The sequence below is a fragment of the Vibrio sp. 10N.261.51.F11 genome (assembly GCF_041471665.1).
GTDB lineage: Bacteria > Pseudomonadota > Gammaproteobacteria > Enterobacterales > Vibrionaceae > Vibrio > Vibrio crassostreae_C.
In genome coordinates, this window is record NZ_JBFROW010000004.1 from 168,436 (window position 1) to 211,397 (window position 42,962).

General features: G+C 44.6%; 44 protein-coding genes, 9 tRNA genes and 1 other RNA gene (1 of these 54 running past the window's edge). 38 read left to right on the plus strand and 16 right to left on the minus strand.

The genetic code is table 11. The features are described from left to right. On the minus strand, nucleotides 1-17 hold the start of the coding sequence (locus AB4351_RS02305; protein WP_004735374.1) for a succinate dehydrogenase assembly factor 2. It extends 244 nt beyond the left edge of the window; the window shows 17 of its 261 coding nt (coding positions 1-17); its start codon is at nucleotides 15-17; its stop codon lies off the left edge, out of view. A 167-nt stretch (nucleotides 18-184) separates the two neighbouring features. On the opposite strand from AB4351_RS02305, the gene ygfZ reads away from it, so the two are divergent. From ygfZ to AB4351_RS02320, 3 genes are all read left to right on the plus strand, one after another. Beyond that, nucleotides 185-1,156 carry a tRNA-modifying protein YgfZ gene (gene ygfZ / locus AB4351_RS02310; RefSeq protein ID WP_372124973.1) on the plus strand — a complete coding sequence of 324 codons (972 nt, stop codon included), beginning with the start codon at nucleotides 185-187 and terminating at the stop codon, nucleotides 1,154-1,156. A 4-nt stretch (nucleotides 1,157-1,160) separates the two neighbouring features. Further along, entirely contained in the window at nucleotides 1,161-1,622 is a 462-nt protein-coding gene (locus AB4351_RS02315; protein WP_029235114.1) for an aminoacyl-tRNA deacylase, read from the plus strand. 557 nt (nucleotides 1,623-2,179) lie between these two features. After that, on the plus strand, nucleotides 2,180-2,386 hold the full coding sequence (locus AB4351_RS02320) for a DUF1107 domain-containing protein (protein ID WP_009847660.1): 207 nt from the start codon (nucleotides 2,180-2,182) through the stop codon (nucleotides 2,384-2,386). Between the two features lie 111 nt (nucleotides 2,387-2,497). Here AB4351_RS02320 and AB4351_RS02325 read toward each other — a convergent pair whose 3' ends face one another. Genes AB4351_RS02325 through AB4351_RS02335 form a run of 3 tightly spaced genes read right to left on the minus strand, consistent with a single transcriptional unit; the run spans nucleotide 2,498 to nucleotide 5,511 of the window. Next, complete coding sequence (locus AB4351_RS02325) at nucleotides 2,498-3,721, minus strand: FAD-dependent 2-octaprenylphenol hydroxylase (protein WP_102321427.1); 1,224 nt, start codon at nucleotides 3,719-3,721, stop codon at nucleotides 2,498-2,500. 11 nt (nucleotides 3,722-3,732) lie between these two features. Next, entirely contained in the window at nucleotides 3,733-4,911 is a 1,179-nt protein-coding gene (ubiH, locus tag AB4351_RS02330) for a 2-octaprenyl-6-methoxyphenyl hydroxylase (protein ID WP_017059054.1), read from the minus strand. Between the two features lie 24 nt (nucleotides 4,912-4,935). Beyond that, a complete protein-coding gene (locus AB4351_RS02335; protein ID WP_017059055.1) occupies nucleotides 4,936-5,511 on the minus strand; it encodes a YecA family protein in 576 nt (191 codons plus the stop codon). A 308-nt stretch (nucleotides 5,512-5,819) separates the two neighbouring features. Between AB4351_RS02335 and zapA the strand changes: the two genes are divergently transcribed. From zapA to serA, 5 genes are all read left to right on the plus strand, one after another. Next, nucleotides 5,820-6,128: a cell division protein ZapA gene (gene zapA, locus AB4351_RS02340; protein ID WP_004735366.1), complete on the plus strand. Its 309-nt coding sequence runs from the start codon at nucleotides 5,820-5,822 to the stop codon at nucleotides 6,126-6,128. An 11-nt stretch (nucleotides 6,129-6,139) separates the two neighbouring features. Further along, a non-coding RNA gene (gene ssrS, locus AB4351_RS02345) (6S RNA) lies at nucleotides 6,140-6,323 on the plus strand. 6 nt (nucleotides 6,324-6,329) lie between these two features. Beyond that, nucleotides 6,330-6,929: a 5-formyltetrahydrofolate cyclo-ligase gene (locus AB4351_RS02350; protein WP_372124977.1), complete on the plus strand. Its 600-nt coding sequence runs from the start codon at nucleotides 6,330-6,332 to the stop codon at nucleotides 6,927-6,929. A 124-nt stretch (nucleotides 6,930-7,053) separates the two neighbouring features. Then, nucleotides 7,054-7,710: a ribose-5-phosphate isomerase RpiA gene (rpiA, locus tag AB4351_RS02355; protein ID WP_017059057.1), complete on the plus strand. Its 657-nt coding sequence runs from the start codon at nucleotides 7,054-7,056 to the stop codon at nucleotides 7,708-7,710. Between the two features lie 261 nt (nucleotides 7,711-7,971). Beyond that, a complete protein-coding gene (serA, locus tag AB4351_RS02360) occupies nucleotides 7,972-9,201 on the plus strand; it encodes a phosphoglycerate dehydrogenase (RefSeq protein ID WP_017059058.1) in 1,230 nt (409 codons plus the stop codon). A 112-nt stretch (nucleotides 9,202-9,313) separates the two neighbouring features. On the opposite strand, the gene AB4351_RS02365 is transcribed toward serA, so the two are convergent. Together AB4351_RS02365 and AB4351_RS02370 are read right to left on the minus strand one after the other, a co-directional pair. Next, a complete protein-coding gene (locus tag AB4351_RS02365) occupies nucleotides 9,314-10,027 on the minus strand; it encodes an oxidative stress defense protein (protein ID WP_017059059.1) in 714 nt (237 codons plus the stop codon). 111 nt (nucleotides 10,028-10,138) lie between these two features. Beyond that, nucleotides 10,139-11,035 (minus strand): LysR family transcriptional regulator ArgP, encoded by an 897-nt coding sequence (locus AB4351_RS02370; RefSeq protein WP_017068706.1) that lies wholly within the window; start codon nucleotides 11,033-11,035, stop codon nucleotides 10,139-10,141. A gap of 142 nt (nucleotides 11,036-11,177) precedes the next feature. On the opposite strand from AB4351_RS02370, the gene AB4351_RS02375 reads away from it, so the two are divergent. After that, entirely contained in the window at nucleotides 11,178-11,807 is a 630-nt protein-coding gene (locus tag AB4351_RS02375; RefSeq protein WP_048611419.1) for a LysE/ArgO family amino acid transporter, read from the plus strand. Between the two features lie 95 nt (nucleotides 11,808-11,902). Here AB4351_RS02375 and mscS read toward each other — a convergent pair whose 3' ends face one another. The 5 genes from mscS to tkt all read right to left on the minus strand — a co-directional run bounded on the left by mscS (nucleotide 11,903) and on the right by tkt (nucleotide 18,966). Next, a complete protein-coding gene (gene mscS, locus AB4351_RS02380) occupies nucleotides 11,903-12,769 on the minus strand; it encodes a small-conductance mechanosensitive channel MscS (protein WP_372124979.1) in 867 nt (288 codons plus the stop codon). Nucleotides 12,770-13,146: 377 nt separating this feature from the next. Next, nucleotides 13,147-14,223: a class II fructose-bisphosphate aldolase gene (fbaA, locus tag AB4351_RS02385; protein WP_010435694.1), complete on the minus strand. Its 1,077-nt coding sequence runs from the start codon at nucleotides 14,221-14,223 to the stop codon at nucleotides 13,147-13,149. A 155-nt stretch (nucleotides 14,224-14,378) separates the two neighbouring features. Further along, on the minus strand, nucleotides 14,379-15,542 hold the full coding sequence (locus tag AB4351_RS02390; protein ID WP_017059064.1) for a phosphoglycerate kinase: 1,164 nt from the start codon (nucleotides 15,540-15,542) through the stop codon (nucleotides 14,379-14,381). Between the two features lie 166 nt (nucleotides 15,543-15,708). Next, on the minus strand, nucleotides 15,709-16,758 hold the full coding sequence (gene epd / locus AB4351_RS02395) for an erythrose-4-phosphate dehydrogenase (RefSeq protein WP_032545627.1): 1,050 nt from the start codon (nucleotides 16,756-16,758) through the stop codon (nucleotides 15,709-15,711). Between the two features lie 213 nt (nucleotides 16,759-16,971). Then, entirely contained in the window at nucleotides 16,972-18,966 is a 1,995-nt protein-coding gene (gene tkt / locus AB4351_RS02400; RefSeq protein ID WP_102394120.1) for a transketolase, read from the minus strand. Nucleotides 18,967-19,321: 355 nt separating this feature from the next. On the opposite strand from tkt, the gene metK reads away from it, so the two are divergent. The 9 genes from metK to AB4351_RS02445 all read left to right on the plus strand — a co-directional run bounded on the left by metK (nucleotide 19,322) and on the right by AB4351_RS02445 (nucleotide 26,296). Then, the gene (gene metK / locus AB4351_RS02405) at nucleotides 19,322-20,476 is read left to right on the plus strand and encodes a methionine adenosyltransferase (protein ID WP_017062234.1); all 1,155 of its coding nucleotides are present in this window, start codon (nucleotides 19,322-19,324) and stop codon (nucleotides 20,474-20,476) included. Nucleotides 20,477-20,844: 368 nt separating this feature from the next. Continuing rightward, nucleotides 20,845-21,642, plus strand: a complete 798-nt coding sequence (locus AB4351_RS02410) for a DUF2189 domain-containing protein (RefSeq protein WP_017062235.1) — start codon at nucleotides 20,845-20,847, stop codon at nucleotides 21,640-21,642. An 80-nt stretch (nucleotides 21,643-21,722) separates the two neighbouring features. Continuing rightward, complete coding sequence (locus AB4351_RS02415; RefSeq protein ID WP_017062236.1) at nucleotides 21,723-22,223, plus strand: SprT family zinc-dependent metalloprotease; 501 nt, start codon at nucleotides 21,723-21,725, stop codon at nucleotides 22,221-22,223. Nucleotides 22,224-22,319: 96 nt separating this feature from the next. Next, complete coding sequence (locus AB4351_RS02420) at nucleotides 22,320-23,051, plus strand: endonuclease (RefSeq protein WP_017063198.1); 732 nt, start codon at nucleotides 22,320-22,322, stop codon at nucleotides 23,049-23,051. 153 nt (nucleotides 23,052-23,204) lie between these two features. Continuing rightward, the gene (gene rsmE, locus AB4351_RS02425) at nucleotides 23,205-23,936 is read left to right on the plus strand and encodes a 16S rRNA (uracil(1498)-N(3))-methyltransferase (protein WP_065584115.1); all 732 of its coding nucleotides are present in this window, start codon (nucleotides 23,205-23,207) and stop codon (nucleotides 23,934-23,936) included. Between the two features lie 9 nt (nucleotides 23,937-23,945). Further along, a complete protein-coding gene (gshB, locus tag AB4351_RS02430) occupies nucleotides 23,946-24,896 on the plus strand; it encodes a glutathione synthase (protein WP_372124981.1) in 951 nt (316 codons plus the stop codon). Nucleotides 24,897-25,012: 116 nt separating this feature from the next. After that, a complete protein-coding gene (locus tag AB4351_RS02435) occupies nucleotides 25,013-25,576 on the plus strand; it encodes a YqgE/AlgH family protein (protein ID WP_102394125.1) in 564 nt (187 codons plus the stop codon). A 60-nt stretch (nucleotides 25,577-25,636) separates the two neighbouring features. Further along, a complete protein-coding gene (gene ruvX / locus AB4351_RS02440) occupies nucleotides 25,637-26,059 on the plus strand; it encodes a Holliday junction resolvase RuvX (protein WP_017062240.1) in 423 nt (140 codons plus the stop codon). Nucleotides 26,060-26,158: 99 nt separating this feature from the next. After that, nucleotides 26,159-26,296 (plus strand): hypothetical protein, encoded by a 138-nt coding sequence (locus AB4351_RS02445; protein WP_170791814.1) that lies wholly within the window; start codon nucleotides 26,159-26,161, stop codon nucleotides 26,294-26,296. Between the two features lie 74 nt (nucleotides 26,297-26,370). Here AB4351_RS02445 and AB4351_RS02450 read toward each other — a convergent pair whose 3' ends face one another. Continuing rightward, nucleotides 26,371-27,480 (minus strand): PilT/PilU family type 4a pilus ATPase, encoded by a 1,110-nt coding sequence (locus AB4351_RS02450; protein ID WP_372124983.1) that lies wholly within the window; start codon nucleotides 27,478-27,480, stop codon nucleotides 26,371-26,373. Nucleotides 27,481-27,494: 14 nt separating this feature from the next. Further along, nucleotides 27,495-28,532: a type IV pilus twitching motility protein PilT gene (locus AB4351_RS02455; protein WP_017062242.1), complete on the minus strand. Its 1,038-nt coding sequence runs from the start codon at nucleotides 28,530-28,532 to the stop codon at nucleotides 27,495-27,497. A gap of 26 nt (nucleotides 28,533-28,558) precedes the next feature. On the opposite strand from AB4351_RS02455, the gene AB4351_RS02460 reads away from it, so the two are divergent. The 7 genes from AB4351_RS02460 to hemW all read left to right on the plus strand — a co-directional run bounded on the left by AB4351_RS02460 (nucleotide 28,559) and on the right by hemW (nucleotide 33,408). After that, nucleotides 28,559-29,263, plus strand: a complete 705-nt coding sequence (locus tag AB4351_RS02460) for a YggS family pyridoxal phosphate-dependent enzyme (protein WP_017062243.1) — start codon at nucleotides 28,559-28,561, stop codon at nucleotides 29,261-29,263. Between the two features lie 78 nt (nucleotides 29,264-29,341). Beyond that, a complete protein-coding gene (proC, locus tag AB4351_RS02465) occupies nucleotides 29,342-30,160 on the plus strand; it encodes a pyrroline-5-carboxylate reductase (protein WP_372124985.1) in 819 nt (272 codons plus the stop codon). A 75-nt stretch (nucleotides 30,161-30,235) separates the two neighbouring features. After that, entirely contained in the window at nucleotides 30,236-30,793 is a 558-nt protein-coding gene (locus tag AB4351_RS02470; RefSeq protein WP_004735475.1) for a YggT family protein, read from the plus strand. A 29-nt stretch (nucleotides 30,794-30,822) separates the two neighbouring features. After that, nucleotides 30,823-31,113 carry a DUF167 family protein YggU gene (gene yggU, locus AB4351_RS02475; RefSeq protein WP_009847703.1) on the plus strand — a complete coding sequence of 97 codons (291 nt, stop codon included), beginning with the start codon at nucleotides 30,823-30,825 and terminating at the stop codon, nucleotides 31,111-31,113. Between the two features lie 28 nt (nucleotides 31,114-31,141). Next, nucleotides 31,142-31,573: a DUF4426 domain-containing protein gene (locus AB4351_RS02480; protein ID WP_004735472.1), complete on the plus strand. Its 432-nt coding sequence runs from the start codon at nucleotides 31,142-31,144 to the stop codon at nucleotides 31,571-31,573. Between the two features lie 48 nt (nucleotides 31,574-31,621). After that, nucleotides 31,622-32,221 (plus strand): XTP/dITP diphosphatase, encoded by a 600-nt coding sequence (locus AB4351_RS02485; protein WP_372124988.1) that lies wholly within the window; start codon nucleotides 31,622-31,624, stop codon nucleotides 32,219-32,221. Beyond that, nucleotides 32,221-33,408: a radical SAM family heme chaperone HemW gene (gene hemW / locus AB4351_RS02490; RefSeq protein ID WP_372124991.1), complete on the plus strand. Its 1,188-nt coding sequence runs from the start codon at nucleotides 32,221-32,223 to the stop codon at nucleotides 33,406-33,408. The genes AB4351_RS02485 and hemW overlap by 1 nt, the downstream gene beginning before the upstream one ends. A gap of 131 nt (nucleotides 33,409-33,539) precedes the next feature. Here hemW and glsB read toward each other — a convergent pair whose 3' ends face one another. Both glsB and trmB read right to left on the minus strand, forming a co-directional pair. Continuing rightward, on the minus strand, nucleotides 33,540-34,460 hold the full coding sequence (gene glsB / locus AB4351_RS02495) for a glutaminase B (protein ID WP_017062249.1): 921 nt from the start codon (nucleotides 34,458-34,460) through the stop codon (nucleotides 33,540-33,542). Between the two features lie 349 nt (nucleotides 34,461-34,809). Beyond that, nucleotides 34,810-35,529: a tRNA (guanosine(46)-N7)-methyltransferase TrmB gene (gene trmB, locus AB4351_RS02500; RefSeq protein ID WP_017062250.1), complete on the minus strand. Its 720-nt coding sequence runs from the start codon at nucleotides 35,527-35,529 to the stop codon at nucleotides 34,810-34,812. A 165-nt stretch (nucleotides 35,530-35,694) separates the two neighbouring features. On the opposite strand from trmB, the gene mutY reads away from it, so the two are divergent. The 13 genes from mutY to AB4351_RS02565 all read left to right on the plus strand — a co-directional run bounded on the left by mutY (nucleotide 35,695) and on the right by AB4351_RS02565 (nucleotide 41,572). Beyond that, nucleotides 35,695-36,756 (plus strand): A/G-specific adenine glycosylase, encoded by a 1,062-nt coding sequence (gene mutY, locus AB4351_RS02505; protein ID WP_065584120.1) that lies wholly within the window; start codon nucleotides 35,695-35,697, stop codon nucleotides 36,754-36,756. A 28-nt stretch (nucleotides 36,757-36,784) separates the two neighbouring features. Continuing rightward, a complete protein-coding gene (locus AB4351_RS02510) occupies nucleotides 36,785-37,057 on the plus strand; it encodes an oxidative damage protection protein (RefSeq protein ID WP_010435637.1) in 273 nt (90 codons plus the stop codon). Nucleotides 37,058-37,126: 69 nt separating this feature from the next. Continuing rightward, entirely contained in the window at nucleotides 37,127-38,260 is a 1,134-nt protein-coding gene (mltC, locus tag AB4351_RS02515; RefSeq protein WP_017063191.1) for a membrane-bound lytic murein transglycosylase MltC, read from the plus strand. Between the two features lie 103 nt (nucleotides 38,261-38,363). Further along, nucleotides 38,364-38,439, plus strand: a tRNA-Phe gene (locus tag AB4351_RS02520). Between the two features lie 74 nt (nucleotides 38,440-38,513). After that, nucleotides 38,514-38,589, plus strand: a tRNA-Thr gene (locus AB4351_RS02525). Nucleotides 38,590-38,596: 7 nt separating this feature from the next. Next, a tRNA-Phe gene (locus tag AB4351_RS02530) sits at nucleotides 38,597-38,672 on the plus strand. A 56-nt stretch (nucleotides 38,673-38,728) separates the two neighbouring features. Continuing rightward, a tRNA-Asn gene (locus AB4351_RS02535) sits at nucleotides 38,729-38,804 on the plus strand. 382 nt (nucleotides 38,805-39,186) lie between these two features. Next, nucleotides 39,187-40,812 carry a methyl-accepting chemotaxis protein gene (locus tag AB4351_RS02540; protein WP_017062210.1) on the plus strand — a complete coding sequence of 542 codons (1,626 nt, stop codon included), beginning with the start codon at nucleotides 39,187-39,189 and terminating at the stop codon, nucleotides 40,810-40,812. A 235-nt stretch (nucleotides 40,813-41,047) separates the two neighbouring features. Next, nucleotides 41,048-41,123, plus strand: a tRNA-Phe gene (locus AB4351_RS02545). A 56-nt stretch (nucleotides 41,124-41,179) separates the two neighbouring features. Beyond that, nucleotides 41,180-41,255, plus strand: a tRNA-Thr gene (locus tag AB4351_RS02550). A gap of 24 nt (nucleotides 41,256-41,279) precedes the next feature. Next, nucleotides 41,280-41,355, plus strand: a tRNA-Asn gene (locus AB4351_RS02555). Nucleotides 41,356-41,391: 36 nt separating this feature from the next. After that, nucleotides 41,392-41,467, plus strand: a tRNA-Thr gene (locus tag AB4351_RS02560). Nucleotides 41,468-41,496: 29 nt separating this feature from the next. After that, nucleotides 41,497-41,572: transfer RNA gene (locus tag AB4351_RS02565), tRNA-Asn, on the plus strand. A gap of 344 nt (nucleotides 41,573-41,916) precedes the next feature. Here the strand turns inward: AB4351_RS02565 and AB4351_RS02570 are convergent. After that, on the minus strand, nucleotides 41,917-42,312 hold the full coding sequence (locus tag AB4351_RS02570) for a DUF2391 family protein (RefSeq protein ID WP_017060180.1): 396 nt from the start codon (nucleotides 42,310-42,312) through the stop codon (nucleotides 41,917-41,919). Nucleotides 42,313-42,962: the final 650 nt, after the last annotated feature.

Consider the following 42,962-nt stretch of genomic DNA (forward strand, 5'->3'; position numbering starts at 1 on the left):
TGCTCTGCAGTGTACATTGGCTATCCTCACCTATAATTTTTCTTTCTCGGAGTGTAACAAGTCATACGCCCTGTAACTACTATGTGAGTCACAGTCCCTATCTAAGCTCACAAAAAAACCTAGGCTGACAAAGAAACAGAACCGGATTAACATAGAGCCAAATAAAATTCTTAGGAAAGATAAAATGGATTGGAAAAACACATTTCAGCCACTCGCTCATACGCAAAATGAATCGCTTCCAGAACTGATGATGACACACGTGTCAGACTGGAGCGCAATCACCATGATAGGCGATGACAAAAAGTCGTACCTACAGGGTCAAGTAACGTGCGATGTCGTCACTCTTCCTAATGATGAATCCACGTTAGGCGCGCACTGTGATGCAAAAGGAAAGGTATGGAGCATCTTCCGCCTGTTCCATCACAATGGCGGTTACGCACTCATGCAGCCTAAATCTGCGATTGAAGTAGAGCTGGTCGAAATCAAAAAATACGCCGTGTTCTCTAAGGTTGATATCGAGCAAACGACAGATGTTGTTATCGGTGTGATGGGCGCGTCTGCGGATCAATATATTGATTCAATTTCAGAAGGCCAAGGTAACGTGCGTGCTATCTCTGGTGGCACAGCGGTTAAAGTCTCAGACAATCGCTGGGCGTTGCTTATTACGGAAGAAGTTGCTGCAACTTTAGTCTCAAGTAGTTCAGCAGAAAAAGTATCAGAAGCACTTTGGCAGTATTATGAAATTCTTGATGCTCAGCCTAACCTATCGAAAGCAGAGCAAAACGAGCACATCCCTCAAGCGCTTAACCTGCAAGCGATTGGTGGAATCAGCTTTTCAAAAGGCTGCTACACAGGTCAAGAAACGGTAGCTCGTGCCAAGTACCGTGGCATGAACAAGCGTGAGATGCGCATTGTTTCAGGAACGACAGCAGAAGTATTGTCTCTAGAGAACCCAATTGAACTAGAGCGTAGCGTGGGTGAGAACTGGCGTGGCGCAGGCCGACTATTAAACGTCTATCAATTTGCTGATAACCGAGCGATTGGTTTGATGGTACTGCCAAACAACCTTGATGACGATGTTCAGCTGCGACTGACCGCGCAGCCTGATCAAACATGGAATATCCTGCCACTGCCGTACAGCCTTGACGACGAGTAACCACGTGGAAACGCAGATTACACAATGGCTGGATCAACAGCAGGTGAATTATCGCCTGCTGATGCAAAGCAAGCCAACCACCAGCATTGAAGAAACTGCACAAGAGCGAGGCATCGACGCCTCTCAAATGGTGAAGTGCATCCTGCTCAAGGATATGGGCAACCAGTATGCGTTAGCCTGTACTGCTGGCGATCGCTCTGTCGACCCCAAGAAAGTACGCTCGGTACTGAATTGCCGTCGAATGACCTGCGTGTCGCTCGCTGATGTTGAAGCGATCACCGGTTTTAAAGTGGGTTGTGTTGGTCCGCTCGCTCTCAAGAGACACATGCCGATCATTTTTGATCCTTCCATTCAAAACAACTCGACCGTAACCATTAGCTCCGGCGACCGAATGGCTGGCGTTGCGCTGGATCTCAATGATCTTATGGCGCTATGTGCACCGACCGTCGCGGACATCAGTCGATGATCGTTTAGATCATGCTTCGCAAACTTCATTTTAATATTTCATTGAGTACATTTTTAGTGTGAACCTCGTCATAAGAAGAACACACCATTAATAAATAGTTACTCAAAATAAAAGCATAAGTAGTCACAAAGTTAAATTTGCGTTATTGTAAATTTACTGACTAGCTATTAAGCAAATCAGTGCAAGTGAATCCACTGAGTAACATCAGTATCCACTTTTGTGTAATGCATCTGTGACTATTCGCCCGTTTTAGACGGGCTTTTTTTTGTCCGAAATTTACAATTTGATTACACAAACAAAAAAATCCCGCCTATTCTTATACTTGTAACATTATCACTGCTTAATACTGAACAGAAAAGTTCACGGCAGTTCACTACTCAGTATTATTTTGGGGAGGAGCTCACGTAAAAATAGATATTTACTGAAGAAAGTGCTTAGAACAGCACAAATATCTAATTAACGTCAACGCTACTGCATATAACTCCATGCTTATCACAATTATTATCTCGGAGTTTTTCTATAATATGCAGGCTAGGTAAATATAAGGATAATTAAGAATGAGACTGTTTAAGCGCTATACACCGAGTATGATTGCTAAACATGTAAGTCGACTTTTCAAAGGACGAATCTACATTTACGGCGTAGGAAAATTTGAGTTTGATAACGGTAAGCTAGTGCTACCAGACCGAGCAGAAAAACGTCACTTTCAAACAGTGAAAGAAATAAATAGTGAAATCATGAAACTGCGCTGCGCGTACGCATGACCTGATTATCTACAGAATTAAAAACAAAAAGGGTTGGCATTATGCCAACCCTTTTTTCGTACCAATTTTCGTATCAATGATGATTCGATAAACCACCAGAACACTATGTCATTATCGATGAGTCACTGGACGCTTAGCTAAGTCAGGAAGATTGCCAGACAAACCCAGTGCGCGCTTCATGATCTCATCTTTCGCACCCGGTAATTGGCCCGCTAGCTTCATACCAATACCACGAATCAGCTTCTTAGCTGGGTTATCGCCTTCAAACAGATCTTTGAAGCCCTGCATTGAAGCAATCATTTTCGCCGCCTCTGCTTTTCTCCAGCGCTCGTAGCCGCGAAGATTACGCTTGGTGCCAATATCCTCACCCGCAGACCATAGCTTTAACAGCTCTTGCGCTAAACTTGCTGCGTCTAATAAGCCAAGGTTCACACCCTGCCCTGCTAATGGGTGAATGGTATGAGCAGCATCACCAACCAAAGCCACACGCTCTACCGCAAAGTCACGCGCATAACGCATGCGCAGTGGGAAGGCAAAACGGTCACCAACCACTTCGCACAATCCAAGCTTCGAGTCGAACTCTGCCGTTAGCTGCTTATTAAAATCAACATCCGACATGGATACCAGCTTCTCGGCACGATTTGGTTCCGTAGACCAAACAATCGAGCTCATGTTGCTTGGTTGCATTGGTAGGAATGCCAATGGGCCTTGAGGCGTGAAGATTTGACGAGCAACGCTGTGGTGCGGCTCTGTGGTTTTGATGTTCGCGACAATCGCACTGTGTCCGTAATCCCAATGTGTTAATGGGATATCTTGCTGCTTACGAACCCAAGAGTTTGCGCCGTCTGCTCCAACAACTAACTTAGCTGTCAGTGCTTGACCATTGTCCAATGTTAACCAAGCTTCACTTTCACCAATCGCCATCGTTTTACACGTTGCGGGCATATACAGGCTGACGTTGTCTTGTTTCTTAACCTGATCAAGCAGCGCTAATTGAATCACACGGTTTTCAACGATATGACCAAGATTAGGCTGAGCCAAGCGTGTCGAGTCAAACTCAATACGAGCGAAACTGTCTTGTTCCCACACTTCCATCGCTTGATACGGTGCAGCGCGTCTTTGTTCGATACCTTGCCATGCACCTAGGTTACGAAGAATCACTTCACTAGAACGACTCAACGCGGATACACGCACATCAGGCAGCTCACTCAGCCCTTCACTAGGCGCTCTGCCTTCAATGACAGCGATTCTTAGGTCACTGTCTTTTAGGGCAGCAGCAAGCGCTAGGCCAACCATGCCACCACCAACAATCGCGATATCAACACTTTGCATCATTATTTATTACCTTATCTTTCTACTAGGCCAAGCGTATGACGCAAAAGTGGACCTTTAAGTGGTGGAAGGTTATCTATTACGGCTAACCCAAGATTACGCCCAATGCGAGCGGTCATATAATCGTTTGAGAACAGGTGAACTAGGCTTGAAGTCAACGTGATCGTTGCGTCTCGGTCTTGTTCTCTACGCTTTCTAAAGTTAACAAGACCACGGTAACGACCTACATCATCTAACTGGGTACACAACTCTTCTGCCAAGGAAGCCACATCTCGGATGCCTAGGTTAAAGCCTTGCCCCGCAATTGGGTGAAGCGTTTGAGCAGCATTACCAACAATGGCAAATCGATGAGAGATATTTTGCTGTCGGTGACGAAGAATCAGAGGGTAACTCGCGCGCTTGCCGACCTTCTCTAATCGGCCAAGTCGCCAGCCAAAGTCATTCTGCAATTGCTCAAGAAATTCATTGTCGTTTAGCGTCATCACTTTTTGTGCTTGCTCTGGTGTTAAACACCAAACCAGCGATAAACGGTTGTCACTCATCGGTAATAGAGCAACTGGCCCATGATGGGTAAAACGCTCAAATGCGCGACCTTGGTGAGGTTCACTCGCCACAATATTGGCAATCACAGCGACTTGCTCAAAGTCATGCTCACTCAATGAGATATTGAGCTGTTGGCAACAGGTTGAGATTGCACCGTCAGCAGCAACCAGTAACTTAGTGGTTACTGTTTGCCCACTTGTCAGTTCAATCGTCGTCAACGCTTCTTCACGTTCAACTTTACTAACAGACTCAGGACAAAGCATGGTAATTGCCGCTTCTGATTCAAGTTTCTGCTGATAGATTCGACCCACATCTGCTAACTCGACCACGTAGCCAAGCGCATCTACAGCAAGCTCTTCACTGTAGATGTCTGTCATTCCGGCATGCCCGCGATCCGAAACATGGATATCTTTAATCGGGGTCGCGACCGGAGCGATAGATTGCCATAAGCGCAAAGAATCCAGGATCTGCACCGTGCCATAGGACAAAGCAATCGAACGAGAATCAAACCCAGGGTGAGCTTGATGATCAACCTGATAAGGCTCCACTACCGCAATCGACAGTGAACCTTGGCTTAGGTGATTCAAAGCAAGGGCTAAGGTTGCCCCTGCCATTGCGCCACCAGCAATTACAACATCATACTGAGCCATCATAACCTCAAACCGGCCAACGAATTAATGAATGGTAGGCGCCGCATCTTCAGATGGGCGAGCACCAAATTCAGCATGAATCGTTAGTGCACACGCTTTTACGTGCTCAATAACGTGCTCTAGAAGCTGCGCTTGCTCTTCCAGATCATCTTCTTCGTCAATGCCTAGCTTAGCCATCTCTTCTAGATCAGCTAATGCTTCTTTTGTACTGTCAGACGCTTTGTTCAATTGAGCGCCAACCAAGCCTAGACCAGTAATGAAATGGTTAATCCAATCAGACACACCATCAGCCAAGTCAAATAGGCTTGCGCTTGCGTCTTCGTCAGGCAGCAACATAGACAATTCCATACCCGAACCTGTGATTTCACTGGTCGTTACTTTCAGTGTCGCTTCCGCTAGCGTTAATGCGCGATCTGGCCAACCCATGCCTTCATTGGTGTAATCGAAGATCAGTGGTTGCCAGCTTTTATCTGCAAGGCTTAAGCCTCCGCTTAACATACCCGTTAATAAACCGTGCATCTCAGCAGGGGTTACGGCTAGACTTGCCGATTGAAGTTCAGTCGCAACCGTTAGGTAGTCAGGTAAAGTAGTTTCGCTCATCAGATAGCTCGCTCAGTTATTCTTTATATCGATAGTATAATCGTACCACTTCACCCCAATTCTGGTAAGCATCGATCCCCAGCAATTGAAGGATGACTGACTACCAATTGTTCAATTTGCTGAATTACTGTGTGCTCAAGCTCTCATTTACAAACAGTCACTCTGAAAAGCTTGAATCTTAATAGCGGTTTACCTATAGTTTCTCCCTCAGAGGAGATTGCTTCCTCATCGGTACTTGCACTTTTTCTTTCTCAAAAAATGGCGAAGGGCAACAGCCTTAAAATAGCGCGTTAAAGAGTTCATCCATCATGAGTAATCAAGCGGTAGACGTTGAAATATTAGGAAAACTGACTCGAGTGAATTGTCCACCAGGGCAAGAAGAGTCATTGATTGCAGCGGCGGCCGATCTTGATAATCGATTGAAAGAGATGGCTGAACGTACTAAGGTAACCAATGAAGTGAAGCTGCTGACTATCGCAGCTCTGAATATTTGCTACGAATTACAAACCAAGAAGTTTGAAGCAAATGATGAACAAAACGCACTGACCGAGCGAATGGAACAGCTCACGACATCACTTTCAGATGTCCTCAGTAAAGTTAAGCACGGACAGCAATAGCGTACACAAAATTTACCCTGGAGTGTTTGTCAGAGGATTCACGTCCCCGAGCCGATAAGCAATCCCTAAGGGTTAGTACTTGAGTGCTATTGAGCATGCTCGGCCCGACCGAGAAGCCTACGGTAATCATTGCTGATCCGCCTTGAACTCGCTGGTTCAAGGGCCATCTATTCTCAACGGCACTTTGGGGTATCCCTTCTTATGAAGACGCTCACACGCAGCGAATTTCGCAAACAGATCCGTATCAAACGCAATGCCTTATCTGGCGACCAACAAACTCAATCCGGTATCGACTTAGTTAAGCAGTGCATGCAGCTTGATGAAATTCAGTCTGCTCAGCATATTGCCCTCTATATCTCTATCGATGGCGAACTCGATACTCAGCCTTTAATCGAATGGTTATGGGCGCAAGGTAAGGAAACTTATTTACCAGTATTGCACCCCTTCTCTGCCGGGCACCTGCTGTTTTTACACTACTCGCCAACCACACCGACGGTCTTGAATAAGTACGGTATTGTCGAACCTCAGCTCAATCAAATGCTGGTTAAACCTTGTCAGCAACTCGACCTTATTCTTACGCCCCTTGTCGGCTTTGACTCCCATGGCCATCGTTTAGGTATGGGCGGCGGATATTACGATCGCACCTTGGCAAAGTGGTTCGAGACGGGCGAAGGTGCAGCTCCTATTGGTTTGGCTCATGATTGCCAACATGTTGATACGCTACCGATTGAAGAATGGGACATTCCGTTACCTAAAATCGTGACTCCGAGTAAAACTTGGCAATGGGAAAACAACCATTAAAGCGCTATAATCGCGCCGCAAACGTTAACCTCGATATAGAAACGTTAACTCAATATCTAAACGTTAACTTCATCATTACGCAAACGATCAATTCAAAGCGCAAGACCTTATTCAGGAGAATGGCATGACTCAAGATGAAATGAAAAAAGCAGCTGGCTGGGCAGCACTTCAATATGTTGAAGAAGGCAGCATTGTAGGTGTAGGTACTGGCTCTACAGTAAATCACTTCATCGACGCACTAGGCACAATGAAAGACAAAATCAAAGGTGCGGTTTCAAGCTCTGTTGCTTCAACGCAGCGACTAGAAGAGCTAGAGATCAAAGTGTATGAGTGTAACGATGTCGCTAAGCTAGACATCTATGTTGATGGCGCAGATGAAATCAACCCAACTCGCGATATGATCAAAGGCGGCGGCGCTGCTTTGACTCGTGAAAAAATCGTAGCGGCTATCTCTGATAAGTTTGTGTGTATTGTTGACGGTACTAAAGCAGTTGATGTGTTGGGTAAATTCCCACTGCCTGTTGAAGTAATCCCAATGGCACGTTCATACGTGGCACGTGAGTTGGTTAAGCTTGGTGGTGACCCAGTTTACCGCGAAGGCTGCACAACCGATAACGGCAACGTGATCCTAGATGTGTACGGCATGGCGATCGAAAACCCGAAACAACTAGAAGATATCATCAATGGTATAGCTGGTGTGGTGACGGTTGGTCTGTTCGCTCACCGTGGTGCTGATGTGGTTATCACCGGCACGCCTGAAGGTGCAAAAATCGAAGAATAAATAATAGAAGATTGAGTTTTTCTGTTACTTCATTACATACGGTGCCCTAGGGCGCCGTTTTTTTTGCTTTATTGCTGTAAAATTATGTCTTATTCCGTAATTTTCTTACCCAAAACATTTTTTTTTTGTTACTTTATTGTTCAGAAGACGCACAGGGAAAACGTTTGTCTCCTAACAAAGTGGTGAATTTGTTCCCCTTTCAGCCATTTTGTAGCACGTGCGCCGCATTTGCCCAACCTTTCCATTTTAAGGACGAGAACAATGGCCAAAGTTTCACTGGAAAAAGAAAAAATTAAAATTCTACTTCTAGAAGGTCTTCACCCTTCTTCTGTAGAAGTACTGCAAGCCGCTGGTTACACAAACATTGAGTACCACAAAGGCTCGCTACCGGAAGATGAACTTCTTGAAGCAGTAAAAGATGCTCATTTCATTGGTATTCGTTCTCGCACTAATATCTCCCAAGAAGTTATTGATGCAGCTGAAAAGCTGGTTGCCGTCGGTTGTTTCTGTATTGGTACTAACCAAGTCAACCTTCAAGCAGCAGCAAAACGCGGTATCCCTGTGTTCAACGCACCGTTCTCAAACACTCGAAGCGTTGCTGAGCTCGTTCTTGGTCAGGTTCTATTGCTACTACGTGGCATTCCAGAAAAGAACGCGCTTGCACACCGTGGCATCTGGAAAAAGAGTGCCGACAACTCTTACGAAGCCCGTGGTAAGCGTTTAGGTATTATTGGCTACGGTCACATCGGTACTCAACTGGGTATTATTGCTGAAAACCTTGGCATGCGTGTTTACTTCTACGACATTGAAAACAAACTGTCTTTAGGTAACGCAACCCAAGTTCATACCATGACGGAATTACTGAACAAGTGTGACGTAATCTCTTTGCATGTACCTGAAACCAACGAAACAAAAGACATGATGGGTAAAGAAGAGTTCGAGCGCATGAAGCCTGGTTCTATCTTTATCAACGCAGCTCGTGGCACGGTAGTCGATATTCCTGCTCTGTGTGGCGCTCTGGAGTCTGGACACCTTGCAGGTGCGGCTATTGATGTTTTCCCAACAGAACCAAAAACCAATGCAGACCCGTTTGAGTCTCCATTAATGCAGTTCGATAACGTGATCCTAACGCCTCACGTGGGTGGTTCAACTCAAGAAGCACAAGAGAACATTGGTGTTGAAGTTGCTGGTAAGCTAGCGAAATACTCTGATAACGGCTCTACGCTATCAAGTGTTAACTTCCCTGAGGTATCACTACCACTGCATACTGGAACGTCTCGTTTATTACACATTCACGAAAACCGCCCAGGCATCCTAACTCAAATCAACACCATCTTCGCTGAGGAAGGGATCAACATCGCGGGTCAATACCTACAGACTGCGGCTGATATGGGTTATGTCGTTATCGATGTAGAAGCCGATCGCTCTGAAGAAGCACTGCTTAAACTGAAAGAGATCGAAGGCACAATCCGTGCTCGTCTTCTTCACTAATCATCGCACTCAAAATGCATAAAAAAGGCTCTCATCATGAGAGCCTTTTTAGCATTTGGCCTATCGTAGGTAATTAGGTCGTCATGATCCAAAACCTTCTATAGCACTGTCATTACTCTTCGATCTGGTAGATCACATTCACGCGATCACGAATGGTGATCGTTGAGTCTTCATAAGAGTTCGATTCTGTTCTTGCATCCATCGCCATTGAACGCATGAGTACTGGCTGAGAAGATTGAGCGTTGTAATCCACGCGCCATACATCACCTAACTCGCGCTCAAAACCACTCGCCAATGATTTAGCTTTTGATGTCGCATCTTTAATGGCTTCTAAGCGCGCTTGCTCTTGATACTTAGCTTGGTCGCGAACTTGCAGTTGGATGTTGTCGATCTGATTAATGCCTTCTCCAATCGCAATATCCATGTACTCATTAAGATTAGCTAGCTCAGTCACTTGAACGGTCACATTACGTGAGGCGCGGTAGCCAACCAGTTCCGGTTTGCCATCTTTCGGGTAATGATATTGAGGAGATAAATACAGGTTAGAGCTGTGTACACTCGCCTCATCAACACCAGCTTGATGCAGCTTGTTTAGAAAGCCTGTCACGACTTTATCAACGGTATTTTTAGCCTGTTCAGCAGTCATCGTCGATTCCACGACTCTCACAGAGAATGTCGCCATATCAGGTGTAGCGATCACTTCACCATAGCCTGTCGTTGAAATATGAGGAAAGGATGGAGAGTCAGCCAATGATGGAAAACTCACAGCACTCAACGCCGCAGTAAGAGTAAGAGACGTTGCTAACATCTTTGGTACAAGCTTCATTAGGTATAACCTATGCTAAACAAATGTCCTTTCATCATAGAGCAATTTATCGTTTAGCCAATCCAGAGCACACACTTCTAACAGAACTTTGACGCTGAAAAAACCAACAGTTTACTGAGGTAAGTGATTGTGAGCAAAACTCAATATTGCTTGGGATACCTCTTTTAATACTCCGCTCTCAAGCTGCCAATGGTGCCAATAGATGCGATAAGAGAGCAGAAAGCCAGGGGTAATATCAATCAGAGCACCAGACTCGAGCTCATCGATAATCTGTAATCGGGGGATCAAGCAATAGGCTACACCCGATAATGCCAAGCGCACAAATGCTTCTGAACTGCCGACTGTATGATTGATCACACTGTCTCTCGGGACGTTAAAATGATCATGCAGAAACTTCTTATGCAGATCATCGTATTGATCATAGGAAACCGCAGGTGCTTTGCTTAAGGTGGCGTAGTTTACGCCCTCTGCAAAGTAACGCTGATGAAAGTCAGGGCTAGCCACGCACACATAATCCATCCTACCGAGATAGTCAGCACTGCAGCCAGGAATCGCTTGAGACTCCAAACTGATTGCACCGGCCACCTCGCCACTTTTAATCTTTTCAATGGTTCTCGACTCACCATGAATCGCGAGGTTCAACTCGACTTGGCGAGACTTAATCACATCCGACAAAGCTGGTAGCAACCATGTCGCCAAACTATCAGCGTTGGTGGCTATGGATATCGATAGTGGTTGATTACCCTCTTCATTCATCAACTCAGGCACAAGCTCGTGCTCTAACAAACGAACACGGCGATATAAGCCCAGTAGTTTTTTACCCGCAGGCGTTGGCCTAGGCGGGCTTTCTCTCACCAAGGCTGGCTGAGCCAACCACTTTTCCAGCTGTTTGATGCGTTGAGATACCGCCGACTGGGAGATATATAACTGCTCAGCAGCCCTTTCGAAGCTACGTTGTTTTACTACAGCATCCAGTGCTTCAATCCATTTATAATCCAATCCGCGCATCAATTTGCTTCCTTTTTAAGCTAACTCACCACCACATTAGCAACTCTAATAATGGATTAAAATCATTAATTATACTTATTTAAAGGGTCAGAGTATCTTCGCCATATAGCACGTAAATATCGTTAAATAAGTGGAGGTTAAAATGAGTTTTTGGGTTTTATTACAAGGTTTTGGTCTAGGGGCAAGTATGATTATCCCTATTGGCGCTCAGAATGCGTACGTCCTAAATCAAGGGATAAAACGCAATCATCATTTAACGACAGCAACGATTTGTAGCCTGCTCGATACTCTGTTTATCTCATTAGGCATTTTTGGCGGCGGAGCGATCTTGTCGCAAAATGAATTACTGCTTACCTCAGTGACACTAGGTGGCATCGCTTTTCTGACTGTGTATGGTTTGCTCTCACTACGCAGTGCATTCAAAGTGCGCACCAGTGATGAGTCGAAAGGTGAGATATTAGCGCGTGGCAAGCGCACCGTTATTTTAGGGGCATTGGCAGTAACAGTATTAAACCCACATCTCTATTTGGATACCGTGGTAATTCTTGGATCCATTGGTGGGCAATTTGAAGGCAACGACAGAATTGCATTTGCTATGGGGACTATATTGGCTTCGTTCGTCTGGTTCTATTCTTTGTCATTAGGCGCTGCAAAACTAGGCCCGACGCTATCTAAACCTAAGGTTAAGAAAGGCATTGATATCGCAGTCGCAACCATGATGTTCGCCATAGCAGCTGTGCTTACCAATGGACTTATTGAACAATACTGGTAAATCTGTTTTTCTTAGAAAACCAACAAAAAAGGCGGATAACCTAAGTTATCCGCCTTTCCTTATAAAAGCTTATAGTTATAAAAACTAACTAGAAATTAAGCTTCTACTTTATTCATGTGTACATCCATTTGCGGGAATGGGATTTCGATACCTTCATTATCCAAGCCTTCTTTGATTGCTTGCATCAGGTCGAAGTAAACATTCCAGTACTCTGTAGTGCTAACCCATGGGCGAACAACAAAGTTTACTGAAGAGTCTGCTAGTGTGTGAACACCAACTTGAACACCTGGCTCTTTCAGTACACGCTCATCAGATTCACAAATCTTAGTCAGTAGCGCTTTTGTCTTTTGAAGATCAGCGTTGTAAGAAACCCCAATCATTAGATCAATACGACGCGTATCATGACGAGAATAGTTTGTGATTGGGCTGCCGATAACGCTACCGTTAGGTACTACAACCATTTTGTTGTCTGGCGTTGTTAGAACCGTTTGGAAGATTTGAATAGAATCAACTGAACCTGCCACACCACCAATTTCCACATAGTCACCAGACTTAAATGGACGGAATGCAACGATAAGTACACCAGCAGCAAAGTTAGATAGTGAGCCTTGTAGTGCAAGACCAACGGCTAAACCAGCCGCACCAATAACAGCAACTACAGATGCCGTTTGAACACCTAAACGACCAAGTGCAGCAATTAAAACAATCACAAACAACAAGTAACGAACTAAACCATGGACGAACTCCACAACTGCTCGGTCCATTTTCTTCTTCTGAAGAACCTTAGACACGCTATTCGCTACTGCTTTAACAATAAGGTTACCAATAAATAGAATTATCAGTGCTGAAATGATATTTACGCCATATTGGATAAATAAATCTGAATTATTTGTTAACCACTGCTCTGCTTGAGACAAACCATCCACAAGTGGAGTCTCAATCGCTGTCGAACTATCAGCCATAATGTGCATCCTCTATATAATATGCTATGGGCTAAACTGCCTTAAGCCTCATTTACTCTGCAATATAATAAACAGTGTAATTACCGTTAAGTCATTGTGTTAAAAGTAAATTAAAGCCAAGTCCTTTTTATAAACTGAACCAAGTTCAGTTTTTCGGCACGATATCCTATCTTTGACAGATTGCAAAGTCATATTTATGTAAGCTTTTGAATTATTAAAACTTACCGATAAACACAAATACCGATAACTAAAAGACTACGAAATTTATTCACCGCACGCTAGGTTTTTCACATATTTAGTACAAGTTTTTATCAGATATAAAAAAACCCGCTCAATGAGCGGGTTTTTAAAACTTAAAGAGTACTTAATTCAAAGAATTATAGTACGTCTACAGCGTTAAGGTCAGCAAATGCTTTCTCTAGACGAGCAACCATTGAAGCTTGACCAGCACGTAGCCATACGCGTGGATCGTAGTACTTCTTGTTTGGAGCAGCTTCGCCAGTTGGGTTGCCGATTTGACCTTGTAGGAAATCGAAGTTGTCAGCAGAGTACTGACGGATACCGTCCCAAGTTGCCCACTGTGTATCAGTATCGATGTTCATTTTGATAACACCGTAGCCGATAGACTCTTGGATTTCTGCTTCAGAAGAACCAGAACCACCGTGGAATACGAAGTTTAGAGCGTTAGGTGCGATACCGAACTTCTCTGCACAGTATGCTTGAGAGTCACGTAGGATAGTTGGAGTAAGTACAACGTTACCAGCTTGGTAAACACCGTGTACGTTACCGAAAGATGCAGCGATAGTGAAACGTGGGCTAACAGCCATTAGTTTCTCGTAAGCGTATGCTACGTCTTCTGGAGAAGTGTAAAGCTCAGATGCGTCCATATCAGAGTTATCAACGCCATCTTCTTCACCACCAGTACAACCAAGTTCGATCTCGATTGTCATGTTCATTTTAGCCATGCGCTCTAGGTACTTAGCACATGTTTCGATGTTCTCTTCTAGAGACTCTTCAGAAAGGTCTAGCATGTGAGAAGAGAATAGAGGCTTACCAGTTTGTGCGAAGAACTCTTCACCAGCGTCTAGTAGACCGTCGATCCATGGAAGAAGTTTCTTAGCAGCGTGGTCAGTGTGCAGGATAACTGGAACACCGTAAGCTTCAGCTACAGCGTGTACGTATTTTGCACCAGCTACAGCGCCAAGAACTTGTGCGCCTTGACCTTCAAGTTTAACGCCTTTACCTGCGAAGAATGCAGCGCCGCCGTTAGAGAACTGAACAACTACTGGAGCTTTAACTTTAGCAGCTGCTTCTAGTACTGCGTTTACAGAGTCAGTACCAACAACGTTTACAGCAGGAAGAGCAAATTTGTTTTCTTTTGCTACTTCAAATACTTTCTGTACGTCATCGCCAGAAATCACACCAGGTTTTACAAAATCGAAGATCTTAGACATGGAAATAGTCCTATTTATTCTATCGTTTTAAGATTAAAAAACTTAAGTTTAAAAACTTGCAATCGTTTGCTCACAACTTATGCCATTCTAGCAAAAAAGTGTGATATGCAGCAAACGTTAAAAGGCGAGATTCACATCTCGCCTTTCTAAATCAATTATGCTTTAGCACGCTCTTCAAGCATTGCTACTGCAGGAAGTACTTTACCTTCAACGAATTCAAGGAAAGCGCCACCGCCAGTAGAGATGTAAGAAACGTCAGCTTTGATACCGAACTTATCGATAGCTGCTAGCGTGTCACCACCACCTGCTACAGAGAAACCTGCAGACTCAGCGATTGCTTTAGAGATACCAGCTGTACCCGCTTCGAAGTTCTTGAATTCGAATACGCCTACAGGGCCGTTCCAAAGGATTGTTTTCGCGTTGCCGATGATTTCAGCTAGTGCCGCAGTTGAATCTGGACCAAGGTCGAAGATCATGTCGTCGTCTTGAACTTCAGAAACGTGCTTGATTTCAGCTTCTGCGTTTTCGTCGAATGCTTTAGCACATGCAACGTCAGTTGCTACTGGGATAGCACACTCTTTCATTAGCTTTTGAGCCGTTTCAACTAGGTCAGCTTCGTATAGAGACTTACCTACGTTGTGGCCTTCAGCAGCGATGAATGTGTTCGCGATACCACCACCAACAACAAGCTGGTCAGCAATTTTAGAAAGAGATTCTAGAACGGTTAGTTTAGTAGAAACTTTAGAACCACCAACGATAGCCACTAGTGGGCGAGCTGGGTTGTCCATTGCTTTACCAAGCGCTTCAAGCTCAGCAGCTAGAAGAGGGCCAGCACATGCTACAGGAGCGTAAGTACCAACGCCGTGTGTAGAAGCTTGAGCACGGTGAGCTGTACCGAATGCATCCATTACAAAGATGTCACATAGTGCAGCGTATTGCTTAGAAAGTGCTTCTTCGTTCTTCTTCTCGCCTTTGTTGAAACGAACGTTTTCAAGAACAACAAGTTCACCAGCGTTTAGCTCTAGGCCGTTTACGTAATCTTTAGCTAGTTTAACTTCGCAGTCTAGTGCGTCGTTTAGGTAGTTAACTACAGGAGCTAGAGAGAACTCTTCGTTGTATTCGCCTTCAGTAGGACGACCAAGGTGAGAAGTAACCATTACCTTTGCGCCAGCTTCTAGGCAAAGTTTGATAGTTGGTAGAGATGCAAGGATACGTGCATCTGAAGTTACTTTACCGTCTTTTACTGGTACGTTTAGGTCAGCACGGATAAATACGCGTTTACCTGCAAGTTCCAGGTCAGTCATCTTGATCACAGACATGATTTGTCCTCTCAAATTTAAATAAATATAAAGTTTTGGAAACTCAGCAACCCTGCTAAGCCTATAAATTATTCAACTGGTAATTCTTTCACTACTCATAATATGTGGACTCTTAGTATTTATTTCAAGCTAAAAAATAAATAATCCGCACATTTGCTTCTAGGTCTTACTTCTTGCCTTCAGAAGCTTGCATTGCAAGAACCGTATCCAGCATTCGGTTCGCAAAGCCCCATTCATTATCACACCACACTAGCATTTTAACTAAGTGGCCGTTGCTCACTCGCGTTTGTGAACCATCAACGATTGCGCTATGGGGATCGTGATTAAAGTCGATGGAAACGAGCGGCGCTTCAGTATAGTCAACTATATTGTGTAATGTACACTGGGATGCATTAACAATGGTTTGATTTACGTCATTAACTTTCACATTTGCATTAATTGTGACACTTAAATCCATCGCTGTTACGTTTACCGTCGGCACACGCACAGATATAGCTTCAAATTTGTTGGAAAATTTCGGGAAGATTCTTTCAATACCTTTATGCAACTTGGTATCGACAGGAATGATCGATTGGCTTGCTGCTCGAGTACGACGCAAATCGCTGTGGTACGCATCGATAACTTGTTGATCATTCATTGAAGAGTGAATAGTCGTAATCGTACCGGACTCGATACCAAAGGCGTCATCAAGAACCTTAATGATAGGGACAATACAGTTGGTGGTGCACGAACCATTGGAAACGATTTGGTGGTCCGCTTCGATGGTATCGTGGTTCACACCATAGATAATGGTGTTATCGAGGTCATTGGCACCGGGGTGAGAAAACAGTACCTTTTTCGCCCCTGCAGCAATGTGCGCGAGGCCGTCATCTCGGCAACCATAAACACCGGTACAATCGAGAACGATATCCACCTCAAGGTCACGCCAAGGCAACAGCTCAATATCAGCAAGATGTAAGATACGAATGGTATCAAACTCACCCTTGTCTTCAGCACCAATGCCATGATGGACATAAATGTGCTCTTGATCGTTAGAGATTTTCTTACCGAAGCGGCCGTGACTGGTGTCGTACTGCAATAGGTGAGCCATAGCGTCAGGCTGAGCAAGCTCATTGACCGCTACTACTTTGATTTGTTGGCTTTTGCCACTTTCATAGACAGCGCGCAATACATTACGCCCTATTCGTCCAAATCCATTTATCGCGACTTTTAGCATAGTTCCGTACATCTAACCAAAATTTCGTGCAACAGATGATAACTGAATCCTACCCAAAAGGCATTACTTGAATAACTCAGCTTGTTCATGACAGATTGATCTGTTGCTTATAGAGATGAGTCTAGGAGAAACAAATCCCAGAGACAAAAAACCGAGCTCAGCGCTCGGTTTTTTTATTCATTTCATTGTTAGCACTAAGCTAGCAATCAATGATTAAGCAAGAAGCTCTTTCGCGGTGTTTACTACGTTTTCAGTAGTGAAACCGAACATCTTGAATAGCTCGCCTGCTGGTGCAGATTCGCCGAACGTTGTCATACCTATGATCTTGCCACCGAAACCAACGTACTTGTACCAGAAGTCAGCGATGCCAGCTTCTACTGCGATACGAGCAGTAACGTCAGATGGAAGTACAGACTCACGGTATTCAGCATCTTGCTTGTCGAACGCGTCAGTTGCAGGCATAGATACTACGCGTACTGCTTTACCTTCAGCGGTTAACTGTGCAGCAGCTTCAACAGCAAGCTCAACTTCAGAACCTGTTGCAATGATGATTAGCTCAGGCTTGCCTTCACAATCTTTCAGGATGTAACCACCCTTAGCGATGTTAGCTACTTGCTCAGCATTACGATCTTGTTGTGCAAGGTTTTGACGAGAGAAGATTAAAGATGAAGGACCATCTTTACGCTCAATAGCCAGTTTCCAAGCAACAGCAGACTCAACTTGGTCACATGGGCGCCATGTGCTCATGTTTGGCGTTAGACGTAGAGAAGCGATCTGTTCAACCGGTTGGTGAGTAGGACCATCTTCGCCTAAGCCGATAGAGTCGTGCGTGTAAACTTGGATGTTCTGAACTTTCATCAGAGCAGCCATACGCATTGCGTTACGCGCGTATTCCATGAACATTAGGAACGTTGCGCCGTATGGTACGAAACCACCGTGCAGAGCGATGCCGTTCATGATAGCCGTCATACCGAATTCACGTACACCGTAGTGGATGTAGTTACCAGAGAAGTCAGTTGCTTCAAGAGACTTAGAGCCAGACCACATAGTTAGGTTGGAAGGCGCTAGGTCAGCAGAGCCGCCCATGAATTCTGGAAGCATTTGACCAAACGCTTCTAGAGCATTTTGAGATGCTTTACGTGAAGCAATGTTTGCAGGGTTAGCTTGAAGATCAGCAATGATTGCGTTTGCTTTCTCTTCCCATTGTGCTGGAAGTTCACCGTTAGTACGACGTTTGAATTCTGCTGCTAGCTCTGGGTAAGCCGCTGCGTATGCGTCAAACTTAGCATTCCACGCCGCTTCTTTTGCTGCGCCCGCTTCTTTCGCATTCCACTCAGCTGCGATATCTGCTGGGATTTCGAAAGGACCGTGTTCCCAACCAAGTGCTGCTTTAGTTGCTGTAATTTCATCAGCACCTAGTGGAGCGCCATGGCAGTCGTGCGTACCAGCTTTGTTTGGAGAACCAAAACCGATGATAGTTTTAGTACAGATAAGCGTTGGACGAGGGTCTGCTTTAGCTGCTTCGATAGCTGCATTGATTGCTTCCGGATCGTGACCGTCTACTGCTGGGATTACGTGCCAGCCGTATGCTTCAAAACGCTTAGGAGTATCGTCAGAGAACCAACCTTCCACTTCACCATCGATAGAGATACCGTTGTCATCCCAGAAAGCAACTAGCTTACCAAGACCTAGCGTACCAGCTAGTGAACATGCTTCGTGAGAGATACCTTCCATCAGACAGCCATCACCCATGAATGCATAAGTGTAGTGGTCTACGATGTCGTGGCCTTCTTTGTTGAACTGTGCAGCCAGTGCTTTCTCTGCCATTGCCATACCAACAGCGTTAGTGATGCCTTGACCTAGAGGACCCGTCGTTGTCTCGATACCAGGAGCGTAACCGTACTCTGGGTGACCAGGAGTCTTAGAGTGCAGTTGACGGAAGTTTTTCAGATCTTCAATTGAAAGCTCGTAGCCTGCAAGGTGAAGCAGAGAGTAAATCAACATTGAACCATGGCCGTTAGACAGGATAAAACGGTCGCGGTCAGCCCACTCTGGGTTTGCTGGGTTGTGGTTCAAGTGGCCACGCCAAAGAACTTCAGCGATGTCAGCCATACCCATAGGTGCGCCTGGGTGGCCTGAATTTGCTTGTTGAACACCGTCCATGCTAAGTGCGCGGATTGCATTGGCTAGATCTTTACGAGAAGGCATGTCTGCTCCTGGATACATAAGCGATTTAAAAAAGAGATAGTGCTAATGTTTTCATTTTAATTAGCGCGGGTATTCTCTCAAACGACTATTGCGACTGCAAACGTTTTACTGGCATTTTAACGGTCATTTTTCGCAATTTTCGAACATTTACATCACTTGGCAGTGGCTTATCTCAATCGATACGCAAACGATTAGTTATGACATATCATAAAAAAGAGCTTGTAATTCGACCGCTGGAATTTAGAATAGCCGTCTAGATGTAGAAACACCTACAAAATATACTGTATTTAATGGCGCGCTTCCTAGCTTGCGACGCCATAAACTATTTACACCAAAAACTAAAAGTGGAGCTCTCATGGCTAAGCACCTATTCACTTCTGAATCTGTTTCAGAAGGCCATCCAGATAAAATTGCAGACCAAATCTCTGATGCTGTTCTTGATGCCATCTTGGAACAAGATCCAAAAGCACGTGTTGCTTGTGAGACTTACGTTAAAACCGGCATGGTTATGGTTGGCGGTGAAGTAACAACGTCTGCATGGGTTGATATCGAAGAAATCACTCGTGAAACAGTACGTGAAATTGGTTACGTTCATTCTGATATGGGCTTTGACGCTGACTCTTGTGCTGTTCTAAACACAATTGGTAAGCAGTCTCCAGACATCAACCAAGGTGTTGATAAAGAAGACCCTAAAGAGCAAGGCGCAGGCGACCAAGGCATCATGTTTGGTTACGCGACTAACGAAACACCAATCCTAATGCCGGCTCCAATTACTTACTCTCACCTTCTTGTTAAGAAGCAAGCTGAAGTACGTAAGAGCGGTAAACTTGACTTCCTTCGCCCTGATGCGAAATCTCAAGTTACGTTCCAATACGACCAAGGTAAAATCGTTGGTATCGACGCTGTTGTTCTTTCGACTCAACACTGCGATTCAGTAACAACACCGGATCTACGTGAAGCAGTAATGGAAGAGATCATCAAACCAGTACTTCCTGCTGAGTGGATCAACAAAGACACTAACTTCTTCATCAACCCAACAGGCCGTTTCGTAATCGGTGGCCCAATGGGTGACTGTGGTCTAACAGGTCGTAAGATCATCGTTGATACCTACGGCGGCGCAGCTCGTCACGGTGGCGGTGCATTCTCTGGTAAAGATCCATCAAAAGTTGACCGTTCTGCAGCTTACGCGGCTCGTTACGTTGCGAAAAACATCGTTGCTGCTGGCATGGCTGACCGTTGTGAGATTCAACTGTCTTACGCTATCGGTGTTGCTGATCCAACATCTATCATGGTTGAAACGTTTGGTACTGAAAAAGTAGCTCACGAAATTATCATTGAAGCAGTTCGTCAAAACTTCGACCTACGTCCATACGGTCTTCAAGAGATGTTGAACCTTCTTCAGCCTATCTACAAGCAGACTGCTGCATACGGCCACTTCGGTCGTGAAGAGTTCCCTTGGGAAGCGACTGACAAAGCAGCAATCCTTGCGGACTTCGCTGGCCTAAAATAATTTAGCCACTGCGATTTGTTTCTTTAAAGCCCTTACTTCTTAGTAAGGGCTTTATTTTTATGTACTTACCTTACTTTCACTCGCCATTCTCTTCTCTAATGCCCTTCTTTACCGTTAACCACTTAGTATAAAAAACCGCTGATAATTTGTGTTTTCTAACACTACTGACAATAGTTAAGGTAACTCCTAAGAGATCAAGCTCACATTTAACTTAAATTAATTCAGCCTGATAACGCTCGTTAAATGCACGCTAGAACAAAAACTGGGATGACAAAGAGCAATTTAGCTCAACACCATAACTCTCACACAAGCCACATCGATGAGCCTTATGGAATTATAACTAGGACGTTATTTAACTAGGGGGATCTATGCCTCGTACCGCGCACCCATCCGAACTGAACGATAAAAAACACAAGGTCAGCGATAAGGATTACGCTCGCACCATTCCTTGTAACCAAATCAGTATTTCCGCACCCTTTCATTGGTTGTCGCTTGCTCTGCATGACTTAGTAAGAATGCCATTAATCAGCGCATTCTACGGTTTGTGCTTTATGGGAGCGGCAATCGCCATTGTTCAGCTTGTCCAATGGCAAGGAACACACTTGGTCGTAATGCCAAGCCTGATCGTGTACATGCTAATAGGGCCGTTTCTTGCTCTGGGCTTGTATGACGCAGCTTGGGAAAGAGAAAAAGGCCACAACGCAAGCCTACTGCACTCGATGAAAGCCATCACTCGCAACTCCACCCACCAATGGGCCTTTGCGATCGTATTGATGGTTGCGATGATATTCTGGATGCGTATCGCTGCATTATTGCACGCGCTCTACCCTTCAGTGCAAGGCGCACCACTGGCTGAGTTCGCTCCCTTCTTAATTACGGGTTCTGTGATTGGTTTTGTTATCGCAAGCCTCATATTTAGCATCTCAGCATTTTCAATTCCGTTAATGATGGAGAGACGCGTTGATGTGATGAGTGCGATTTTCACTAGCTTTAATGCCGTGAAATCGAACATCCCTGCAATGGTGGTTTGGGCGAGTATTATTTGTGCCGGTATTTTGGTGGGTTTTGCCACCTACGGCATCGGAATGATCGTCACCATGCCGCTACTTGGCTATGCTACATGGCACGCTTATCACGAGATCATTAAGAAAAAACATCACGTGTAAAGCATCGCTAGATCAACAAGCAATGTTATGATTAGGCCTTGGTTTAAACGCTGAGGCCTTTTATTTGGAGTTAACAACGTTTGTCTTACACCCCGCAACAACACCGAGCAAATAAGAAATTGGCCGAATGCCTAGCTATCGCAAATCAACATTTCTCTCGTGAATTTCCACACCCAACTATCACCTTCAAGTTAAGAGGCAAAGCGGCGGGAAAGGCCTACCTTCAGCTCAACGAAATTAAGCTCAACCACGTACTATTTTCTGAAAATGAAGATGCCTTCATCAACGAGGTTGTGCCACATGAACTCGCACACCTGATCACGCATCAGGTTTTCGGACGTGTTAGGCCTCACGGAAACGAGTGGAAATACGTGATGGAAAAAGTATTCAACGTGCCAGCCAGAACAACTCACAGCTTTGAAATCGCGTCAGTTCAAGGTAAAACCTTTGAATATCGATGTGAGTGCACCACTTACCCATTATCAATCAGACGACACAACAAAGTACTTCGGAATCAATCGACCTACCGCTGCCAATTGTGCCAGCAAACCTTAGCTTTCACGGGAACTCAACTAAGCTAGTGACAGGTTGATTTACTCGGTAGAACAAATCTAATAGAGAGATCTAACATTTGAGTGCTAGACTGATGTTTATCATACTTTTATCAGTCTTTTTCTATGCAAAAACTCACCTTCAAAGCATTTGGCCTACCTGTATCTTTTTACTTAACAATAGTATTTGGCCTACTGGTAACCCAAAGCGTTCTCGCCGCACCACCGAGCTCATTTTCCAAAGCAAAAAGAGAAGCGGTGAAGATTTACCTCGACCATCCGACTTCATTTTATTGCGGCTGTGACATTACATGGAAGGACAAAAAGAAAGGCATTCCCGACCTTGATGGCTGTGGCTATCAAGTCCGAAAACAACAAAAGCGGGCGAGTCGAATTGAGTGGGAACACGTGGTTCCAGCTTGGCAATTTGGCCACCAGCGTCAGTGTTGGCAAGATGGTGGGCGCAAGAACTGCACTCGCAATGACAAAATATTCAAATCCATGGAAGCCGACCTTCACAACCTAACTCCGGCCATTGGCGAGGTTAACGGTGATCGCTCCAACTACAACTTCAGTCAGTGGAATGGCATGGATGGTGTGAGCTATGGTCAGTGTGAAATGCAGGTCAACTTCAAGCAGCGTAAAGTTATGCCGCCAGACAGAGCAAAAGGCTCTATCGCGCGTACTTACCTTTACATGAGCCAAGAGTATGGTTTCAAACTATCTAAGCAACAAACCAACCTAATGATGGCGTGGAACAAGCAATTTCCTGTCGACAAGTGGGAATGTACTCGTGATGAGCGAATCTATGCCATCCAAGGTAATCACAACCCATTTGTTTACCCTGCTTGTAAATAACGTCGCTCGTACAATCAACATTCCTAACTATCTCAAACAAGAGTTTCAGAATTGCCCCTGAAACTCTTGCTCTACCCTTGTTTTTTCAACTAAAAGCATCCATGTTAGGCAGAGACAAAATACCCAAATGAACATATTTATAGGTTTACCAGCATGAGAATCCCTCGTATTCATCACCCAGAACGCATTCATCAGTTAGGTTCACTCGCTTTAGGCGAAGATGCCGCGGGTCATGTTGGTCGTGTCCTTCGCATGAAAGAAGACCAAGAAGTCCTTCTATTTGATGGCAGTGGCGCTGAATTCCCTGCGACGATAGCCGAAGTATCAAAGAAAAATGTCACCGTTAATGTTTCTGAACGCATCGAACGCAGCAGCGAATCTCCGTTAGACTTACATTTAGGCCAAGTGATTTCACGTGGCGACAAAATGGAGTTCACGATTCAGAAATCGGTTGAGCTTGGTGTGAACACCATTACCCCTTTAATTTCAGAGCGCTGTGGCGTTAAGCTTGATACAAAACGCTTCGAGAAAAAACTCGCACAGTGGCAAAAGATTGCTATCGCGGCGTGTGAACAGTGTGGCCGCAATACGGTTCCAGTCATTCGCCCTATCATGCAACTTGAAGAGTGGTGTAGCGAACCGAGTGAAGCATTAAAGCTGAACTTACATCCTCGTGCAAAATACTCAATTAATACCCTTCCAGAACCTATCAGTAAGGTACGCCTATTGATCGGCCCTGAAGGTGGCTTGTCGGCTGAAGAAATCGGCATGACAGAACAATACAAATTTGAAGAGACGCTACTCGGCCCACGTGTACTTCGTACCGAAACAGCAGCTCTAACCGCAATTACTGCCTTACAAGTCCGTTTTGGCGATCTAGGCTAGGAGAAAAAAATGATCAAACTTGGCATCGTAATGGATCCAATTTCATCCATTAACATCAAAAAAGACTCTAGCTTTGCCATGATGCTTGAAGCTCAGCGTCGTGGTTACGAAATCCATTACATGGAAATGGATGATCTACATTTAGATCAAGGCGTAGCCATTGCTGACACTAAGGTTGTTGAACTAAAAGAAGATCCAAACGGTTGGTACGAGTTCAAATCAGAACAGACTATCGCGCTATCCGATTTAGATGCGGTACTAATGCGTAAAGATCCTCCGTTTGATACTGAGTACATCTACGCAACTTACATTCTTGAGCGTGCTGAAGAGAACGGCGCACTGATCGTCAACAAACCACAAAGCCTACGTGACTGTAACGAGAAGTTGTTCACGGCATGGTTCCCTGAACTGACACCGACCACCATCGTGACTCGTAAAGCTGAAAAAATTAAAGCGTTCCGAGAAGAACACGGTGACGTGATTCTAAAACCACTTGATGGCATGGGCGGCGCGTCTATCTTCCGTGTGAAAGAAGGCGATCCAAACGTATCAGTTATTATTGAAACCTTGACCAACCACGGTCAGAACTACGCAATGGCACAAACTTTTGTTCCAGACATCAGCAATGGTGATAAGCGTATTCTTGTGGTTGACGGTGAGCCAATGCCTTACTGTCTAGCGCGTATTCCTGCAAAAGGGGAAACTCGAGGTAACCTTGCTGCTGGCGGTACAGGTGAAGCTCGTCCTCTAAGTGAAACAGACTGGGCTATCGCAAGAGCAGTTGCTCCTGCACTGAAAGAGAAAGGCTTAATCTTTGTTGGGCTTGATGTTATCGGTGACAAGCTGACTGAAATTAACGTGACTAGCCCTACTTGTATCCGTGAAATTGAAGCCGCTTTTGATATTTCAGTTACAGGTAAATTAATGGATGCAATTGAGCTTCGCGTTAACGCTAAATAGCCTAAACTAAAGAAAGCCTTAGCTATTCGAAAACACAGAAATATCTAGGCAAAGAACAATGAGCGGCTTTACGCCGCTCTTTTTCCTTTACTGGGAACACACTGGCAGGAGGCTCTATGAATTTAACGAACCACTTTCTGGTTGCTATGCCCGGAATGAAAGACCCATACTTTCAAAATTCGGTGATTTACCTTTGTGAGCACAATGACGAAGGCGCGATGGGTTTGATGATCAACGCCCCTATCGATGTCACTGTCGGCAGCATGCTTAAACAAGTTAAGGTTGATTCTGAGCAGCCGAAATCCAACCAAGCAAGTCTTGATAAGCCAGTATTGAACGGTGGGCCGGTCGCAGAAGACCGTGGATTTATTTTGCACAAACCTAAAGGCAGCTATCAATCCAGCATCAACATGACAGATCAAATCTCGGTGACGACTTCAAAAGATATCTTGATGGTGTTGGGTACAGAAGATGAGCCGATGAATTATTTAGTCGCACTTGGGTATGCAGGATGGGAACCGGGACAACTGGAAACCGAACTGACCGAGAACTCATGGTTAACCGTTGAAGCCGATCCGAAGGTCATCTTCGATACACCGATTTCTGACCGCTGGAAAGTCGCCGTGCAGATGTTAGGAATAAATGCGGCTCAGCTTTCAGCAGACGCTGGCCACGCCTAGTTCAAATCAGCTAAATAAAATAAACAGACACTCTCAAACACAGATAAATTTGGAAACCCCATGTCACGAACAATTATGGCATTTGACTACGGTACAAAAAGTATCGGCAGTGCGATAGGACAAGAAATCACGGGCACCGCAAGCCCTCTAAAAGCTTTTAAAGCCAAAGATGGCATCCCAAATTGGGACGATATCGAAAAACAAATTAAGGAGTGGCAGCCGAACCTGATTGTAGTCGGCCTTCCTACCGACCTTCATGGTAAAGACTTAGCAACCATTACACCTAGAGCGAAGAAGTTTGCCAATCGCCTAAAAGGGCGCTTTGGTGTCGATGTTGAACTGCATGATGAAAGACTTTCTACGACAGAAGCAAGGGCCGACCTTTTTGAAATGGGCGGCTACAAAGCACTAAGTAAAGGTAATGTCGATAACCAGTCTGCAGTCGTCATTTTAGAGAGCTGGTTTGAAGCACAATATTCATAACGAAAATTAAGAGCTCAAAGATTAAACTCCTTTGTGATCCTATAATGATATTACGGCGTAATGTCGAAGCAATTCATTATTAGGTAAGTGGGAGTTCACATGAAAATTTTTCTAGCAATCTTCGTAGCTCTAGCGATATCAGCATGCAGTTCGACAAGCTCCAATAATGCAGGTTATATGAATCATACTTCGACTGACGCAGACGTAATCAGCGAGCCTAAGAACAAGAAGCGTTGATAATACAGACGCAGTCGAACGATGAATATGATGAACGCCTGATTTTAACCTAGAATCAAATCAGGCGTTTTTTATCACCCCAGATCTATCTTCACACCAGCCAACGCCCCAGTTCCGTAGTCGTCATCACCACGTCTAGTTTTGAGCATTAAGCGCAAGTCATTAGCAGAATCGGCACTGTGGAACGCATCCTCTTCGCTGATCTTGCCTGCTATCACTAAATCATACAAAGCTTGGTCAAAGGTCTGCATACCTATCTCTTTCGATTTAGCCATGGTTGCTTTCAGTTCGTGTAGTTCACCACGACGAATCAAGTCAGAAACACGAGGGCTATTCAGCAGAATCTCGAATACACCATGACGCCCGCTGCCATTCCTGTCGCGAATGAGTTGCTGAGCGACGACACCACGCAGGTTCATCGATAGGTCAAACAAGAACTGTTCTTTCTGCTCTTTCGGCACCAAATGAAGAATACGCTCTAGCGCTTGGTTAGCGTTATTGGCGTGCAAGGTTGCCATACACAAGTGACCCGTTTCAGCAAAGGTCATCGCGTATTCCATGGTCTCACGGCTACGGATTTCGCCAATCAAGATCATGTCTGGTGCTTGGCGTAGCGAGTTCTTAAGCGCGACTTCGTAACTCTCGGTGTCGAGCCCGACCTCACGCTGCGTCACGATGCACTTTTTATGTTCGTGCACAAATTCAATAGGGTCTTCAACCGTCAAGATATGTCCCGAGCGATTGGTGTTGCGATAGCCTGTCATTGCAGCCATTGAGGTCGATTTACCAGAGCCTGTCGCACCAACCACCAGCACAAGTCCGCGCTTAGCTATTGATAGGTCCTGTAGTACATCAGGAAGCTTTAGTTGCTCAAAGGTTGGGATGTTAGTCTCGATACGTCGAATGACCGCTCCAGGTAGCTCTCGCTGAAAGAATGCACTGACACGAAAACGACCAAAGTCACGCACAATCGCAAAATTAGCCTCACGCGTTTGCTGATATTCATCACGTCGGTCTTGTTCCATCATCGCATCAAGTAATTGAGCAACTTGAGCCGCATTCAGCTTCTCTCCTTGAGGGCGTAATTCACCATCCACACGAAAAAAGATTGGCGCATCAACCGTGATATAAAGATCCGATGCCTTTTGAGAAAGCATTCCCTCAAGGATTTGATTCAATTCCATTGTGTCCACCTTGATTAAAACATTGAGGTTTCAATTTCGATCTTTTTCTCGACCTCTTCCGAATCAACCAAGCCCTGCGCCATCAGCTGCTTCGCATTTTGTTCCATGGTCTGCATGCCGTGCGCTGCGCCCGTTTGAATGATCGAGTACATCTGCGCAACCTTATCTTCACGAATCAAGTTTCTGATCGCAGGTGTTGCCATCATGATTTCATGACACGCCACACGACCACCACCAACACGCTTTAGCAGCTTCTGGGCTATCACCGAGCGCAGTGATTCAGACAACATCGAACGAACCATATCTTTATCGCTACCTGGGAACACATCGATAATACGGTCGATCGTTTTAGCCGCAGAACTGGTGTGCAGAGTACCAAAGACCAAGTGACCCGTTTCTGCTGCGGTTAACGCTAAGCTAATCGTCTCTTGGTCACGAAGTTCACCAACCAGAATCACGTCTGGGTCTTCACGTAAGGCACTGCGCAGTGCCGCTTTAAAACTGTGGGTATCACGGTGAACTTCACGCTGGTTGACTAGGCATTTATTATTGGTGTGAACGAATTCAATCGGGTCTTCAATCGTCAGAATATGCTTATTGTGGTTGCGATTTACGTAATCAACCATCGCCGCAAGAGTCGTTGATTTGCCAGAGCCAGTGGGACCAGTAACGAGCACTAAGCCTTTTTCGTAGTTAGCAATCCTTTCGAAGATCTCAGGTGCACCTAACTGATCTAAAGTCGGGATTTCGACAGGGATAGTTCGAAAGACAGCTGAGCAGCCACGGGCTTGGTTAAACGCATTAACACGAAAGCGACCAACATTGGGTAATTCAAAAGAGAAGTCGACTTCCAGTTTTTCTTCAAACTCGCCGCGTTGTGAATCGCTCATGATCTCAAAAACCAAACGATGCACATCAGCATGACTCAAAGCTGGGATTCCAAGCTTCCTTACTTCACCATCTATACGTACCATTGGAGATACACCCGCAGAAAGATGTAGATCTGACGCGTTATGCTTTACACTAAAATCTAGTAACTCAGTGATATCCATTTATTTTCCCTTAAGTAAAGTCAGCTATGAGTAGTATTCAACAAAATATCGAACAAATCACCTCACAGATTCGTAGTGCTGAGCAAAAGTGCGGACGAGCTCCAGAGTCCGTGCAACTTTTAGCCGTCAGCAAAACTAAACCTATTGATGCGATTCTAGAAGCCGCACTCGGAGGCCAAGTTGCCTTTGGTGAAAACTATGTTCAAGAAGGTGTAGATAAAGTAAAACACTTTTCAGAACAACATTCTAACCTAAATTTAGAGTGGCATTTTATTGGTCCAATTCAATCCAATAAAACCCGCCCAATCGCGGAAAGCTTTCAATGGGTGCATTCCGTCGATCGCGATAAGATCGCACAAAGGCTTAATGATCAACGACCAAGCGAACTTCCACCTTTGCAAGTGTTGATTCAGGTAAACACCAGTGGTGAAGAGTCCAAATCTGGAACCTCAGAAGAGACAGTTTTTGCACTCGCGGAGTTGATTTCATCGCTCCCCAACCTCACCTTAAGAGGATTGATGTCGATTCCTGCAAACGTATCTGACTATCAATCTCAGCTTAATGCATTTTCTCAACTGGCAGAGCTTAAAGACAAGCTAGCCGCGAAGTATTCAGACATTGATACCCTTTCGATGGGGATGAGTGGTGATATGGATGCAGCAGTTGAGGCTGGTAGCACAATGGTTCGTATTGGAACAGCTATTTTCGGCGCTCGTGATTACGCGAAATAGCCGTAGTAGGTAACGACAAGTACAAGTATTGATACCGCTTCGCCTTATCCGCGCAGCGACACGCTCAGGATTTTATATATGGTACATAAGAACATCGCCTTTATTGGGGCGGGAAACATGGTTCGCTCAATTGTAGCTGGCTTAGTTGCTAGTGGTTACCCAGCGCAAAAGATTACTGCGACAGCACCTTCAGAAACCAGAAGGCTGCCGTTAGAACAAGAATACGGCATCAATACCACCAGCGATAATATTGCAGCAGCTGAAAAAGCAGACGTTGTTGTGTTATCCGTGAAGCCACAAATGATGGCTGATGTATGTAAACCCTTACAAGATATCGACTTCAGCAACAAACTGGTTATCTCAATTGCCGCGGGTATTAATGCGAATCGACTTAATGAGATGTTAAACTGCCAACTGAACCTTGTTCGTGTGATGCCAAACACGCCATCACTGCTTGGTAAAGGGATGAGTGGTCTTTATGCCGATGCAACTGTCAGCCAAGATGATAAAGACTTTGCTTCTCAGCTGATGCAAGCTGTTGGTGAAGTAAGTTGGGTTGAACAAGAGTCTGGAATCAACAACATCATTGCGGCGGCGGGTAGCGCTCCGGCTTACTTCTTCCTGTTTATGGAAGCGATGCAAGCTGAAGCAATCAAGCAAGGTTTTGACCAAGAAACCGCTCGTAAATTAGTGCAGCAATCTGCATTAGGCGCGGCAGAGATGGTGGTAGCGAATCCAAATACTGAATTATCAACACTGCGTGAGCAAGTGACTTCAAAAGGCGGAACGACCGCAGAAGCATTGCGCACGTTTAACGACCATCAACTATCAGACATCGTAGCGAAAGCCATGCAAGCGGCGGTTGCTCGAGCTGAAGAGATGGAAAAACTGTTTTAATACTCGTTACAGTACAAAAGCATTGTGCCGTTCGGGTTATACCTAGCGGCAAGTAAATCCGAAAAAGGAAACAATATGAATTCGATGAGCTTTCTGATCTCGACCGTTTTTGATCTTTACATCATGGTTGTGATCTTGCGTATCTGGCTACAAGCATCACGTGCAGATTTCTACAACCCATTCTCACAATTTATCGTAAAAGCGACACAACCGGTTGTTGCCCCGCTACGCCGAGTGATTCCATCAATAGGAAGCCTTGACCTTGCGACTGTTGTCTTCGCTTATGTGCTGTGTGTACTTAAGTTCGTCGCTCTAAACTTGATTATCTCTGGCGGTGCGGCTGTATTTGATATCAGCTTCCTGATCTTTGGCGCACTATCTCTGCTCAAAGCGGCTGGTGGGTTAATTTTCTGGGTTCTGCTAATCCGTGCAATCCTGAGCTGGGTTAGCCAAGGCCGTAGCCCAATCGAATACGTATTCCATCAGTTAACAGAACCAATGTTAACGCCAATTCGCCGTATCCTTCCTGATATGGGTGGCTTCGACCTAAGCGTGCTGGTTCTGTTCATTGTTCTGCAATTTGCGAACTTCTTAATGGGCGACATGATCGGTCCTATTTGGTATCAGCTATAGTTCAAGTACGAACATCAGGTACTTTGACGATGCCAAAAGCAGTTTGGGCCGAAGAAGACGATATTCTTCTTAGGCTCTATATCCAACCCAAGGCAAGCCGCGATAAAATCGTTGGCTTACACGGAGAGGAACTAAAAATTGCCATTACCGCACCACCGGTTGATGGCAAAGCAAATGCTCACTTAGCGAAATACCTTGCGAAACAATTTAAGGTCGCAAAAGGGCAAATTAAGATAGAAAAGGGAGAGCTCGGTCGGCATAAGCAAGTTCGAATATGCTCACCAAGTCAGATCCCAACTGAAGTCAAAGCCATCCTATGATGGCTTTTTGCTATTTATTGGAGTCATTATGCGTCTATGGATAACAGCACTACTCACCGCTCTGATTGCCCTACCAAGCTCGGCAGGACAGTTTAAAAGTATCAAGGATGTCGAGGTTCATTACTCGGCTTTCAATTCCACGTTTTTAACTGCGCAGGTCGCTAAGCAATATAAGCTGAAACGAAACGGATACTCTGCGATTCTAAACATCAGCGTGCTAGACAACGCTTCCCTAGGAAAACCTGCGACAACGGCTAAAATTACGGGAACAGCGAGAAACCTAGTAGGTAACACTCGTACGCTTAACTTCCGTGAAATAAAGGAAGGCGATGCGATTTATTACCTCGCTGAATTTCCTATCACTCACGAAGAAAACATCACTTTTAATATCGATGTTAACGCAGGTTTGAAAGGCACAGGTCCACTGCGTTTCACACAAAAATTCTATATAGAAGAGTAGCTTCAAAGCTCACACTTCTAGTCATTAACTTATTAGAGCCACATCCCCATGAGTAAGATTGTTTTAGCAACAGGCAACCAAGGCAAAGTTCGCGAGATGGCAGATATTCTGTCTGAGTTTGGTTTCGACGTTGTCGCGCAAAATGAGTTTAATGTTTCAGAAGTCGCTGAAACGGGAACAACTTTCATTGAAAATGCCATCATCAAAGCTCGCCACGCTGCGAAAGAGACGGGGCTACCAGCCATCGCAGACGATTCTGGCTTAGAAGTTGATTACCTTAATGGTGCACCCGGTATCTACTCAGCGCGTTACTCAGGTGAAGGGGCAACCGATAAGCAGAACATCGAAAAATTGCTAAACGCGATGCAAGGTGTCGAAACAGAAAAGCGCACTGCGCGTTTCCACTGTGTGTTGGTGCTAATGCGTCACGAAAACGATCCAACACCATTGGTGTGTCACGGTAAATGGGAAGGTCGCATCCTTACTGAAGAACATGGCGAGAATGGCTTTGGCTACGATCCTGTATTCTTTGTTCCAGAAGATAACTGCGCATCAGCAGAGCTTGAATCTTCACGTAAGAAGCAACTATCACACCGTGGCAAAGCACTTGCGTCACTATTCAAAGCCCTCAAGGAGCAAGCTCTGTAATGCACAATGCAGCGCTAATACCACCCGCACTTAGCCTCTATGTACACATCCCATGGTGTGTACAAAAGTGCCCGTATTGTGATTTTAATTCACACGCTCTGAAAGCCGAGATCCCAGAAAAAGAGTACATCGATGCACTGCTTGAAGATCTCGATACTGATATCGAAAAATACCAGCTAAATGATATGCCTCGCCCGTTGCATTCGATCTTTATTGGTGGCGGCACGCCGAGTCTGTTTTCTCCTGAAGGAATTGGCCGATTGTTGCAAGGCATTGAGCAGCGTATCCCGTTCAAACCTGAAATAGAAATCACCATGGAAGCCAACCCTGGCACTATTGAGGCGGAGCGTTTTGCAGGTTACCAAAAGGCAGGTATTACTCGAATCTCGGTGGGTGTGCAAAGTTTTGAGCAAGAGAAACTGGAAAGACTTGGGCGTATTCATGGTCAAGATGAAGCGGTCAACGCAGCTCATTTAGCACATAAGATTGGATTGAATAGTTTCAACTTAGACTTAATGCACGGCTTACCCGATCAGAGTATTGATCAAGCGTTGGCTGATTTAGACAAAGCGATCGAACTCGATCCTCCGCATTTATCTTGGTATCAGCTAACAATAGAACCTAACACCATGTTCTATTACAAAACACCAACGCTGCCTGATGATGATGACCTTTGGGATATCTTCGACCTAGGCCATAAGAAGCTCGCAGACGCAGGGTATGTGCAGTACGAAATTTCAGGCTACAGCAAGCCGGGATATCAGTGCCAACATAACCTTAACTACTGGCGCTTTGGTGACTATCTAGGTATTGGCTGTGGCTCTCATGGCAAGCTAAGCTTTACAGATGGACGCATTGTTCGCACCACTAAGGTTAAGCACCCGAGAGGCTACCTAGCGGCGTACCAGAACATGGTAAAGCCTTATCTATCCGATGAATTTGAAGTGCCGAATGAAGACCGCCCTTTTGAATTTTTCATGAACCGCTTTAGGTTAATGGAAGCATGTCCAAAGCAGGATTTCATTGATACGACAGGGCTTGGTTTTGACTCGATTCAAAAAACGATTGAATGGGCAAAAGAGCTAGGCTACTTGAAGGAAACCGACACTCACTGGCAGATCACTGAAAAAGGAAAGCTGTTTCTCAATGATCTGTTAGAAGCCTTTATGGCAGAAGAAGACGAGTAGTTCGAGATTCGAGATTCGAGATTCGAGAAGCATTGCGTAAGGGTTGGCTTTAGGGTCAACCCTTTTTGTTTTATAGCCCTCTCTCGGAGCGAAGCGTTCTATAGGACAACGTCCGTGCTCGAATCTTTCTCTTAGAAAATAGAACGACCAATTCGCTCTGAAAGCAACTCTAGAGCCTTAGTACCTGCGAGCGAGTTGCCAGAAGGATCAAGCTCTGGAGACCACACCGCAATCGTCATTTCGCCAGGAACGATAGCAATAATACCGCCACCAACGCCCGATTTTCCTGGCATACCAACACGGTAGGCAAACTCACCAGCCCCATCGTACAAGCCACACGTCGCAAGCAAAGCATTCAACTGCTTGGTTTGAACTGGCGTGATGATCTCTTTCTTGGTTTGAACCGACACGCCTTTGTTTGCTAAATAGCTAAAGGTTTTTGCCAAATCCACACACGTCATTTTAAGCGCACAAGCGTGGAAGTAGTTATTCAGAACTGGGATAACATCATTCTCAAAATTACCAAATGAACGCATCAAATAAGCAATGGCAGCATTACGATCGCTGTGCATCATTTCTGAAGCCGCTACCACCTTGTCATACACAATATGAGTATCACCCGATAACTGACGCACAAACTCTAACAAGCGGTGCCTAGGCGCAGACAAGCGGCTTTGTAGTAGGTCTGCAACGACAATTGCCCCCGCATTGATGAACGGGTTGCGGGGAATACCATACTCCATCTCAAGCTGAATCATCGAGTTAAAGGCTTGACCAGAAGGCTCTTTGCCTACTCTTTGCCAAATCTCTTCAGGCTTATATAGCACCATAGCTAGCGTCAGGCTCAAGGCTTTAGAAATAGATTGCACAGAAAATGCTTCTTCAGCATCGCCTGCTTTAATCACCTCACCTTCATTGGTGTATACCGCGATCGCCAGTTTCTGGTTCGATACGCGAGCCAGTGCAGGGATATAATCAGCGACCTTTCCCTGTCCAATTAAAGGACGAACTTCGTCTAAGATCTCGGCCAAAATAGCTTGAGTTGGTTTCATGTGCGCTTACTTCTATATTGTTATTTTTGTAGGGGTGTAACATATACCAATCGTAGTAAATAACTGCTCACTCTAGCTTGTTAAAATGCTCGATAACTGCGTTAGAATTTTTGATTGTAGAGTAACTACTTATCGAAAAATGCTGCCTTGTTCTCAAGCCTTTTTCCTACGCTATTTCTGATCACTTACTTACTGTGATTGGTATTACTTTCTGTCGTTAAGCCTTTACTGAAATAAAAGCCTAAGGACAAAAAAGCCAACATTACAATAATGTTGGCTTTAATCAATCCCATAAAGTGTAGGGGTTAAACCCTAAGTCGGATTACCCTTCACTTAATTTGATTCGAAGTTACTTAGTACGCTTGAACTTAATGTCCCAAACACCATGACCTAAACGGTGGCCACGCGCTTCAAACTTAGTTAGCGGGCGCTCATCCGGACGAGGGATGTAATCACCATCTTCAGCGATGTTTTCGAAGCCTGGAGCTACGTTCATCACTTCAATCATATGTTCTGCGTAGTTTTCCCAGTCTGTTGCCATGTGGAAAACACCAGTATCAAGTTGAAGCTTGCCGCGAACCATCTCTGCAAACTCAGCCTTAACGATACGACGTTTATGGTGACGAGCTTTGTGCCATGGGTCAGGGAAGAACAGTTGCAGAGTATGCAGGCTGCTATCTGGGATCATGTGTTCAAATACTTCTACAGCATCGTGACACATTACACGCAGGTTAGTTACGCCAGCATCGCGAGCTGTACCTAAACACGCACCAACACCCGGGCTATGAACTTCAATACCTAAGAAGTTTTTCTCAGGTGCGTTCTTTGCCATTTCAACCAGTGATGCACCCATACCGAAGCCAATCTCTAGTACAACCGGGTTATCGTTGCCAAATACTTCTTTCCAGTTAAGAAGCTCTGGGTTGTAGTCGATACCCATTGTTGGCCAACATTCATTCATCGCGTTCTCTTGGCCTTTTGTTAAGCGGCCTTCGCGGCGAACAAAGCTACGGATCTTACGAACCAGTTTGCCGTCTTCAGTATATTCGTTAGTGGTCACTTCACTCATTGATTTTTGCCTGCACATTGATTAATCAAAGCGGGGATTATCCAAAGAATTGCCTCCGGTGCAAGTCTTTCCGTGGATAAATTCCCACACAATTTGTCTGTTTTACATCCAACGTTAAGTGTGGTGCAATTTCGCTTCTAATAATAGCAAAGCATAGAGCATGTCGTGACTCCTTTCGCAACCGCCATATTAAAGTGGTATGACGCCTACGGGCGTAAAGAATTGCCTTGGCAACAAAACAAAACCGCCTACACCGTTTGGCTATCTGAAATCATGCTTCAGCAGACTCAGGTTGCTACGGTGATTCCATACTACCAACGCTTCTTAGAACGCTTTCCAACGGTTATCGACCTAGCGAACGCCGAACAAGATGAGGTACTCCACTTATGGACAGGGCTTGGTTATTACGCACGAGCTCGCAATCTACATAAAGCAGCCAAGATCGTTGCTGAGCAATATGGTGGTGAATTTCCGCTGTCTATCGAAGAGATGAACGCGCTACCGGGGATTGGTCGCTCAACAGCAGCAGCCGTCTTATCATCGGTTCATAAACTTCCTCATGCGATTCTTGATGGCAATGTAAAACGAACGCTTGCGAGAAGTTTTGCCGTTGAAGGTTGGCCGGGGCAAAAGAAAGTCGAAAACCAGCTTTGGGAACACGCCGAAGCACATACTCCGAACAAAGATGTCGATAAGTACAACCAAGCAATGATGGACATGGGTGCCATGGTTTGTACCCGTAGCAAGCCTAAGTGCACCTTGTGCCCGATTGAAAGCATGTGTGAGGCCAAGAAGCTCGATAGACAGCTCGACTTCCCTGGCAAAAAGCCTAAGAAAGAAAAGCCAGTAAAAGACACATGGTTTGTGATTCTGTATCACGACAACCAAGTGTGGCTCGAACAGCGCCCTCAATCTGGTATCTGGGGCGGATTGTTTTGTTTCCCTCAAAATGAAAACGCAGAGATCGAACATCAACTAGATCTTCGTTCGATCAAAGACACTCAAACCAATTCGATCAAGACCATGATTGCGTTTAGACACACTTTCAGCCACTACCACTTAGATATCACGCCAGTATTAGTGAAATTAGATAAACAACCAGATTTGATAATGGAAGGGGCTAAAGGTCTCTGGTATAACTTATCAAAACCGGAAGAAATTGGCCTAGCCGCTCCTGTAAAGCAGCTTATTGAGAGCCTACCCTTTGAACTGAACGACGACGTTTGAATCAACGAACGCGATAAGAGGAACCACTATGAGCCGCACTGTATTTTGTGCTCGCCTTCAAAAAGATGCTGAAGGCCTAGATTTTCAACTTTACCCAGGTGACTTAGGTAAGCGTATCTTTGACAACGTGTCTAAAGAAGCTTGGGGACAATGGCAAAGCAAGCAAACTATGCTTATCAATGAAAAGAAGCTAAACATGATGGATCCTGAGCATCGTAAACTTCTTGAAACTGAGATGGTTAACTTCCTTTTTGAAGGTAAAGATGTCGTAATTGATGGCTATACTCCACCAAGCGAATAAGACATTTATTTAAGCAATTTTTAATGACATCATGGTTAACGCTGCGATGTCATTTTTGTATGAGGAACTATGAAAAAGCTAAGTTACTTCCTAACAGCCATGTTATTAACTGGCTGCAGCCGTGAATTTGTCGAAAGCATTTATGATGTCAATTACGAGCCAACCAACCGGTTTGTGAAGAATTTAGCTGAGCTACCCGGACAATTTGAAAAAGATACCGGGGCGCTAGATTCATTAATAGATAGCTTTTCAGGCAACATTCAAAAACGTTGGGGTAGCAGTGAAATCAAGATAGCAGGTAAGAGTAACTATGTGAAATACATAGATAATTACTTAAGTCGTTCAGAAGTGAATTTTAGCCAAGGCCTGATAACGGTGGAAACGGTTTCCTCTACCGAACCGAAAAAACACCTCAAAAATGCGATCATGACGACCCTTTTGACGCCAGATGATCCGGCGCATGTCGATCTATTCTCTTCTAAAAGCATCAAGCTAGAAGGCAAACCTTTCCTCTATAATCAGGTCGTAGACCAAGAAAAAAAGCCCATTCAATGGACTTGGCGAGCGAACCAGTTTGCGGATTACCTGATCGCGAATAACCTAAAAACCAAAGAAGTCGACTTTAAAAAAGCCTACTACGTTGAAATCCCAATGGTGGCCGACCACGCTAGCCAGCGTAGTTATCAATATGCCGACATCGTTCGACGAGCGTCTCAGCGTTATGACATCCCTGAAGATTTAATCTACGCTATCATCAAGACAGAGAGTAGCTTCAACCCGTACGCCGTAAGCTGGGCTAATGCTTATGGTCTTATGCAGGTGGTACCTAAAACCGCTGGTCGAGATGTATTTGAACACGTCAAAAAGAAACCTGGTGAACCAAGCCCTGAGTACTTATTCAATCCAGAAAACAACATTGATGCTGGCACCGCATACTTTTACATCCTTAAAAATCGTTATTTGAAAGACGTAAAAAACCCATTAACGCTTGAATACAGTATGATTTCAGCCTATAACGGCGGTACTGGTGGCGTACTCAATACCTTCAGTAAGGACAGAAAGCGAGCAATGCAAGACTTAAACTCGCTGCAACCGAGCCAAGCCTACTGGGCGCTTACCAAGAAGCATCCAAATAAAGAGTCGCGCCGATACCTCGAAAAAGTAACGCAATTCAAAAAAGAATTTAACCAAGGTAAAACATAACCCTCACTTTTGAATAAAAAAACAACGAACGAACGGTTTTTTTAATTATTTTCAAAAAAGGAGTTGACGGTTATGCAGAAAATCCGTTTAATAGCGCTCCGTTGCCCGGATAGCTCAGTCGGTAGAGCAGAGGATTGAAAATCCTCGTGTCGGTGGTTCGATTCCGCCTCCGGGCACCACAATTTGATTTGTTGGTGTCAACACTCTTTAACAGGGAGTAGCAACACGAACAAAAGCATAAAGAATTTAGTGTGCCGACTTAGCTCAGTAGGTAGAGCAACTGACTTGTAATCAGTAGGTCACCAGTTCGACTCCGGTAGTCGGCACCATTCTTTTGCCTCGATAGCTCAGTCGGTAGAGCAGCGGATTGAAAATCCGCGTGTCGGTGGTTCGATTCCGCCTCGAGGCACCATTATTTGGTGCTTAACAAATAATGGTCTTTATAGACCTGATGTTGACACAAATAATTCCCCTTTAGTTCAGTTGGTAGAACGGCGGACTGTTAATCCGTATGTCGCAAGTTCAAGTCTTGCAAGGGGAGCCACATTCAAGAAAGCCAAGTCGAAAGACTTGGCTTTTTTTCGTTTGAACAAAAACAAACTCTATTCAATATACACATCAGCTCATCACTAACTCTTAATCAGTCTCGATAAATTGAGTTATCTCCTTTTAGTACTCTTACTACAGCAGTTGATTCTAAGTTCTATAAAGCATATCCACTACAACAGAACCAACGCCTTATAAAGTTCATGACCCGCTAATATTCACATTAAAACAAATAGAACCAAGTCCTGTTACTTTTTTTTCTTCGAAAATTTAATCCCTATCATACTTTGATGTCTTTCTAATATCTGCCTTACACCACTTAGATTAAGATTCGATGAATTATACCTAATACTAATTATTGAATCGCTGCGCGGGGAAATATGAAACTAAAAACGCAAGCTTACTTATTATCGGGCATCATCTTGATCGCCCTGCTAGCACTGACGGCTACAGGCTTATGGACCTTAAGAGTTGCTAGCAACATGGACAACAAAGCTCGCGTAACAGAGCTGTTTAAGAGCGCATACAGCATTCTTACTGAAGTCGAAAAAATGGCGATTGATGGCACACTAGAAGAAGAGCAAGCCAAGCAACTAGCTACTCGCCTTCTACGCAACAACATCTATAAAGATAATGAATATGTTTACGTAGCCGATGAGAACATGACGTTTATCGCGACACCATTAGATCCTCAACTGCACGGAACCAGTTTTAACGACTTTAAAGATGGCGACGGCAATAGTGTTGGGCAGCTAATCCAAAGAGTACTTGGTAATCGTACTGGCGAGATCATTGAGTACACCTGGACACAAAAACTGCCAGATGGAACGATTGAAGAAAAACTGTCTATTGCAGAGAAAACGCCACATTGGGGTTGGGTTGTCGGCACTGGTATCGGGTTCAATGAAGTTAACGCTCGTTTTTGGTCTACTGCTCAATGGCAGCTATTCCTTTGTGTCGTGATTGCTGGTCTTATTCTGGCGAGCCTAATTGTATCCATTAAACGCATGCTAGCGCTTCTTGGCGGCGAACCTAAAGACGTACGAGAAGCAGTACAAGCCGTAGCACAAGGTCGAATTCAAACCTCTTTCGAAACTCAGGCAATTGACGGCAGTATCTATCACGCCGTACAACAAATGAGTAAGTCATTGGCTGAGCTAGTATCAAACCTTGACGCTTCAATGCTGGCATTAAGAGGCGAACTGCAGCGCGTAGAAGATCGCGCTGGGTCAATTGGTCAACTGACAGACACCCAACAGCAATCAACAGAGATGATCGCGACAGCAATGACCGAGATGGCCTCTTCAGCCAATAACGTAGCTGCTTCAGCTAGCGATACCGCGCGCAACACCGACGAGGCCGACAAACAGAGCCAGCATACCCAACAACTCATTCACAACACAGTAGATAACATTCAAGGCTTAGCAGGCCAACTAGGCACAGCAAGCGAAGCTGTCGCTAACCTAGATAACGATGTAAACAACATTGCAAAAGTATTGGATGTGATTGGTGATATAGCGGAGCAAACTAACCTATTGGCACTAAATGCAGCCATTGAAGCAGCTCGAGCTGGCGAACAAGGTCGTGGATTTGCTGTTGTAGCAGATGAGGTTCGTAACCTTGCAGGCAGAACACAATCGAGCACAAAAGAAATCCAATTAATGATTAATAACCTTCAAGAGGGATCTCGCAACGCAATTCAAACCATGGAAGTGTGTGCCGCGACCAGTGAAAGCACCGTAACAGAGTCTCAAAACGCCTCTGAAGCACTACAACAGATTGTTGTCGCATTAGAGTCCATTTCATCAATGAGTCATCAAATCGCAACAGCGGCCGCTGAGCAGACTCAGGTGAGCGATGATATATCGAAGCGTATCAATATGATCGAAGAGAGCGGTAACCAACTGAGCAATGTCGTAACAGAAAGTCATAACAGCACCCAAACTCTTGCCTCTCTTTCCAACGAATTAGAAGCTTGGGTTAATAGGTTTGAAGTAAAACACTAAACTCCCTAGGAAATTTTCAAATAAAAAAGCGCGTTTTCATACGTGCTTTTTTTATTTCGGCGCCCATTCAGTGTAGTTAACCGTAGTTTTACTATCTTTTAGGGCATGCTAGACCTAGGTTTTTCACCCCAAATGAGCAAAAACAACCCACTAAGTATAGAAAAACATCAAACGATACTTTTTTTGCAATTTAATGTTGACCCAGAACGCGAAAACACGTTTAATACACCTCGTCGCCCGGATAGCTCAGTCGGTAGAGCAGAGGATTGAAAATCCTCGTGTCGGTGGTTCGATTCCGCCTCCGGGCACCACAATTTATTTGTTGGTGTCTTAGACAACAACAGTAAAGCACAAAGAAATATTATGTGCCGACTTAGCTCAGTAGGTAGAGCAACTGACTTGTAATCAGTAGGTCACCAGTTCGACTCCGGTAGTCGGCACCATTTCTTTAAAGCTTTAAGAATAATTCCCCTTTAGTTCAGTTGGTAGAACGGCGGACTGTTAATCCGTATGTCGCAAGTTCAAGTCTTGCAAGGGGAGCCAAGTTAATCATCAAGCATAAGCTTTTTGATTCATGATGCCGACTTAGCTCAGTAGGTAGAGCAACTGACTTGTAATCAGTAGGTCACCAGTTCGATTCCGGTAGTCGGCACCATTCTCTTGATTAGAGACTAAACAATCAATTCCCCTTTAGTTCAGTTGGTAGAACGGCGGACTGTTAATCCGTATGTCGCAAGTTCAAGTCTTGCAAGGGGAGCCAATTAAAAGAAGCCGCATCATTGATGCGGCTTTTTTGCATCTAAAGATCCTAACTTATTAATACAACTACCCTCACCTTTCAAATACCGTATTTAATTCAGAAACCAACCGTTTTTATATCCTTCCAAAGCTACAAATCTTCGCTACTTAATGCTCTTCAAAATCTCCCAACAACAAACGACACATTCACGTAAGAGTCAGTCACAGTACGTTGCTACTCATTTTATTGACTAGGAGATCGGTTGAAAAAATCAATACTAAGTTTGGAGGTAAGAAAGCTAAATAACGAATCAAGTAAGCGCTGAAAAGCTCTGTAAGACACTTCAATCCAAATTGATACACAGATTACTCTTTATCAAAACTATCCACTACAATAGCGCCCATAGAGGCTGGCATTGAAATAACAATCACTCTTTTGATCGATACGACGGGATCACTCAATAGAGGTAATTTGTCCAGGCAAGTCAGTACCAAAGCAACGACCAATGCCGTCATAACATAAGCAATCACTATTCTGAAAATAAACACCGGCAACCGAGCAACAACATCTTTTTGAAAGACACTCTCATACGTATAGAAGCCTAAGAACACCGCAGACAGTAAAAATAGCAGCAATAGATTAGCGGTAGGTAAAGTCTCCCCTAACTTCCAAGCCTCTTCAGAAAAAGAAATCGGCACGGCCAAGGCAAAAGATCCCACAAAGATCTGGCTCGCATCTTCAAAGTTAAAACTCAATTTCATAATTCGACCCATTAGGTTTAAGGCTTTATCTAATTCTGAAAAGAATCACAAAACTATCCGCCAATGATTTAGGGGATTTTTATTTCTACTAAGCAAACAGTAGTGACCTTCTAGCTTCATCTTAGTCGCAATAACCAAAACATAGCTTGAACTAACCAGCAAGAAATCAATATGCTCAGAGCAAAACGGTCAACACGACTGATTAATATCGAGTCAACAAACACATCAAAATCGAAGACAGAGTGGTAACCCCTAATATACCAGCACCTAGAACCAAAGAATCTAAATCCGCAGGGTGATAAACGTCACTTCACGAATACGAGGGATGCTCTATTTCTTAGCTTATATACCCCTCAGGCACCACTTGGGAACACACTTAGCGACTCTCACCTTTAAGCTGAATCTAGCCTACTTTCACCCTTTGAAGTACTTAGAACGAGTCGCTCAATACCATCGAGAGTGGTTTTAAGCTCAATGCATAACAAGAGACATTAAGTCGACTCATTATGAGCTCTAGCGTTCTTAAGAGAAGCCTCCATGATAGAGCCCTAATTACACGTATCCTATAGATTCACAGATAGAGCAGAAGTCAGATTTCGTAGCCGAAAGGCTGTTAACTAATACCAATTTAAGTAAAAATGTGATCTAAT

Coding starts and splice junctions, on each gene's coding strand:
- AB4351_RS02420 (WP_017063198.1), top strand. CDS start 22,320: ATGCAAAAACTCACCTTCAAAGCATTTGGCCTACCTGTATCTTTTTAC.
- ubiH (WP_017059054.1), bottom strand. CDS start 4,911: ATGGCTCAGTATGATGTTGTAATTGCTGGTGGCGCAATGGCAGGGGCA.
- metK (WP_017062234.1), top strand. CDS start 19,322: ATGGCTAAGCACCTATTCACTTCTGAATCTGTTTCAGAAGGCCATCCA.
- AB4351_RS02480 (WP_004735472.1), top strand. CDS start 31,142: ATGCGTCTATGGATAACAGCACTACTCACCGCTCTGATTGCCCTACCA.
- AB4351_RS02470 (WP_004735475.1), top strand. CDS start 30,236: ATGAATTCGATGAGCTTTCTGATCTCGACCGTTTTTGATCTTTACATC.
- AB4351_RS02350 (WP_372124977.1), top strand. CDS start 6,330: ATGAAGACGCTCACACGCAGCGAATTTCGCAAACAGATCCGTATCAAA.
- AB4351_RS02485 (WP_372124988.1), top strand. CDS start 31,622: ATGAGTAAGATTGTTTTAGCAACAGGCAACCAAGGCAAAGTTCGCGAG.
- yggU (WP_009847703.1), top strand. CDS start 30,823: ATGCCAAAAGCAGTTTGGGCCGAAGAAGACGATATTCTTCTTAGGCTC.
- AB4351_RS02370 (WP_017068706.1), bottom strand. CDS start 11,035: ATGCGCGGATTGGATTATAAATGGATTGAAGCACTGGATGCTGTAGTA.
- AB4351_RS02375 (WP_048611419.1), top strand. CDS start 11,178: ATGAGTTTTTGGGTTTTATTACAAGGTTTTGGTCTAGGGGCAAGTATG.
- AB4351_RS02570 (WP_017060180.1), bottom strand. CDS start 42,312: ATGAAATTGAGTTTTAACTTTGAAGATGCGAGCCAGATCTTTGTGGGA.
- rsmE (WP_065584115.1), top strand. CDS start 23,205: ATGAGAATCCCTCGTATTCATCACCCAGAACGCATTCATCAGTTAGGT.
- AB4351_RS02450 (WP_372124983.1), bottom strand. CDS start 27,480: ATGGAATTGAATCAAATCCTTGAGGGAATGCTTTCTCAAAAGGCATCG.
- epd (WP_032545627.1), bottom strand. CDS start 16,758: ATGCTAAAAGTCGCGATAAATGGATTTGGACGAATAGGGCGTAATGTA.
- hemW (WP_372124991.1), top strand. CDS start 32,221: ATGCACAATGCAGCGCTAATACCACCCGCACTTAGCCTCTATGTACAC.
- fbaA (WP_010435694.1), bottom strand. CDS start 14,223: ATGTCTAAGATCTTCGATTTTGTAAAACCTGGTGTGATTTCTGGCGAT.
- AB4351_RS02365 (WP_017059059.1), bottom strand. CDS start 10,027: ATGAAGCTTGTACCAAAGATGTTAGCAACGTCTCTTACTCTTACTGCG.
- gshB (WP_372124981.1), top strand. CDS start 23,946: ATGATCAAACTTGGCATCGTAATGGATCCAATTTCATCCATTAACATC.
- AB4351_RS02410 (WP_017062235.1), top strand. CDS start 20,845: ATGCCTCGTACCGCGCACCCATCCGAACTGAACGATAAAAAACACAAG.
- AB4351_RS02390 (WP_017059064.1), bottom strand. CDS start 15,542: ATGTCTGTGATCAAGATGACTGACCTGGAACTTGCAGGTAAACGCGTA.
- AB4351_RS02455 (WP_017062242.1), bottom strand. CDS start 28,532: ATGGATATCACTGAGTTACTAGATTTTAGTGTAAAGCATAACGCGTCA.
- AB4351_RS02510 (WP_010435637.1), top strand. CDS start 36,785: ATGAGCCGCACTGTATTTTGTGCTCGCCTTCAAAAAGATGCTGAAGGC.
- AB4351_RS02460 (WP_017062243.1), top strand. CDS start 28,559: ATGAGTAGTATTCAACAAAATATCGAACAAATCACCTCACAGATTCGT.
- rpiA (WP_017059057.1), top strand. CDS start 7,054: ATGACTCAAGATGAAATGAAAAAAGCAGCTGGCTGGGCAGCACTTCAA.
- AB4351_RS02435 (WP_102394125.1), top strand. CDS start 25,013: ATGAATTTAACGAACCACTTTCTGGTTGCTATGCCCGGAATGAAAGAC.
- serA (WP_017059058.1), top strand. CDS start 7,972: ATGGCCAAAGTTTCACTGGAAAAAGAAAAAATTAAAATTCTACTTCTA.
- AB4351_RS02320 (WP_009847660.1), top strand. CDS start 2,180: ATGAGACTGTTTAAGCGCTATACACCGAGTATGATTGCTAAACATGTA.
- trmB (WP_017062250.1), bottom strand. CDS start 35,529: ATGAGTGAAGTGACCACTAACGAATATACTGAAGACGGCAAACTGGTT.
- zapA (WP_004735366.1), top strand. CDS start 5,820: ATGAGTAATCAAGCGGTAGACGTTGAAATATTAGGAAAACTGACTCGA.
- mltC (WP_017063191.1), top strand. CDS start 37,127: ATGAAAAAGCTAAGTTACTTCCTAACAGCCATGTTATTAACTGGCTGC.
- AB4351_RS02445 (WP_170791814.1), top strand. CDS start 26,159: ATGAAAATTTTTCTAGCAATCTTCGTAGCTCTAGCGATATCAGCATGC.
- mscS (WP_372124979.1), bottom strand. CDS start 12,769: ATGGCTGATAGTTCGACAGCGATTGAGACTCCACTTGTGGATGGTTTG.
- AB4351_RS02540 (WP_017062210.1), top strand. CDS start 39,187: ATGAAACTAAAAACGCAAGCTTACTTATTATCGGGCATCATCTTGATC.
- AB4351_RS02335 (WP_017059055.1), bottom strand. CDS start 5,511: ATGAGCGAAACTACTTTACCTGACTACCTAACGGTTGCGACTGAACTT.
- tkt (WP_102394120.1), bottom strand. CDS start 18,966: ATGCCTTCTCGTAAAGATCTAGCCAATGCAATCCGCGCACTTAGCATG.
- proC (WP_372124985.1), top strand. CDS start 29,342: ATGGTACATAAGAACATCGCCTTTATTGGGGCGGGAAACATGGTTCGC.
- ygfZ (WP_372124973.1), top strand. CDS start 185: ATGGATTGGAAAAACACATTTCAGCCACTCGCTCATACGCAAAATGAA.
- AB4351_RS02325 (WP_102321427.1), bottom strand. CDS start 3,721: ATGATGCAAAGTGTTGATATCGCGATTGTTGGTGGTGGCATGGTTGGC.
- ruvX (WP_017062240.1), top strand. CDS start 25,637: ATGTCACGAACAATTATGGCATTTGACTACGGTACAAAAAGTATCGGC.
- glsB (WP_017062249.1), bottom strand. CDS start 34,460: ATGAAACCAACTCAAGCTATTTTGGCCGAGATCTTAGACGAAGTTCGT.